Annotated in this window: 59 protein-coding genes (2 of these 59 running past the window's edge); 31 read left to right on the forward strand and 28 right to left on the reverse strand. The window is 68.7% G+C overall.

What is annotated here, in order from left to right; genetic code table 11:
- Positions 1 to 189, forward strand: the 3' portion of a protein-coding gene (rplM, locus tag ATI37_RS05255) for a 50S ribosomal protein L13 (RefSeq protein WP_117237434.1). The gene continues 234 nt to the left of window position 1, outside the view; the window shows 189 of its 423 coding nt (coding positions 235-423); its start codon lies beyond the left edge, outside the window; the stop codon is at positions 187 to 189.
- 2 nt (positions 190 to 191) lie between these two features.
- Positions 192 to 578, forward strand: coding sequence for a 30S ribosomal protein S9 (gene rpsI / locus ATI37_RS05260; RefSeq protein ID WP_117237435.1), 387 nt, complete (start codon positions 192 to 194; stop codon positions 576 to 578).
- Here the strand turns inward: rpsI and ATI37_RS05265 are convergent.
- Genes ATI37_RS05265 through ATI37_RS05300 form a run of 8 tightly spaced genes read right to left on the reverse strand, consistent with a single transcriptional unit; the run spans position 575 to position 11078 of the window.
- Positions 575 to 3169, reverse strand: a complete 2595-nt coding sequence (locus ATI37_RS05265) for a UvrD-helicase domain-containing protein (RefSeq protein ID WP_117237436.1) — start codon at positions 3167 to 3169, stop codon at positions 575 to 577. The genes rpsI and ATI37_RS05265 overlap by 4 nt on opposite strands.
- Positions 3166 to 5385, reverse strand: a complete 2220-nt coding sequence (locus ATI37_RS05270; protein WP_117237437.1) for a PD-(D/E)XK nuclease family protein — start codon at positions 5383 to 5385, stop codon at positions 3166 to 3168. Before ATI37_RS05270 ends, ATI37_RS05265 begins: the two co-directional genes overlap by 4 nt.
- Positions 5386 to 5419: 34 nt before the next feature.
- Complete coding sequence (locus ATI37_RS05275) at positions 5420 to 5842, reverse strand: hypothetical protein (protein WP_117237438.1); 423 nt, start codon at positions 5840 to 5842, stop codon at positions 5420 to 5422.
- Positions 5843 to 6424 (reverse strand): hypothetical protein, encoded by a 582-nt coding sequence (locus tag ATI37_RS05280; protein ID WP_117238523.1) that lies wholly within the window; start codon positions 6422 to 6424, stop codon positions 5843 to 5845.
- Between the two features lie 23 nt (positions 6425 to 6447).
- A complete protein-coding gene (locus ATI37_RS05285) occupies positions 6448 to 7752 on the reverse strand; it encodes a sensor histidine kinase (RefSeq protein WP_117237439.1) in 1305 nt (434 codons plus the stop codon).
- Entirely contained in the window at positions 7727 to 8371 is a 645-nt protein-coding gene (locus ATI37_RS05290; protein ID WP_117238524.1) for a response regulator transcription factor, read from the reverse strand. Before ATI37_RS05290 ends, ATI37_RS05285 begins: the two co-directional genes overlap by 26 nt.
- Positions 8368 to 10323, reverse strand: coding sequence for a protein kinase domain-containing protein (locus ATI37_RS05295; RefSeq protein WP_117237440.1), 1956 nt, complete (start codon positions 10321 to 10323; stop codon positions 8368 to 8370). Before ATI37_RS05295 ends, ATI37_RS05290 begins: the two co-directional genes overlap by 4 nt.
- A complete protein-coding gene (locus ATI37_RS05300; RefSeq protein WP_198665511.1) occupies positions 10323 to 11078 on the reverse strand; it encodes a PP2C family protein-serine/threonine phosphatase in 756 nt (251 codons plus the stop codon). The genes ATI37_RS05295 and ATI37_RS05300 overlap by 1 nt, the downstream gene beginning before the upstream one ends.
- Before the next feature lie 25 nt (positions 11079 to 11103).
- Here ATI37_RS05300 and ATI37_RS05305 point away from each other — a divergent pair, with 25 nt between their 5' ends.
- Positions 11104 to 12822, forward strand: a complete 1719-nt coding sequence (locus ATI37_RS05305; protein ID WP_117237442.1) for a hypothetical protein — start codon at positions 11104 to 11106, stop codon at positions 12820 to 12822.
- A 44-nt stretch (positions 12823 to 12866) separates the two neighbouring features.
- Positions 12867 to 14072, forward strand: a complete 1206-nt coding sequence (locus ATI37_RS05310; RefSeq protein ID WP_117237443.1) for an MFS transporter — start codon at positions 12867 to 12869, stop codon at positions 14070 to 14072.
- Here ATI37_RS05310 and hemB read toward each other — a convergent pair.
- Positions 14069 to 15058, reverse strand: a complete 990-nt coding sequence (gene hemB, locus ATI37_RS05315) for a porphobilinogen synthase (RefSeq protein WP_117237444.1) — start codon at positions 15056 to 15058, stop codon at positions 14069 to 14071. The two genes, ATI37_RS05310 and hemB, sit on opposite strands and share 4 nt — an antisense overlap.
- Before the next feature lie 30 nt (positions 15059 to 15088).
- Here hemB and ATI37_RS05320 point away from each other — a divergent pair, with 30 nt between their 5' ends.
- The 6 genes from ATI37_RS05320 (at position 15089) to ATI37_RS05345 (ending at position 17333) form a co-directional block, all read left to right on the forward strand.
- Complete coding sequence (locus ATI37_RS05320; RefSeq protein ID WP_117237445.1) at positions 15089 to 15406, forward strand: YbaB/EbfC family nucleoid-associated protein; 318 nt, start codon at positions 15089 to 15091, stop codon at positions 15404 to 15406.
- A 3-nt stretch (positions 15407 to 15409) separates the two neighbouring features.
- Positions 15410 to 15994 carry a recombination mediator RecR gene (gene recR / locus ATI37_RS05325; protein WP_117237446.1) on the forward strand — a complete coding sequence of 195 codons (585 nt, stop codon included), beginning with the start codon at positions 15410 to 15412 and terminating at the stop codon, positions 15992 to 15994.
- 73 nt (positions 15995 to 16067) lie between these two features.
- On the forward strand, positions 16068 to 16394 hold the full coding sequence (locus tag ATI37_RS05330; protein ID WP_117237447.1) for a hypothetical protein: 327 nt from the start codon (positions 16068 to 16070) through the stop codon (positions 16392 to 16394).
- A complete protein-coding gene (locus ATI37_RS05335; RefSeq protein WP_117237448.1) occupies positions 16382 to 16711 on the forward strand; it encodes a roadblock/LC7 domain-containing protein in 330 nt (109 codons plus the stop codon). The genes ATI37_RS05330 and ATI37_RS05335 overlap by 13 nt, the downstream gene beginning before the upstream one ends.
- 11 nt (positions 16712 to 16722) lie before the next feature.
- Positions 16723 to 17070: a roadblock/LC7 domain-containing protein gene (locus ATI37_RS05340; protein ID WP_117237449.1), complete on the forward strand. Its 348-nt coding sequence runs from the start codon at positions 16723 to 16725 to the stop codon at positions 17068 to 17070.
- Entirely contained in the window at positions 17067 to 17333 is a 267-nt protein-coding gene (locus ATI37_RS05345) for a DUF3467 domain-containing protein (RefSeq protein WP_117237450.1), read from the forward strand. Before ATI37_RS05340 ends, ATI37_RS05345 begins: the two co-directional genes overlap by 4 nt.
- Positions 17334 to 17429: 96 nt before the next feature.
- On the opposite strand, the gene ATI37_RS05350 is transcribed toward ATI37_RS05345, so the two are convergent.
- The gene (locus ATI37_RS05350) at positions 17430 to 19235 is read right to left on the reverse strand and encodes a S9 family peptidase (protein WP_117237451.1); all 1806 of its coding nucleotides are present in this window, start codon (positions 19233 to 19235) and stop codon (positions 17430 to 17432) included.
- Positions 19236 to 19298: 63 nt separating this feature from the next.
- Between ATI37_RS05350 and ATI37_RS05355 the strand changes: the two genes are divergently transcribed.
- From ATI37_RS05355 to ATI37_RS05370, 4 genes are read left to right on the forward strand one after another with little or no spacing between them, the layout of a single operon-like run.
- On the forward strand, positions 19299 to 20027 hold the full coding sequence (locus ATI37_RS05355; RefSeq protein ID WP_117237452.1) for a Nif3-like dinuclear metal center hexameric protein: 729 nt from the start codon (positions 19299 to 19301) through the stop codon (positions 20025 to 20027).
- The gene (gene tmk / locus ATI37_RS05360) at positions 20028 to 20624 is read left to right on the forward strand and encodes a dTMP kinase (protein ID WP_117237453.1); all 597 of its coding nucleotides are present in this window, start codon (positions 20028 to 20030) and stop codon (positions 20622 to 20624) included.
- A 7-nt stretch (positions 20625 to 20631) separates the two neighbouring features.
- The gene (locus ATI37_RS05365; RefSeq protein ID WP_117237454.1) at positions 20632 to 21147 is read left to right on the forward strand and encodes a DUF192 domain-containing protein; all 516 of its coding nucleotides are present in this window, start codon (positions 20632 to 20634) and stop codon (positions 21145 to 21147) included.
- Complete coding sequence (locus ATI37_RS05370; protein WP_117237455.1) at positions 21120 to 21581, forward strand: DUF192 domain-containing protein; 462 nt, start codon at positions 21120 to 21122, stop codon at positions 21579 to 21581. Before ATI37_RS05365 ends, ATI37_RS05370 begins: the two co-directional genes overlap by 28 nt.
- Positions 21582 to 21589: 8 nt before the next feature.
- Here the strand turns inward: ATI37_RS05370 and ATI37_RS05375 are convergent, their stop codons facing one another.
- On the reverse strand, positions 21590 to 21808 hold the full coding sequence (locus ATI37_RS05375; RefSeq protein ID WP_117237456.1) for an FmdB family zinc ribbon protein: 219 nt from the start codon (positions 21806 to 21808) through the stop codon (positions 21590 to 21592).
- Positions 21809 to 21883: 75 nt separating this feature from the next.
- On the opposite strand from ATI37_RS05375, the gene ATI37_RS05380 reads away from it, so the two are divergent.
- On the forward strand, positions 21884 to 22420 hold the full coding sequence (locus ATI37_RS05380; protein WP_117237457.1) for a 5-formyltetrahydrofolate cyclo-ligase: 537 nt from the start codon (positions 21884 to 21886) through the stop codon (positions 22418 to 22420).
- A 111-nt stretch (positions 22421 to 22531) separates the two neighbouring features.
- Here the strand turns inward: ATI37_RS05380 and ATI37_RS05385 are convergent, their stop codons facing one another.
- Positions 22532 to 23059 carry a type I phosphoribosyltransferase gene (locus tag ATI37_RS05385; protein WP_117237458.1) on the reverse strand — a complete coding sequence of 176 codons (528 nt, stop codon included), beginning with the start codon at positions 23057 to 23059 and terminating at the stop codon, positions 22532 to 22534.
- Positions 23060 to 23068: 9 nt separating this feature from the next.
- Positions 23069 to 23605, reverse strand: a complete 537-nt coding sequence (locus tag ATI37_RS05390; protein ID WP_117237459.1) for a phosphoribosyltransferase family protein — start codon at positions 23603 to 23605, stop codon at positions 23069 to 23071.
- 22 nt (positions 23606 to 23627) lie between these two features.
- Between ATI37_RS05390 and ATI37_RS05395 the strand changes: the two genes are divergently transcribed.
- The gene (locus tag ATI37_RS05395) at positions 23628 to 24056 is read left to right on the forward strand and encodes a bifunctional nuclease family protein (RefSeq protein WP_117237460.1); all 429 of its coding nucleotides are present in this window, start codon (positions 23628 to 23630) and stop codon (positions 24054 to 24056) included.
- Here the strand turns inward: ATI37_RS05395 and ATI37_RS05400 are convergent.
- Both ATI37_RS05400 and ATI37_RS05405 read right to left on the reverse strand, forming a co-directional pair.
- Complete coding sequence (locus ATI37_RS05400) at positions 24053 to 24370, reverse strand: histidine triad nucleotide-binding protein (protein WP_117237461.1); 318 nt, start codon at positions 24368 to 24370, stop codon at positions 24053 to 24055. The genes ATI37_RS05395 and ATI37_RS05400 overlap by 4 nt on opposite strands.
- Positions 24371 to 24379: 9 nt before the next feature.
- Positions 24380 to 25684, reverse strand: a complete 1305-nt coding sequence (locus ATI37_RS05405; RefSeq protein WP_117237462.1) for a MiaB/RimO family radical SAM methylthiotransferase — start codon at positions 25682 to 25684, stop codon at positions 24380 to 24382.
- A 123-nt stretch (positions 25685 to 25807) separates the two neighbouring features.
- Here ATI37_RS05405 and ATI37_RS05410 point away from each other — a divergent pair, with 123 nt between their 5' ends.
- Genes ATI37_RS05410 through ATI37_RS05420 form a run of 3 tightly spaced genes read left to right on the forward strand, consistent with a single transcriptional unit; the run spans position 25808 to position 31331 of the window.
- Positions 25808 to 29953 carry an LAGLIDADG family homing endonuclease gene (locus ATI37_RS05410; RefSeq protein ID WP_117237463.1) on the forward strand — a complete coding sequence of 1382 codons (4146 nt, stop codon included), beginning with the start codon at positions 25808 to 25810 and terminating at the stop codon, positions 29951 to 29953.
- Positions 29944 to 30543, forward strand: a complete 600-nt coding sequence (locus tag ATI37_RS05415) for a phosphoribosylanthranilate isomerase (protein WP_117237464.1) — start codon at positions 29944 to 29946, stop codon at positions 30541 to 30543. Before ATI37_RS05410 ends, ATI37_RS05415 begins: the two co-directional genes overlap by 10 nt.
- On the forward strand, positions 30540 to 31331 hold the full coding sequence (locus ATI37_RS05420) for an inositol monophosphatase family protein (RefSeq protein ID WP_117237465.1): 792 nt from the start codon (positions 30540 to 30542) through the stop codon (positions 31329 to 31331). Before ATI37_RS05415 ends, ATI37_RS05420 begins: the two co-directional genes overlap by 4 nt.
- A gap of 62 nt (positions 31332 to 31393) precedes the next feature.
- Here the strand turns inward: ATI37_RS05420 and ATI37_RS05425 are convergent, their stop codons facing one another.
- Positions 31394 to 31768, reverse strand: coding sequence for a Mov34/MPN/PAD-1 family protein (locus tag ATI37_RS05425; protein WP_117237466.1), 375 nt, complete (start codon positions 31766 to 31768; stop codon positions 31394 to 31396).
- Between the two features lie 56 nt (positions 31769 to 31824).
- On the opposite strand from ATI37_RS05425, the gene ATI37_RS05430 reads away from it, so the two are divergent.
- The 5 genes from ATI37_RS05430 (at position 31825) to ATI37_RS05450 (ending at position 39481) form a co-directional block, all read left to right on the forward strand.
- Complete coding sequence (locus tag ATI37_RS05430) at positions 31825 to 33804, forward strand: elongation factor G (RefSeq protein ID WP_117237467.1); 1980 nt, start codon at positions 31825 to 31827, stop codon at positions 33802 to 33804.
- A 1-nt stretch (position 33805) separates the two neighbouring features.
- Positions 33806 to 34696 carry an AAA family ATPase gene (locus ATI37_RS05435; RefSeq protein ID WP_117237468.1) on the forward strand — a complete coding sequence of 297 codons (891 nt, stop codon included), beginning with the start codon at positions 33806 to 33808 and terminating at the stop codon, positions 34694 to 34696.
- Entirely contained in the window at positions 34693 to 37095 is a 2403-nt protein-coding gene (ppsA, locus tag ATI37_RS05440; protein WP_117237469.1) for a phosphoenolpyruvate synthase, read from the forward strand. Before ATI37_RS05435 ends, ppsA begins: the two co-directional genes overlap by 4 nt.
- Positions 37096 to 37395: 300 nt before the next feature.
- On the forward strand, positions 37396 to 38070 hold the full coding sequence (locus tag ATI37_RS05445; protein ID WP_117237470.1) for a response regulator transcription factor: 675 nt from the start codon (positions 37396 to 37398) through the stop codon (positions 38068 to 38070).
- 4 nt (positions 38071 to 38074) lie between these two features.
- Positions 38075 to 39481, forward strand: coding sequence for a sensor histidine kinase (locus ATI37_RS05450; RefSeq protein WP_117237471.1), 1407 nt, complete (start codon positions 38075 to 38077; stop codon positions 39479 to 39481).
- Here the strand turns inward: ATI37_RS05450 and ATI37_RS05455 are convergent.
- The 11 genes from ATI37_RS05455 to ATI37_RS05510 all read right to left on the reverse strand — a co-directional run bounded on the left by ATI37_RS05455 (position 39435) and on the right by ATI37_RS05510 (position 46329).
- Positions 39435 to 39803 carry a DUF2089 domain-containing protein gene (locus tag ATI37_RS05455; protein ID WP_117237472.1) on the reverse strand — a complete coding sequence of 123 codons (369 nt, stop codon included), beginning with the start codon at positions 39801 to 39803 and terminating at the stop codon, positions 39435 to 39437. The two genes, ATI37_RS05450 and ATI37_RS05455, sit on opposite strands and share 47 nt — an antisense overlap.
- Positions 39797 to 40060: a hypothetical protein gene (locus tag ATI37_RS05460; protein WP_117237473.1), complete on the reverse strand. Its 264-nt coding sequence runs from the start codon at positions 40058 to 40060 to the stop codon at positions 39797 to 39799. Before ATI37_RS05460 ends, ATI37_RS05455 begins: the two co-directional genes overlap by 7 nt.
- Positions 40057 to 40425, reverse strand: coding sequence for an SHOCT-like domain-containing protein (locus ATI37_RS05465; protein WP_117237474.1), 369 nt, complete (start codon positions 40423 to 40425; stop codon positions 40057 to 40059). The genes ATI37_RS05460 and ATI37_RS05465 overlap by 4 nt, the downstream gene beginning before the upstream one ends.
- Positions 40426 to 40519: 94 nt before the next feature.
- The gene (locus tag ATI37_RS12445; RefSeq protein WP_157969080.1) at positions 40520 to 41176 is read right to left on the reverse strand and encodes an SHOCT-like domain-containing protein; all 657 of its coding nucleotides are present in this window, start codon (positions 41174 to 41176) and stop codon (positions 40520 to 40522) included.
- Positions 41166 to 41363, reverse strand: a complete 198-nt coding sequence (locus tag ATI37_RS05480) for a hypothetical protein (protein ID WP_117237476.1) — start codon at positions 41361 to 41363, stop codon at positions 41166 to 41168. Before ATI37_RS05480 ends, ATI37_RS12445 begins: the two co-directional genes overlap by 11 nt.
- A gap of 65 nt (positions 41364 to 41428) precedes the next feature.
- Entirely contained in the window at positions 41429 to 42181 is a 753-nt protein-coding gene (gene ccsA / locus ATI37_RS05485) for a cytochrome c biogenesis protein CcsA (protein WP_117238525.1), read from the reverse strand.
- A complete protein-coding gene (hemA, locus tag ATI37_RS05490) occupies positions 42178 to 43356 on the reverse strand; it encodes a glutamyl-tRNA reductase (protein ID WP_117237477.1) in 1179 nt (392 codons plus the stop codon). Before hemA ends, ccsA begins: the two co-directional genes overlap by 4 nt.
- Before the next feature lie 43 nt (positions 43357 to 43399).
- Entirely contained in the window at positions 43400 to 44077 is a 678-nt protein-coding gene (locus tag ATI37_RS05495; RefSeq protein ID WP_117237478.1) for a uroporphyrinogen-III synthase, read from the reverse strand.
- The gene (locus tag ATI37_RS05500) at positions 44049 to 44414 is read right to left on the reverse strand and encodes a carboxymuconolactone decarboxylase family protein (protein ID WP_117237479.1); all 366 of its coding nucleotides are present in this window, start codon (positions 44412 to 44414) and stop codon (positions 44049 to 44051) included. The genes ATI37_RS05495 and ATI37_RS05500 overlap by 29 nt, the downstream gene beginning before the upstream one ends.
- Positions 44411 to 45070 (reverse strand): HAD family hydrolase, encoded by a 660-nt coding sequence (locus ATI37_RS05505; protein ID WP_117237480.1) that lies wholly within the window; start codon positions 45068 to 45070, stop codon positions 44411 to 44413. Before ATI37_RS05505 ends, ATI37_RS05500 begins: the two co-directional genes overlap by 4 nt.
- 245 nt (positions 45071 to 45315) lie before the next feature.
- Positions 45316 to 46329, reverse strand: a complete 1014-nt coding sequence (locus ATI37_RS05510; protein ID WP_117238526.1) for a radical SAM protein — start codon at positions 46327 to 46329, stop codon at positions 45316 to 45318.
- Positions 46330 to 46398: 69 nt separating this feature from the next.
- On the opposite strand from ATI37_RS05510, the gene purB reads away from it, so the two are divergent.
- Positions 46399 to 47709, forward strand: coding sequence for an adenylosuccinate lyase (purB, locus tag ATI37_RS05515; protein ID WP_117237481.1), 1311 nt, complete (start codon positions 46399 to 46401; stop codon positions 47707 to 47709).
- A gap of 148 nt (positions 47710 to 47857) precedes the next feature.
- On the opposite strand, the gene ATI37_RS05520 is transcribed toward purB, so the two are convergent.
- Positions 47858 to 48421 carry a Uma2 family endonuclease gene (locus ATI37_RS05520; protein WP_117237482.1) on the reverse strand — a complete coding sequence of 188 codons (564 nt, stop codon included), beginning with the start codon at positions 48419 to 48421 and terminating at the stop codon, positions 47858 to 47860.
- Between the two features lie 70 nt (positions 48422 to 48491).
- Between ATI37_RS05520 and purC the strand changes: the two genes are divergently transcribed.
- The 6 genes in view from purC to purF are tightly spaced (at most 2 nt apart) and all read left to right on the forward strand, a layout consistent with a single transcriptional unit that may run on beyond the window.
- Complete coding sequence (gene purC, locus ATI37_RS05525) at positions 48492 to 49178, forward strand: phosphoribosylaminoimidazolesuccinocarboxamide synthase (protein ID WP_117237483.1); 687 nt, start codon at positions 48492 to 48494, stop codon at positions 49176 to 49178.
- A gap of 2 nt (positions 49179 to 49180) precedes the next feature.
- The gene (gene purS / locus ATI37_RS05530) at positions 49181 to 49435 is read left to right on the forward strand and encodes a phosphoribosylformylglycinamidine synthase subunit PurS (RefSeq protein ID WP_117237484.1); all 255 of its coding nucleotides are present in this window, start codon (positions 49181 to 49183) and stop codon (positions 49433 to 49435) included.
- Positions 49432 to 50115 (forward strand): phosphoribosylformylglycinamidine synthase subunit PurQ, encoded by a 684-nt coding sequence (gene purQ, locus ATI37_RS05535; protein ID WP_117237485.1) that lies wholly within the window; start codon positions 49432 to 49434, stop codon positions 50113 to 50115. The genes purS and purQ overlap by 4 nt, the downstream gene beginning before the upstream one ends.
- Complete coding sequence (locus tag ATI37_RS05540) at positions 50112 to 50825, forward strand: HAD family hydrolase (RefSeq protein ID WP_117237486.1); 714 nt, start codon at positions 50112 to 50114, stop codon at positions 50823 to 50825. Before purQ ends, ATI37_RS05540 begins: the two co-directional genes overlap by 4 nt.
- Positions 50825 to 53008 (forward strand): phosphoribosylformylglycinamidine synthase subunit PurL, encoded by a 2184-nt coding sequence (gene purL / locus ATI37_RS05545; RefSeq protein WP_117237487.1) that lies wholly within the window; start codon positions 50825 to 50827, stop codon positions 53006 to 53008. The genes ATI37_RS05540 and purL overlap by 1 nt, the downstream gene beginning before the upstream one ends.
- Positions 52995 to 53755: the 5' portion of an amidophosphoribosyltransferase gene (gene purF, locus ATI37_RS05550; protein ID WP_117237488.1), read on the forward strand. The gene runs 631 nt beyond the window's last position; the window shows 761 of its 1392 coding nt (coding positions 1-761); its start codon is at positions 52995 to 52997; its stop codon lies off the right edge, out of view. The genes purL and purF overlap by 14 nt, the downstream gene beginning before the upstream one ends.

Genomic DNA, 53755 nt, shown 5'->3' on the forward strand with positions numbered 1-53755 from the left:
CAGGGAGGGCTCAAGGAGATCCCCGCCGAGAAGATGCTCTCCACCCACCCCGAGCGGGTGCTGGAGCACGCAGTGAGGGGCATGCTCCCCAAGGGGCCCCTGGGCCGCAGGCTCTTCAAGCGCCTCAAGGTCTACGCCGGGCCCACCCACCCCCACCAGGCCCAGAAGCCCGTGAAGCTGGAGGTCTAGCGATGGAGCAATACTACGGCACCGGAAGGCGCAAGGAGGCGGTGGCCCGGGTTTTTCTAAGGCCCGGAAACGGTAAGGTCACGGTAAACGGCCAGGACTTCACGGATTACTTCCAGGGCATCGTGCGGGCGGTGGCGGCCCTGGAACCCCTCAGGGTGGTGGACGCCCTGGGCCGCTTTGACGCCTACATCACCGTGGCGGGAGGCGGCAAGAGCGGGCAGATCGACGCCATCAAGCTGGGCGTGGCCCGGGCGCTTCTCCGGTACAACCCCGACTACCGGGCCAGGCTCAAGCCCCTGGGCCTCCTCACCCGGGACGCCCGCGTGGTGGAACGGAAGAAGTACGGCAAGCACAAGGCCCGCCGCGCCCCCCAGTACTCCAAGCGCTAAACCCCCTCCCCTGGGGCCTCCCCAGGGGAGATGTCCTTTAGGGCCATCTCCAGCTCCTCCGGAAGGAAGGGGTGGACCAGGGCGTGGCGCAGGTAGACCAGCCGGGCCTCGGCCTCCACCCCCCAGGCCTCCAACAGGGCCCGGCGGTAGAGGGCAAGCTGCAAGCGGTAGGCCTCGGGGCGGACCTCGTGGTCGGTCTTGTAGTCCTCCAGGTACCACCTGCCCCCCACCCGGTAGAGGCGGTCCAGGACCCCATACCAGACGGTACCCCGGAGGGGCAGGACCAGGGGCAGCTCGGCGTGGTCCTCCTCCCGCTCCTCCAAGGGGACGAGGGAGGGGCCCAGCATCCCCCGGTAGCGGCGGAGGAGGTCCTTGACCTCCTCCAAAAGCCTCCTCCTCTCCTCCCCGGCGAAGGGGAAGGCCACCTCCTGGAGGAGGAGCCCCGCCATGGCCCCCTCGTCCTCGGGGTCCAGGTGGCGGGCGATGGCGTAGTGGACCAGGGTGCCGAGGGCCCGGGGGAACTCGGGGAGGGCCTCCTTCTCTAGGGCCTCGGCCAGGGGCAGGGGTTCTTGGAGCTTCCGGTAGGCGCTAGGGGAGAGGACCGAGGGCAGGGGCCTTTTGGGAAAGGAGAGGTGGGCGTAGGGGGCGGGGACCGGGGGTGGGGGCGGATCGGGGGGAGGGGCAGGCGGGGGGAACGCCCCCACGTTGTGGTGGCGCACCAGGGGGTCCTGGCTCCCTGGGCCGATACCCAGGCCCACCATGGCCTCCACCCAAGGGGTTGGGCGATCCGTGGCGCTTCCCGTGACCACGAGGACGTCCCTGGCCCGGGAGAGGGCCACGTAGAGGAGGCGGAGGGCCTCCTCCTCCTGGGCCCCTTTCAAGGTCCTCCGGACCTCGGCAAAGGCAGGGGCCCCCCCCAGGGCCACCTCGCCCCTCAGGCCCACCAGAAGGGGCTCTTCCTGGAACCTTTCCCCCCGGGAGAGGTCAAAGAGGGCCACCACAGGCCACTCCAGCCCCTTGGCCCCGTGGACGGTGAGGAGGTTTACCCCTTCGGCCCCCTCGGGAAGCTCGGAGGCTTCGGGGTCCCGGGCCCGTATCTGGAGCCAGTCCAGTAGAGTTTCGAGGTCGGGGAAGCGCTCCATGGCGGCCAGGAGGAGAAGGGTATCCACGTTGGCCCGGGCCCTGGGGGAAAGCCGCTTCAGGAAAGTCTCCTCCCGGGCCAGGCGCTTCAGGGCCTCCAAGGGGGGAAGCCCGGCCAACTGGCGAAGCTCTAGGAGCTTCTTCTGGACCTCCTCGGGGAGGAGGGGGATGGGGTCAGGTTTCCCCAGCGCCCTCTCCACCTGGGCCAAATCCAGCCCCACCCAGGGCCCCCGTAGGAAGGCCAGGAGGGAGAGGCGCTCCTCGGGTCCCGGGGAGCCCTCCAGGAGGATGAGCCTCAGGGCGTGGTAGAGGTCCCGGACCTCGGGCCGGGTGAAGAAGCTCCGCCCCCGCCTGAGGCCGTAAGGCACCCCCCTGGCGCGGAAGGCCTCCTCCAGGTGGGGGAAGCTGGTCCGGCTTCGCACCAGGACGGCCATCCCCTGGAAGGGGTACCCCTCCTCCGCCAGAGCCAGAAGCCTCTGCGCCAGGAGGGCGGCCTCCGTCCGCCGCCGCTCCTCTAGGTCCTTCCCCCCCACCACCCAGTGGACCTCCACCCGGCCCTCCTCCTCCCGCACCACCTCCACCCCCACCCCTTCCCCCTCCCCGAAGAGGGCTACGAAGCGGTTCAGGAAGGCGGCCACCCTCCGGGCGTGGCGGTAGGTCCGGCCTAGGCGGCGCACCTCCTCCGCCCCCCCCATGGCCTCGCGGAAGACCTCCACCCGGGCGTTGCGGAAGAGGTAGATGGACTGCTTGGGGTCCCCCACGGCCACCACCTCCGCCCCCGCCTCCTCTAGCCCCCGGAAGAAGCGGCCCTGGAGGGGGCCCGTGTCCTGGTACTCGTCCAGGAGGATGAAGGGAAACCGCTCCACCACCCGCCTCAGGGCCTCCCGGTTCTCCAGGAGGCGGAGGGCCAGGGCCTCGAGGTCCGAGGGGCCCAAGGCGGCCCAGGCCCGCCTCCGGTAGCCCTCGAGGGCCTCCTCAAAGAGGGCGAAGACCGCCTCGGCCCCAGGGAGGGGGTAAAGGCGCTCCGCCAGGGTCCGCTTCCGGTAAAGGGTGAGGAGAAGCCCATCCCAGCCCCCGTCCAGCCCCTTCAGGTAGAGGCGGCTTCGCACCTCCTCCAGGAAGAGGGCCTCGGCCAGGAGCTCGTCCATGACGGCGAAGTCCGGGTCCAGGGAAAGGAGGGGGGCGGTGTGGCGCAGGGCCTCGGCCATGAAGCCGTGGATGGTGGTGAAAAGGGCCCCGTGCACCTCCCGTTTGGCCTCCTCCAGGTGGGGCATCCCCGCAAGCCCTAAGACCGCCTCCTGGGCCCGCCGCCTCAGCTCCTCCGCCGCCTTGCGGGTGAAGGTGAGGGCGGCGATGCGCCTCAGGGGTACCCCCCTTCGGAGAAGCCCCTCGAGCTCCTCCACCAGGGCCTGGGTCTTCCCCGTTCCCGCCGAGGCCACGTAGACCCTCACGTGGCCTCCTTTCGGCAGACGTCCTTAAAGCGGCAGCGGTAGCAGTAGCCCCCCGGCCTGGGGGGAAAGAGGCCCTCCTGCCAGAGGGCCCAAGCCTCCTCCAGCCTGGGTGCGATGGCCTCCAAGGGCCCGAGCCTATCTCCCTTGCGGAAGGGGCGCTTGCGGTAGGGGAAGGGGTCTCCCAGCCAGGGCCAAACCCAGAGATGGACCGCCTCCACATCCTGCCGGGCGAGAAGGGCCTCCAGGGCCTTCCACTCCGTCCAGCGCCGCCCCAGGTCCGCCTCCTTCCCCTGGGGGAGAAGGCGGTAGAGGTGGACCTCCTTGCCCACCCGGCGCACCCCGTCCAGGCGCATCTCGTAGCGCCTGCCCCCCCAGGAACGGTAAAATTTCATCTCCCTCAGGCGCTCCCAATGGGCCAGGAGCCAGGGCCCCAGGTTCCCGTCCGCCTTCAGGGCCTCGGCCTCGGGGTCCTGGGCCAGGGCCTTGGCCAGAAGAGGCCAGCCCGAGGCTCCCTCCTCCCCCAAGGTGGTGAAACGCTCCAGGTAAGCCCTAAAGGGGCACTCCTCCAGGAAGCGGCGCAGGACCTCTAGGCTTGGAGGCCCCTCCGCCCGGGAGGGCAGGGGGGGGTGGAAGGGCAGGGGGTCCAGGGCCTCGAGGCGGCTAGAAGGGGGAAGGGCCCCGGGCCTTCTCCCTTCCTCTAGGGGCTCCAAGGGCCCCGAGGGCCCCGCCTCCGGGTAGAGGAGGAAGACCTCCTCCCCCCGGCTCGCCACCGCCTCCCGGAAGAGGGGGTCCAGGCCCCGAAGCCTCCGGGGCAACCCCCGGAGGAGGCCCCGCTCCCGGAGCTCCTCCAGGAGGAAGTAGTCCTCCCGCTCCCCCAGGGTGTACCGCCCGGCCACCCATTCCAGGACGTAGGCCCTTTTGGCCCTAACCCCCATGGCCCTGAGGGGAGGGAGGACGGGAATGCCCTTCCCCACCTCGGGGGGCAGGGTCTCGTCCAGGAGGAGGCTCCGCCACCAGGGGAGGGGGTCGGCCCGGTCCACGCGGAGGGCCAGGCGGAGCCGGGCGAGAAAGGGCTCCTTGGGGGCTACCCCTAGCCTTTCCAAGACCTCCTCCCCCCAGGCCAGGGGGTCGGGGCCCGGGGTGCGGAGGGCCAAGAAGGCCCGCCACTCCTCCAAAAGCCCCTCCCGCTCGGCCAAAAGCTCCAGGGCCTCCTCCCCGGCGAGGCCCAGGCGCAGGGCCCGCCGCCCCAGGGTGGAAAAGCCCAGGGCCAGGAGGTCCCGGCCCGTGGGGTAGGGGGAGAGGAGGGCGAGGACCCTCTCCCCCGCCTCCGTCTCCGCCAGGGCCCGCTCCCGGCCGTCCTCCAGGGGGAGGCCGTACTCCTCCTTCAGGAGGAGAAGCCCGGGAATCCGGTCCTCCGGGGCCACGATGAGGACCTCCTCCGGCCCAAGCCCCTCGCCCCCCAGCGACCTAGGGGCCAGGGCCCGCTTTAGGGCCTTGAGGAGGTGGCGGCTCTCCTCCACGGGGTTGGCCAGGGCCCAGACCTCCCGCCTTAAGGGTCTCCGGGGAAGCTCCTTCCAAGGGGTGAGGCCCTCGGGGAGGACCTCGAGGGTGAGGAGGACGGGGACCCTCTGGGCCAGGCGGCGGAGGAAGCGGAGGTCCAGGGGGCCGAGCTCCCGGAAGCCGTCCACCACCACCAGATGGGGCCTAGGGAAGAGGCGCAAGGGGGCCCTCAGGGCCAGGTGGCGGAAGTCGTCGTAGTCCAGGCTCCCCCGCTTGCGGCGCTCGTAGGCCAGGTAGACCCGCCTGAGCCTCCCCGCCTCCCCCTCCTTGGGCAGGGCGAAGGGGGAGAGGCCGTGGCGCTTGAGCTCGGCGATGGCCCGGGCGAAGAGCCTGGCCCCCCCCGGGGAGACTCCGGGGCCCACGAGCTCCCTGAGGGCCTCCCCCACCAGGGCCACCCGCCCCGCCCCCGGCAGGAGGGGCCTAAGCCAGCCCGCCTCCGCCAGGACCCGGTAGTAGAGGGCCTGGAAGGAGAGGAACTCCAGGCCCAGGAAGGCCCCCCTCTCCCCCAGGAGGCGGTAGACGTAGGCCCTTTGGTGGGGAAGCCCCACCCAAAGCACCCGCCCCCGCCCCTTCAGGACCTCCAGGGCGAGCTCCAGGGCCAGGGTGGTCTTTCCCGAGGCGGGAGGGCCCAGGACGGGATGGAGGCCCGGCTTCATACGAGAGGCATTCTACGCCTCCCGTGGGCCAGGGCTACTTGGGAAGGGCCTCTAGGGGCAGGTCCAGGGGGATGGGCTCCAGGTCCTCCGAAAGCCGGATCACCCCCACCACCCGGGCCCGGTGGAGGACGAAGCAGCGGTACTCCCCGGGGAGGACCACCACCCGCCGGGCCAGGGAAAGCTCCCTCAGGAAAGGCAAGGGGCGCCTGGCCAGGGGCCTTCCCCGGGGCGGCCCCAGATGGGGCATGGGCCTTCCCCGCTCTAGGGCGACGAGGAGCAGGGGCCTTTCCCGGCCCAGGAGGACCAAGGTGGCCCCCTCCTCCCGGTAGAGGCCCAGGACCTCGAGGCCCCGGAGGACCTGAAGGCACCCCAAGAGCGCCGCCTCCGCCCTAGGCACGGACCCCTCCCCCAAGGCCATGCTCAGGAGAAAGAGGAGGAGGGGTCCCGCCCTCTTCACCTAGAACCCGCGCTCCGCGGAGATCAGGGCCAAGGCCGCCTGGGAAAGGAGAAGGGCCCGCCCAGGCTCCGCCCCAAGCCTGTTCCTGGCCTCCAGGATGAGGCCCCTCACCAGGGGGTCCTGGCCGCGGTAGTAGTCCAGTTCCCTCTCCGCCCGGTCCACCCTGGCCTGGGCCCGCTCCCTCAGGCGGAGAACGGGGTCGGCCGCCCCCCTGCGGCGAGCACCCTGGTCCCTCCAACCCCGGGGACGCTCGGGAACGAACCCCTGGCCAAGCCCCATCTGGGGCCCAGGCCTGGCGGGGACCTGGACCCTGGGTTCCCCTTGGGCCGCCCGGAAGAGGTAGAGGGCGGCCTGAGCCTCCCGGAAGGCCCGGAAGTAGGCCCTGGCTTCGTAGCTCCCCTCCGCCCGGGCCTTCACCTCCTGGGCCCAAGCGAGAAGCCTCTCCTCCCCCGTGGCGGCCTGGGCCAAGGCCTGAAGCCGGGCCAGGGCCGCAGCCGCCAGGGCCGCCTGCCGGTAGTCCACGCCCTGGGCCAGGGAGAGGCCTGCCGCTAAGACGAGCGTCCCGAAAAGCGCCTTCTTCATCCCCATCACCTCCAGGGCCCAGGCTAGCCCCCTTCCCCAAAGGGCGCACCGGGGGAAACCTTAAGGGAGGCCAAAGGCAGGAAAAGCCCCACCGCCGCCCCGCCCCGGTTCTCCGCCCTGGCCTTTCCCCCGTGGAGGCGGGCCACCGCGGCCACCAGGGCCAGGCCCAGTCCCGTCCCCTTCCCGCCGTGGGCAAAGGGCTCCAGCGCCCAGGGGAGGAGGCTTTCCGGGAAGCCGGGGCCCGAGTCCACAAGCCAGAGCCAGACCCCCCCTCCCTCCCTCTCCAGAAAGGCCCGGACGGGAGGCTTTCCGTGGCGGCGGGCGTTTTCCAGAACGTTCTCCACCGCCAGGGCTAAGAGCTCCGGGTCCGCCAGGGCCCTCCCCTCCCCCTCCGCCTCCACCCCCATCTCCGCCAGAAAGGCCCTTAGGTCCAGGGGCTTGGGGCTGGAGGAAGCGGATTCCAGCTGGGAAAGGCGGAGAAGCCCGGAAAGCCTGGCCTCCAAGCGGGCCGCCTCCCTGAGGGCCCCCTCCAGGGCCCGGGGCTCGGGCTTCCGCCTCAAGACCTCCAGGTAGCCCTTGAGGGCGGCGAGGGGGGTGCGGAGCTCGTGGGAGGCGTGTTGGGCGAAGCGGCGGGCCAGGGCCTCCTTTTCGGAAAGCTCCCTAAGGAGACCGGCCACCCGGGCGAAGAGGGCGTTCAGGGCTCCCACCACGGGGCGGAGCTCCATCAGGGGAGGCTCGGGCAGGGGCCTCAGGTCCTCGGGGGAGCGAACCCTGAGGAGGCCCTCGAGGCGGGCGAGAGGCCGCAGGGCCCAGGCCAGGGCCAGGTAGGCCAGGAGGAGGACCAGGAGGAAAAGCCCCCCGCCAAAGGCGGCGTAGCGGAAAAGAAGCCTCTCCCCCAGCCGGGAAACCCCTTCCAGGGGCACGGCGAGGCCAAAGCCCAGGCCTTCCCTGGGCAGGGCCACGTAAAGGGCCCCCCGCCACACCTCCTGGTAGGGCCGCCCCTCCTTGATGGCGGCAAAGAGAGCGTCGGACAGGGGCCAGGCCTCCACCTGGGTGAAGCGGGCCTCCTCCCCCCGGACCAAGAAGCCTACCCCGCCCCCGAAGGTCTGGCCCAGGCGAAAGAGCTCCAAAAGGAGGGCTTCCTCTTCCTCGGGAGCCTCCTCCCCAAGGAGGAAGAGCCGGGTAAAGAGGGCCCGCTTTAGGTCTTCCGCCGCCGCCTTTTCCGCCTCCTTCACGGAGGTGAAGGCCAAGGGGACGAGGAGGAGGAGGAGGGAAAGAAGGAGGAGGGCGAAGAGCCTCCCCCTAAGGGAGAAAAAGGCGGTAGCCATAGCCGCGCACCGTCTGGATGGGGTTGGGCTCCCCCAAGGCCTTCCGGAGGAGGGAGAGGTGGACCTCCAGGGTGGCGGGCTCCACGGGCACCCCCCAGACCCTAACCATCAGGGCCTCCTTGGGGACCACCTCCTCCGGGGACTCCAAAAAGGCCTTGAGGAGGAGGAAGGCCTTAGGGGAAAGGCTAAGGCGCCTCTCCCCCCGGAAGGCCTCCATGCGCCTGGGGTAGAGGCGGAGGTCCTTGTAGGCCAGGACCTCCGCCTTGCGCCGGGTTCGGCGGTGGAGGGTCTCGAGGCGGGCCAGAAGCTCCGGGAGGCTATAGGGCTTCACCAGGTAGTCGTCCGCCCCCTCCCTTAGCCCCTTCACCCGCCACTCCACAGCGTCCAGGGCGGTCAGCATGAGGACGGGCACCTCCGAGCGGGCCCTTATCTCCTTAAGGAGGGCAAACCCGTCCCCTTCGGGCAGGAGGACGTCCAGGACCACGGCTTCCGCCCAGGGGAGGTGGGCCAGGGCCTCCTTGGGGCTTTCCGTGGCCTCCACCTCGTGACCCTCCAGGGAGAGGCCAAGCTCTAGGGCCTCCCGCACCCCGGGGTCATCTTCCACCAGAAGGATCCTCATGACGGGTTCTGCCAAAGGGAAAGGGCCCGCACCGGGGCGTAGGCCTCCAAGGGGGCAAGGGCCTCCCCCGTCTCCAGGTTGATGCGGTGGATGCGGCTAGACCCCCGCCGGACCGCATAGAGGATGCCGGAAAAGGGCAAAAGCTCCACCAGGCTCATGCGGTCCTCCCCCTCCAGAAGGGGCAGGGCAAAGGAGGCCAGAAGGGTCCCGGAGAGGTCCAAGGCCCGCACCTTGCCCGCCTCCACGTCGTAGAGGTAAAGCCTCTCCCCCTCCACCCCCACCCCGCCGAGGAGCCTAAGCTCCTCGCTTTCTTTGGAGCGCCGGAAGGCGTAGCGGGAGAGGTACCGCCCTTCCAGGGAAAGCCTCTGCACCTGGCGGTTGCCGTAGTCCAGGACGAAGAGGAACCCACCGGAGGCCACCAGGGCCTTGGGGTCTTGGAAGGTGCCTCGGCCGGGCCCCTGGCCCCCGAAGCGCCCCTGGTACCGCCCCTCGAGGTCCAGAAGGCTGATGGTGGCCGTCTCCCCGTCCAGGACGAAGAGGATGCCATCGTTCACCGCCAGGCCTAAGGGGAAGAGAAACTCCCCCGGCTTCATCCCATAGGGCCCCGTGGAAAGGAGGAGCTCCCCCTCGGGGGAGAAGCGGTGGAGGAGCCTGGCCCCGTGCTCAAAGACCGAGACCCAGATACCCCCTTCCCCATCGGCGGCCACGGAGAGGGGCGGGGCGGGAAACTGGCCCGGGGCGGAGCCGATGCCGGAGAGGAGCCGGGCAGGGATGCCCTCCAGGTCCAGAAGGCGCACGGAACCCTTCTTGGCCTCCACCCCCACCGTGAGGTAGTGGGGGTGGGGCAGGCCCTTCTCCTCCTCCCAGGGGCCCTCGAGGCCCCGGATCACCTCCTCCAGGCTGGGGCGCTTGCCGGGGTCCTTTTCCAGCATCCTGAGGACCAGGTCGGAAAGGCCCTGGGGGATCTCCGGCCTGAGCTGCTTGGGAGGGGTGGGGACCTGGAAGATCTGCTGGTGGATCACGGTCTCATACCCCCCGGTGAAGGGGGGCTGGCCGGTCAGGGCCTCGTAGAGGACGATGCCCAAGGAGTAGATGTCCGAGCGGTGGTCCAGCTTCTGCCCCTTGGCCTGCTCCGGGCTCATGTAGACGGGGGTGCCAATCCTGGCCCCGGTGATGGTGAGGCGGGTGAGCACCTTGCCCGCGGCGATGCCGAAGTCCATGAGGCGCACCCCCCTGGGGTCCACCCCGTCCTCCCGCAGGGCCCCCCTTAGGACCATGATGTTCCCCGGCTTGATGTCCCGGTGGACGATGCCCTGGGCGTGGATGTGCCTGAGGGCCTCCGCTACCCGGGCCAGGATGGCCGCGGTCTGCCCCAGGCTCAGGCGCCGCTCCTCAATGAGCTTGTCCAGGCCCTCCCCCTCCAGAAACTCCATGGCGATGAAGTGAACCCCGTCCACCTGGCCGTGGTCGTAGACCTTGACGATGTTGGGGTGGTCCATCCGGGAAAGGACCTCCGCCTCCCGGTGGAAGCGGCGCACGAAGCGGGGGTCGCCCACAAACCGCTCCTGGGGCACCTTCAGGGCCACCAAGCGGCCCGTCTTCTTGTCCTTGGCCTTGTACACGGTGGCCATCCCCCCCACCCCCACCTTCTCCAGGATCTCGTAACGCTGGGAGAGGCTCTCCACCTCCTCCGTGGTCTTGGCCCGGGTGGGACGCCTCTCCTTGGATACCTTCCGCCTTCTCTCCCGGCGCCTGGGACCTAGGTAGACCCGGGGAGCCACCAGGACCCCTAGGAGGAGGAGAAGCCAGGGGAAAACCGCCTCCAATCCCACCCCCAAGGCCACCCCCGCCCCGGCGAGGAGGGCGAGGAGAAAGAAAATGGGCCAAGGGCCAAGGCGAACCGCCAAAAGGGCGGTAAGGAGGACCAGAAGCAGGGCGAGAAGGGAGACCATCACTCTGCCCTCAAGGCCACGGCGGTCACGTTGTCGTCCCCGCCACGGCGCAAGGCCTCCGCCACCAAGGCCTCCAAGCTCCCCTGGAGGTCCCTGCCTAGACGCCACTCCTCCTCCGGGACCAGGCCGTAAAGCCCATCGGTGACCAGAAGCACCCCCTCCCCGGGGGGAAGGCGCACCTCCAGAAGGTCAAAGCGAGCCTCGGGGAGGCCCAGGGCCCGGGTGAGGACGTTGCGGTAGGGGTGGTGCTCCGCCTCAGTCTTGGTCAAGACGCCCTCCCTAAGGCGCTCCGCTACCCAGGAGTGGTCCTCGGTGAGGCGGCGGAGGCCCCCGGGACCGAAGAGGTAGGCCCGGGAGTCGCCGATGTGCCCCACCACCCCCTCCTTGAGCCAGTCCCCATAGAGCAAAGCGGTTAGGGTGCTGCCCATCCCTCGCCTCCCCGGTTTCTTCGCCTCCTGCTCCACCCGCCTCTGGGCCAGGGCCAAGGCCTTCTCCATGACCCGCTTCAGGCCCACAGCGGGGCGCCCGACCCTGAGGTATTCCGCATAGGCCTTGGCCGCCTCAGAGAGGGCCTCAATGGCCACCTTGCTGGCCCATTCCCCCGCCTCCATCCCCCCCATGCCATCGGCCACCGCCAAGAGGAAAAGGTTTCCCGGGGGCACATCAAGGCGGAGCACCCGGTGGAAGTCTTCGTTGTTCCGGCGGCGGCCCACGTGGGAGACAGCGGCCACCTGGAACCGGGGGGCGAGGCGCATTGGCCCCATTGTATAGGATGGGAGCGTGGAGCGCCTCTCGGACCTGGTGGACCTCTATGAGTACCGGGTGGAGGACCTGGCCCAAGGCCGTGTCCCTAAGGGAGGGAAGAGGGCCCTCCTGGAGCTCCGGACCCTCCTGGTCCAGGTCCGGCTCCCGGGGCCCTTGGCCAAGCGCTTCCGCCAGGCGGATGCCCGCTTCCGGGCCCTAAGGGGAGGGAAAGCCGGGGGGGAGCCAACCCCCCTGGACCTCCCCACCCTCCTCCCCGAGGAGCCGGCACCCTCCGAGGAGGCCCAAGGCCAGGAAGCCCTACGCCTCCTCGCCTTCCGGGTCTGGCGTCTCTTCGCCGCCCGAGAGGTCAAGGCCCGGGCCAGGGACCTCCTCGTGGGCCGGAGGGAGGAGCTCCGCCTCATCCACGCCTTCTTGCAAAACTACCTAGAGTACCAGGAAAAGGAAGGGTTTGAGCGGGACTACAACCTCTCCCGCTTCGCCCCCACCTACCCCATCCCCCCCCTCTCGGAAAGCCTCATGGACCTGGAAGACCCCAAGGTGGCGGAAGCCCTTCTCCTGGAGTACCTGGAAACCGCCTTCCGCATCCCCCAGGACCTCCCTCTCCCTCCCGAGGAGACCAAAAGCTACGTGCGCCGCTTCCTGAACCGCCTCTTGGATTGGGAAGAGGCCTACGGCCTCCCTCCCAAGCGGGACCTCCTGGCCCTAAGGCGGGCCCTGGAGGAGGCCAGACACTTGGGGGCTAGCGAAAAGGAGATAGCCCGCCTGGAAGAGCGCCTGAGGAAAGAAGCCCAGGAGGAGAGGCGGCGGGAGCTCCTTTTGGAGGAGGAGAAGCGCCGCTTCCGGGTGGCGGGGGAGAAGGTCCTGGCCCTTCTCAACCTCCTTCCTACCCCCCAGGGGGAAACCCCTTGGCCCGAGATGCCCCCGCCCAGAGAGGTGCGGGAAAACCTGGCCACCCTGCGCCTGGCTCCAGGCCGCATCCAGCTGGGCCCCCTAGTCCTCACCCTGAGCCAGGTGGAAGGAACGTGGCACCTGGGCCTCTTCGGGGAGGATCACCTCCTGGAGGAGACCTTGGTCCTTCCCTGGGAGGACCTCGAGGTCTGGGCGGTACGGGAAGGGGAGCTTCTCCACCTGAGGCTGGAAACGCGAAGCAGCCTCAGGCTCTACGAGCTCCTCTCCGAGGGGCGGGTCCTGACCCTGCTCCTCTCGCCAAAGAAGGACTACGCCTACCTCCGCCTCCTCCGCGCCCTCTCCTCCAGGCTCAAGGGGGAGTTCCGGCCCGAGGCCTTTGGCCCCCACCTGGCTGAGAAGTACCGCTTGGCGCCCAAGGAGGCCCTCCTGGATTTCGCCCGCAAGGGCCTGGAGCTCACCCAGAGGCGCCTGGGGGGCAACGACCCGGAACCCTTCCTCCGGGAGCTAGGCCGCGCCCTGGACCTAGAAGGGGAGGCCCACACCCTGGCCGAAGCCCTGAGGGGGTTCCTGGGCCGCCGCTCTCCCACCCGGGAAACCCTGGGGGGGGAGGTCCACTTCCTCTCCCTCTCCCCAGAACCCCTAAGCCTCAAGGTGGGAAACACCGTCCTCTTCCTGCGCCTAAGGGATGACGGAGCCTACGTGGGCCAGGCGGGAGAGGTGGCCAGGCGGCTTAGGGACCTCCTGGTCTACCCCTTGCCGGAGGGCGCCCTGGTCCTGGCCCGGGAGGGAAAGCGGCTGGCCTACCTGGTGACGGAAACGCCCTAACCCTAACGGCCTCCTTTTGGGTATAATCCTGGATAAGGAGGCTTATGAAAGTTCTAAGGCACAAGCCCTTTCTCCGCCTCATCCTCTCCTATCTGGTCTCCCAAGCTGGGAGCAAGGTCCACCGGGTAGCCCTCCTCGTCCTCGTCTACCTCCTCACGGAAAACGCCCTATGGGTGTCCCTGGTCCTGGGGGTGCAACTCCTCGGCACCGTGGTCTTCTCCCCCCTCCTCTCCGCCTGGGCGGACACCCAGGACAGGAGGCGGCTTCTCATCTGGTCCGACCTCCTCCGCGCTCCCCTGGTGGCCCTGATCCCCCTTCTTGGGGCCAACAGCCTGCCCGCCCTTCTCCTTCTGGTCTTTGCCATAGAGCTCCTTCGCAACCTCCACGACCCCATCCAGAACGCCGTGGTCCCGGACCTGGTGCCCAAAGAGGAGGTGGACGAGGCCAACAGCCTGATCCTCCTCACCGACCGCCTCTCCGAGGTCCTCTTCGTAGGGGCAGCGGGGGTGTTGGTGGCCACGGTGGGCCCGCCCTTCGCCTTTTACCTGAACGCGGCCACCTATCTGGTTGCGGGCCTCCTCCTCCTGGGCCTCCCCTCCTTGAGGCCGCACCGGCTGCCCAAGGCAGGCTACCTGGACCGGGTCAAGGAGGGCCTGGGCCACCTCGTGGGCCACCCCACCATAAGGCGGGCCGTGGGCACCCTCTTCGTCGCCGCCTGCTTTGGCTCGGTGGAAACAGCCCTGGGGGTGGTCCTGGCGATCAAGTGGCTCGGGGTGGGCTCCGCGGGCTTTGGCTTCATGGAGGCGGCCATGGCCTTAGGGGCCATCCTGGGGGGGCTGGCCATGCCCTACCTCCTCAGGCGCTTCCCCCGGGAAAGGCTCTTCCTCTACGCCCTCCTCCTCTTCGGGGTCTTTGAGGCCTCCATCGGACTCTTCCCCGTCTTCGCCTGGGTGCTGGTGGCCTTCTTCCTGGCGGGGTTCCTCAACATGGCCTTCATCGTCCCGGCCCGTTCCATCCTCCAGCTCAACACCCCCCAGGAAATGCGGGGGCGGATCTTTGCCGCCTTCAGCGCGGTGATGAACGCCGCCGTGCTCACGGGCACCATGCTGGGAGGGGCCCTGGAAGGGGTCCTAGGGGCCCCCCTGGTCTTCCTCCTGGCAGGGGTCATGGTGAGCCTGGCCGCGGGCTACGCCCTCCTCACCGGGGGGATCCCCGCCCCCCAGGAAGGCCCCAGGACCACCCAGGCCTAAGGGCCTAGCTCCTCCCTCAACCAGCGGGCCGCCTCCAGGGCGTAGTAGGTGAGGAGGCCTTGGGCCCCGGCCCGGCGGAGGGCGTAGAGGCTTTCCAGAACCGCCCGCCTTTCATCCAGCCATCCCCGGAGGGCCGCCGCCTTCAGCATGGCGTACTCCCCGGAGACCTGGTAGGCGAAGAGGGGCTTGGCGAAGCGGCCCTTGAGCTCCCGCAGGACGTCCAGATAGGGCAGGGCGGGCTTGACCATGAGGATGTCGGCCCCCTCGAGGTCGTCCAGGGCCGCCTCCCTCAGGGCGTCCCAGAGCCCCGCCCTGGGGTCCATCTGGTAGCCCGCGCGGTCCCCGAACTGGGGAGCGCTCCCCGCCGCCTCCCGGAAGGGGCCGTAGAAGGCGGAGGCGTACTTCACCGCGTAGGAGAGGATGGGCACGTGGGCGTACCCGGCCCCGTCCAAGGCCTCGCGGATGGCCCGCACCTGGCCGTCCATCATGGCGCTCGGGGCCACGGCGTCCGCCCCCGCCTGGGCCTGGGAGAGGGCGGTCCTGGCCAAGAGCGCCAAGGTGGCGTCGTTGTCCACGTAAAACCCCGAAGGGCCTTCCCGCACCACCCCGCAGTGGCCGTGGTCCGTGTACTCGCAGAGGCAGGTGTCCGCCATGACCAAAAGCCCGGGAACCTCCCGCTTGAGGAGGCGGATGGCCCGCTGCACCACCCCCTCCTCGGCGTAGGCCCCGCGGCCCAGGGGGTCCTTGGCCCCCTCTGGAAGCACCCCGAAGAGGATGACCCCGCCCAGGCCCGCCCCCAGGGCCTGCTCCCCCACCTTGGCTATCTCCGAAAGCGGGTGGCGGAAGACCCCGGGCATGGAGGGGACCTCTTCCCTTTCCCCACCCTCCTTCACAAAGAGGGGGAGGATGAGGCGCTTTGGGGAGAGCTCCACCTCGGCCACCAGGGGCCTCAGGAGAGGGGAACGTAGCCTTCTTGGACGCTCCATGGCTTCCACTATACTCAGAGGGGAGGGAGCATGAACCTGCAGAAGCTCTTGAAGGAGGCCCAAAAAGCCCAGAAGAAGGCCGCCGAGGTCCAGGAGCGCCTAGAGAAGATGACCGTGGTGGGCACGGCCCAGGGCCTGGTGGAGGTGGAGGCCAACGGCCACGGTAGGATCCTGGCCCTGCGCCTCAAGCCCGAGGCCCTAAGGACCTTCCAGGACGACCTCGAGGGCCTGGAGGACCTCCTCCTCGTGGCCATCCAGGACGCCCAGAAGAAGGCCCACGAGCTTTCGGAAAAGGAGATGGCCCGGGAGCTGGGCGGGGTGGGGGACATGCTGGGGAAGCTCCTCTAGCCCATGCGCTACCCCGAAAGCCTCCTCAAGCTCACCCGGGCCCTCTCCCGCCTTCCCGGCGTCGGCCCCAAGACCGCCCAGAGGCTAGCCCTCTTCCTAGTCTTCGGGAGAGAGGAGGCAGAGGGGCTTCGGGAAGCCCTGGAGGGGCTTGGGGCCATTGGGGTCTGCCGGGTCTGCGGCAACCTGGCGGAAGGGGAGGTCTGCCCCATCTGCCAGGACGAAGGGCGGGACCGCACCCTCCTCGCAGTAGTGGAAACCGTGGCCGACCTCTACGCCCTGGAGCGGAGCGGGGAGTTTTCCGGGGTCTACCACGTGCTAGGGGGAGCCCTGAACCCCCTGGAGGGCATAGGGCCCAAGGACCTCAACCTGGAAGGCCTCTGGCCCAGGCTGGAGGGAGTGCGGGAGGTGATCCTAGCCACCTCCATGACCGTGGAGGGGGAGGCCACCGCGCTCTTCCTGGCCGAGGAGCTGAAGCGGCGGGGGGTGAGGGCCACCCGCCTGGCCTACGGCCTGCCCGTGGGGGGGAGCCTGGAGTACGTGGACGAGGTGACCCTGGGCCGGGCCTTAGAGGGGCGGAAGCCCCTCTAGGCCATCACCGAGGTAGGGGAAAACGGGCAGGATGCCCAAGGAAGCCGCGGCCAAGCGCCCCCTTTAGGGGCTTTTGGACAAGGTGGAGGGGTCTTACGCCATCGGCAACCTCGAGGGCCTCCCGGTGGAAGGTGCCCAACGGCCCCGGGTGGACCTGGAGGCTGCCACCGCCGAGCACGCCGCCCCCTTGGGCCACGCCCGGGCCGTCTACGCCGGGACGCTGGGCGCCCCTAGGGCCCAAGGACTCCTGGTGGGGGGAAGCCCTGTGGTAGGCTATGCCCGGATGCTAGGAGAGGACCCCCTTCTCCTCCTGAGGCCAGAGGCCCACCTGGGCCAGGCCGGGCTCCAAGCAGCGCGGGTAGGGAGCACCCTATTGGAGGTCACGGGATGGCCTACCTAGAAAGCCTCGCCCCCTTTGGGGTAAAGCGGGCCGTCCTCACGGGCCTGGACGGCTTGGTTATAGAAGCCTTGGGCCGGGGAGCCCCCCCTGCCGAGACCCTGGCCGCGGAGCTGGCCTCGCTGGCCCGGCACATGGCCCCCCTGGCGGAGGCCCTGGAGGGGGAGGTGCGCCGGTTCACCCTCGCGACCGAGAACCACGAGGTCCTGGCCCTCAAGGTGGGGGAGTACCTCCTGGGGGCCGTGATCGAGCGGGGGATGGACCGGAAGGCCATCGGCCAGGAGCTCTCCCGCATCGCCCTTGGGCTGCAGAACCTCTAGGAGTGCGTGGGATGCGAGAAGCCCTCGAGGCGCTCAAAGCCACCAAAGGGGTCCACGTGGCCGCCCTCCTCAGCGAGGATGGGTTCGTGGTGGAGGAGGTTCGGAAGGAGGGGGCCCCCGAGTCCAGCCTCCTTTCCGCCCGGGCAGCCACCGTTTTGGGTGCCGCCAAGGCCCTGGGCCAGACCCTGGGCCAGGTGGGGCCGGAGGAGGTCATGGTAGAGTACCCGGAGGGGGCGCTCCTCCTCGTGCCCCTGCCCGGCCATCACCTCCTCCTCCTCTTGGACGGGGTGAGGAGCCTTGGCCGGGTGCGGCTCACCTTGAAGCGGGTGCTGCCCCAGATCACGGAGGCCTTAACATGAACGAGATCAAGCTAGACATCCAAATCGACAAGGACACCGCCACCGGGCGCTACACCAACCTGGCCCTCATCGCCCACACCAAAAACGAATTCATCCTGGACTTTGCCCTCCTCCAGCCCCAGGGCGGGGCGCTGGTGGTGAGCCGCATCATCACCAGCCCCCAGCACGCCAAGGCCCTCCTCCGGAGCCTGGGGGAGAACGTGGCCCGGTACGAGGAGGCCTTTGGCCCTATACCCGAACCCGTAGCCGAGACCCAGGCCTAGCCCCGCCCTACCAGGACGGGAGGGCGGCCCTAGCCCACCCCCTTTGCTCCGGGGGCAGCTTGGGAACCCGGAGTGCGGCGGAAGGCACAGGATCGGCTAGAGGTTTTCCCGCCACCAGTCCAGATACATCCTGAGCCGGGCCACCCGCCGGTCCGGCCTGCCGGAGCGGGAGAGCTCGTGCCCCTCCTCGGGCACCCGGAAAAACCTGGTCTTCACCCCCAGGTGGAGGAGGGCGGTGTACCAGGTCTCCCCCTGGTCTACGGGGCAGCGGTGGTCCCCTTCAGCGTGGATCACCAGGGTGGGGGCCTTTACCTGGCGCACCAGGCGCAGGGGGCTCTTCTCCCAAAGCGCTTCCGGGCGCTCCCAGGGCTTGGCGAAAAGCTCCAGGAAGGTGAAGCGGGGGCCGATGTCGCTGGCCCCGAAGAAGCTATACCAGTTGCAGATGCTCCGGTCGGTGACCGCTGCCCGGAACCTCTCGGGATGGCGGGCGGTGAGCCAGTTGGTCATGTACCCCCCGTAGCTGCCCCCTGCTACCCCCACCCTCCCCGGGTCCAGGGGGAAATGGGCCAGGACGTGGTCCAGGAAGCCCAGGAGGTCCCTTTCGTCCCTCTCGCCCCACGCCCCTTCGAGAAGGGCGAAGTCCTGGCCGTAACCCGTGGAGCCCCGGGGATTGCAGAAGGCCACAGCGTACCCCGCCTTTTGGAAGAGGGCGAACTCCAGCATGGGGGCCCGGCCAAAGGCGGTGTGGGGCCCCCCGTGGATGTAGAGGACCACGGGATGGGATCCCTCCCCCTCCGGCAGGAGAACCCAGCCCGGCACCCTATGCCCCTCGGGGCTTGGCCACTCGGTGTAAAGTGGCCCAGCTAGGGGGAGGAGGCCCTCGTTGGGGTCCAAGACCCCCAAGGGCCCCTCCAGCCGGGCCGGGCGGGTGAAGTCCTCCGTGAGGAGGAAGAGGCCCCTCTCGCCCTTGGCGAAGGCCAGGACGCTTCCCCCTGTGGGAAGGGCCTCGGCCTTCCCGTCCAGGCCCACCCGGTAGAGCCGGGCCTCCCCCTCTTCCGTGCGCACGATGTAGACCCCGTCCCCGCCCCACTTGGGTCCCTGGAAGTGGGTTCCAAAGCGCAGGTCCGCGTTGATGGAGTTCCCCAGGCTCCCCTCAAAGAGGACCCGGGCCTCCCCCTCCCTCAGGTGGTGGAGCCTGGCCTCCGTCCCCCCGCCCCGCTCAAAGGCATGGCCTAGGAAGAAGAGCCCTTCCGGGCTCCACTCCAGGGCAAGGATGGGGCCCACGCCCCCATAGATCCTCTGCAGGCCGCCCTCCTCGAGACGGAAAAGGGTGTCCCGCCCCTCCATCTGGGCCTGCAGGTCCTCCGGCATCACCAGGTAAAGCCCCTCAGGGGCAAAGACCATCTCCTTGGGGGCGGGGTAGCGGGAAAGGAGGAGGCGCTTCTCCCCGTCCTTTAGGAGGTAGAGGGCCACCTGCCCCTCGGGAAGGAGGCCCTTGCCGTCAAACTTGAAGGGCCAGCCCTCGTAGACCCGGGGGGTTCCGGGTTTGGGCACCTCCTTCAGGGCCAGGAAGGCCACCTCGCCCTGGGGCCCCAGGGCGTAGTCCAGGACCCCGGCCGTCTCCGTGAGCCTTTCCGCCTCGCCCCCCCGGAGGTCTAACCGGAAGAGCTCCTGCACCTCCCCCACCTTGCGCAGGAAGTAGACGTAAGGGGCCTGGTAGCGGGGCTTCTTGGCCTCCTCCTGGGTGAGGAAGCGCAAGGTGCCGTCAAAGAGGGCGAGGCGGGAGCGGTACCGGGGCGGGTCGCCCTCCACGATGTCCGTCAAGAGAAAAAGGGGCAGGCCCTCGGGCCCCGGGATGAGGTCGGAAAGGAAACGAACCTTGTAGAGGAGTTCGGGTTCCATGCTCCCATGATACTGACCGGTCATTCGCTCGCAAGGGGCGTGGGTTTCCGGTAAGCTGGCCCCGTGGACCGGGACGAGCTGGTGCGCTATCTGGATGCCTACCTGCGCCTTGGGGACTTCCCCCAGGACCCCTCCCTAAACGGCCTGCAGGTGGAGGGAAAGCCCGTGGTGACCAAGGTGGGGTCGGCGGTGGACGCGGGGGAGGCCATCTTCAAAAGGGCCCTGGAGGAGGGCGTGGACTTCCTTTTGGTCCACCACGGCCTTTTCTGGGGGAAGCCCTTCCCCATCGTGGGCCACCACAGGAGGCGGATTGAGCTCCTTTTCCGAGGGGGCATAAGCCTCTACGCCGCCCACCTTCCCCTAGACGCCCACCCCGAGGTGGGCAACAACTTCGTCCTGGCCCGGGAGCTGGGGCTCCTGGACCTCATGCCCTGGGACGTGGGGGTAAAGGGGCGGTTTCCCCTGCCCACCCCCCTCCTCCAGGTGGCCGACCGCCTGGGCCAGCTCACGGGGATGCAGCCCCTGGTCCACCAGGGGGGGATGGACCGGGTGGAGACGGCCATCGTCGTGTCGGGCTCGGGCACGGGCCTCCTCCCCAAGGTGTATGCCGACCTCTTCGTCACCGGAGAGCCCAAGCACGCCGCCTTCCACGAGACCTTTGAGCGGGGATTAAACGTCATCTACGCGGGGCACTACGACACGGAGACCTTCGGGGTCAAGGCCCTAGCAAAGCATCTCCAGGAGCGCTTCGGCCTCCCCTGGGTCTTCCTGGACCACCCCACGGGGCTTTAGATGGCGGGCCTCTTCCTGACCCTCGAGGGCCTGGACGGGGCGGGCAAGTCCACCCAGGCCCGCCTCCTCGCCGCCTTCCTAGAGGCGAGGGGCCTAAAGGTGGTCCTCACCCACGAGCCCGGCGGAGGGCTTCCCAAGGTGAGGGAACTCCTTCTGGGGAAGGAGCTCTCCCCAGAGGCGGAGTACCTCCTCCTGAGCGCCGACCGGGCGGAGCACGTGCGCCAGGTGATCCTCCCCAGCCTGGAGGCGGGGGCCTGGGTGGTCTCGGACCGCTATCTGGACTCCAGCCTGGCCTACCAGGGCTTTGGCCGGGGCCTCCCCCTCCCCTGGCTTCTCGCGGTGGCCCGGGAGGCCACTTTGGGCCTTACCCCTCGCCTCACCTTCCTCTTGGACCTCCCCCCGGAGGAGGCCTTGGGGCGGGTGGGGGGGGGCGACCGCCTGGAGCGGGCGGGCCTTCCCTTCTTCAGGAGGGTGCGGGAGGGGTATTTGCGGCTGGCGGAAGGGGAGCCCCACCGCTTCGTGGTCCTGGATGCCAGGCAGGCGGTGGAGGGGGTGGCGCGGGCAATCCAGGCCCACCTCCTGCCCCTTTTGCCATAATGGCCCTATGGGCCTCCCGAACCTAGCCCCCGCGGGGCTGGCCCGCAAAGCCCTGCTCCTTGGCCTGCTGACCCTTGTGGCCCTAGGTCAAGGCCTGACCTTTCCCAGGAGCTCCCTCTACGTGGAGCAGGGGGGCAGGCGCCACCTCCTCAGGGTGGAGGTGGCCGACACCCCCGAGCGCCAAGCCCAGGGCCTCATGTTCCGCACAGCCCTGGCGGAGGACGAGGGCATGGTCTTCCTCTTTCCCTCCCCCACGGCGGGGGGCTTTTGGATGAAGAACACCCTGATCCCCCTCTCCATCGCCTTCTTTGACCGCCAGGGGATGATCCTCCGCATCCTGGACATGGAGCCCTGCCGGGCCGACCCCTGCCCCGTCTACTACCCCGGGGTGGTCTACCAGGGGGCCCTGGAGGTCAACCAGGGCTGGTTCCGCCGCCGGGGCCTCACGGAGGGGGCCCGGGTGGGGGGTGAGGCCCTAAGGTTTTGGCCGAGAGCGTGGAGCGGAGCCCTTTCTTCCCCCTAGCGGCCTTCGTCCTCCTCATCCTTCTTTCCGTCTTCTCCCTGCTGGGCCACCTCCTGGCAGCCCGGCGCCCCATGGGACCGCCTCCCCTCACGGGCATCCTGGTGGAGACGGCGGAAGGTCCCCGCCTCCTCCGGGGCCGCCTGGCCCGCTCCCCCCAGGCCTGGAGCCGGGGCCTGGGGGTGAGGGAGGAGGACCTCGAGGCCCTCCTCCACCTCTTCCCCCAGGCCACGGATGCCCCCTTCAGCGCCGAGGGGTACCGTTTCCCCGTGGTGGTGGCCTTTCTGGACGGGCAGGGATGGGTGCTCCGGGTGGTCCGCTTGGAACCCGGGGAAAGGTTCAGCCCTGGCACCGCCTACCGGGGAGTGCTGGAGGTGCGGGAGAAGATCCTGACCCTTGAGCCTGGGGACCGCGTGGTGGGACCGAAAGCCCCCTAGGCGGGGAACTACTCCTTGGTCCCGCCCTCTTCCGACTTCCCCGTATCCTTTTTCGCGTAGTCCTTCACGTGCCAGCCCGACCCCTTGAAGATGATGGCCGGGGGGGTGATGACCCGCTTGAGGGGTTCCCCTGTTTCCGGATGGGCCTTGAGGGGTTCGTCGTGGAAGCCCTGCTCGAACTCGTAGTAGTTTCCGCTCTCCAAGCCCTTGTACACGTAGACCGGCATACCCTTCCCTCCCTTAGACCAGTCTGACACTTGAGCCACTTGAGTGTCAAGCACCCCGGATGGTACCCTCCCCCCGTGGACAAGCCCGCCCTCAGGCGCTGGGCCCGGGGGGTCTGGCACACCCTGGACCGGGAAGCCCTGGCGGCCCAGGTACTAGGAGCCCTCCTCCCCTGGCTCCGAAAGGGGGGTTTCGGGAATATTCTCCTATACCACCCGCTACCCTGCGAACTGGACCTCACCCCCTTGGTGGAGGGTTACCCCGCCCGCTACTACCTGCCCAAGGTAGGGGGAGAAGGGCTCACCGTCCATCCCTTCGGCCCCTTGGCCCCGGGGCCCTTTGGCCTTCTGGAGCCTACCACGGAGGCGGTGGACCCCAAGGTCCTGGACTTGGTCCTGGTGCCGGGCCTGGCCTTTGACCGGGAGGGTTTCCGCTTGGGCCGCGGCCGGGGCTACTACGACCGCTTCTTGGCCTCGGTGGAGGCGGCGACCCTGGGGGCGGTGCCTCAGGCCCTCCTCCTCCCCCGCCTCCCCCGGGACCCTTGGGACGTACCCGTGGGGTTTCTCGCCACGGAGGAGGGGGTGCACCAGGCCCGGCGCCGGCGCACCCCGTGAACCCCCCTACACATGGCAATGCGGAGAGCCTGGAGCCCCGGGAATCCCCCCAAAGCCCCAAGGGCGCATGGGCCGCCCGGGAGCGGGTTCTCGGGCCGGAGATGGGGGCGGCTACAGAACCGGGAGCTCGGCCACAGTGGCCACCTCCAGGGAAGGGTTGCCCTGCCTGAAGGCGGCGATGCAGGCCACCACCTGCCCCCCGGTCCGGAGGACCATCCTGGCCATAGCCTTCATGGTCTCCCCGCTGGAAACCACATCGGAAACCAGGGTCACCCTCTGGTTGAGGAGCTTCTCGGCAAAGCGCCGGTCCAGCCAGAGCACCTCCCCTACCCCCAGGGTTAGGGTCTCCACCTCCTGGATGATGGGGTCCTCCATGTAGGGGCGGCGGCGCCTCCGGGCCACCACATAGGGGAGGCCCATCTCCTCGGCCAGCACGTGGGTCAGGGGGATGGGGCTGGTTTCGGTGGTGAAGAGGAGCTCGGTCTCCCGGGGCACCAGAGGACTCAGGGCCTGGGCCGCAGCCCGTACCAGCTCAGGGTCGCCCAGGAACTCCACCAGGGGGATGCGCCGCCCGGGAAGGGGCTCGATGAGGGGCACGTGCCGGGTGACGCCACCAATGCTGACAGGGTAGGTTTCCACAATGCCCTCCTACTCTGGCTTGAAAAGGGGCAGGTGGCCCAGGGCGATCACGTCCTGGCGGGGGGTACCCTCGGTGAAAACGGCAAGGACGGCCACCACCTGGCCCCCCACGCTCTCCAAGAGCTCCCGAAGGCCCGCTAGGGTGGAGCCCGTGGAAACCACGTCGTCCACGATGGCCACCTTCCTTCCCCGGACCATGGGCAGATCCGCCCCGTCCAACACCAAAAGCTGGGGCCTGCCCGTGGTGATGGAGAGCACCTGGCGGCTTATGGGGTTGATCATGTAGGGCTTCTCCGTCTTGCGGGCCACCACGTAGGGCTTTCCGGTGATTCGGGAAAGGGCATGGGCCAAGGGAACCGCTTTGACCTCAGGGGTGACCAGGGTTTCCGCCTCGGGGGGCAGGCGCTTGGCCAGCTCCTCCGCGGCGACCTCGGTGAGCTCGGTGTCGCCCAGGAGGTTCAAGAGGGCCACGGCCACGTCGGGTCCCACCTGAACGATGGGGAGCTCGCGCTTGACCCCAGCGATCTCCACAGGGTAGGTTCTCACGCCGCTAGTCTATACTTAAGCCATGCTGGGCGCCAAGATTGAGACTCTGGGCGTGGACCCCCAGAACGGCAGCGTGGTGGTCCTGCTCAGGACGGAAAACGAGAAGCTTCTTCCCATCGTGATCGGCCCCCTGGAGGGCCACCACATCATGGTGGCCCTCCAGGGGGAAAAACCCCCCCGCCCCCTCACCCCAGACCTCCTCCTCTCCGTAATGGAGATGCTCCAGGCCAGGCTGAACCGGGTGGAGATCATCGACCTCAAAGAGGGCACCTTCTACGCCCGCCTCATCCTGGAACACCGAGGCATTGAGCTGGAAGTGGACGCCCGCCCCTCGGACGCCATGGCCCTGGCCCTGAGGGCCAAGGCCCCCATCCTGGTCGCCGAGGAGGTGGTGGAGCGGGCAGGGGTGGAGGAGGCCAGCCTCAAGCCCCAGGGAGCTGCGGAGGCCTAGCCACCCATGACGTGGACGTGCACGTGGAAGACCTCCTGCCCCCCCTTCTCCCCCACGTGCACCTGGAGCTTGTACCCCTCTAGGCCCAAGACCCGCGCCACCCGGTTGGCGGTGCGGAAAAGGGCCCCCAGCTTCCCCTCCCCTTCCTCGTCGTCGGGGTAGTCGGAGAGCTTGGCGATGTGCTCCTTGGGCACCACCAGGACGTGGACTGGGGCCTTAGGCCGGATGTCGTGGAAGGCCACGAAGCCCCCGTCCTCGTAGACCTTCCTTGAAGGAAGCTCCCCGGCGATGATGCGGCAGAAGACGCAGTCCATGGGGCCATTCTAGCGGGAAAGGGGCAGGTTGGGGGAGGCCGCCTCCTTAACCCCCACCACCCGCCCGAGAAGGGTGTACCCCTCTACCCCCCGCACCTGGGCCAGAACGGTCTCCCCGGGGAGGGCCTCCCCCTCGAGGCGGGCCTCGTAGTAGTCCGGGGTGTGGCCCAGGAGGAGCCCCCCTTGCCGCCGCTCCACCAAGACCTCCACCTGGCTTCCCAGCTTGGGCCTTATCCTCTCCTCCGCCAGGCGCTGGGCTAAGGCGATGAGCTCTCGGATGCGGCGCTTCCTCACCTCCACGGGCACCTGGGGCATGGAGGCGGCCCGGGTCTTGGGCCTAGGGGTATAGGTGAAGGCGTGGACCCGGGTGGGCCTGAGCTCCTCCAGGAAGGCCAGGGTCTCCCCATGCTCCTCCTCGGTCTCCGTGGGCAGGCCCGCGATGACGTCCGTGGTGAGGGCGAAGCCGGGGATGAGCCCGTAGGCCCTTTGGACCAGGGCGCGGTAGTAGGCCTTGTCGTAGCGGCGGCCCATGAGCCTGAGGAGGCGGTCCGAGCCCGTCTGCAGGGAGAGGTGAAGGTGGGGGCGCACCCCGGGGGCGTAGCGGGCGATGACCCGAAGGAGCTCCTCCCCCGTGTCCTCGGGCTCAATGGAGGAGAGGCGCACCTTGGCCCCCAGGTGGTAGAGGTCCTCCACCAGGCCCGCAAGGCCCCGGGGGTGCCCCCGGTAGCTCCCCAGGCGCACCCCGGTGAGGACGATCTCCCGGATGCCCAGGCGGAGGAGGGCCTCGGCCTCGGCCAGGGCTTCCCGGTGGTCCCGGTGCCTTTCCTTACCCCTAAGCCGGGGAATGATGCAGTAAGCGCACCCCACCTGGCACCCGTCCTGGACCTTGAGGAAGGCCCGGACCCGGCTATTTAAAAGCCCCCTTTCCCCCGCCCCCCAGAACTCGTTGGGGGGAGTGGTGATGGGGTCCGAGGGCAGGCCAAAGTGCTCCAAGATCACCCGGGGAAGCTCGGCCTTGCGGGCGTTGGGGACCACGGCGTCCGCCCCCAGGGCCTTCACCTCCTCCGGGGAAAGCTCGGCGTAGCACCCCGTGACCACGATGAAGGCCTTTGGGTTATACCGCCTGGCCCGGCGGATCTCCTTGCGGGCGTCGGCCTCGGCGGTGGTGGTCACGGCGCAAGTATTGATGACCACAAGATCGGCCCCTTCCTCTGGGGGCACCACCTGAGGGTCCAAGGCCTTGAGGAAGCCCAGGAGGGCCTCGGTCTCCACCTGGTTCACCTTGCACCCCAGGGTGCGAAAGGCCGCCCGCATCCCTCCCATTCTGGTAGGCTTAGGGAGCCCCGTCAATGTGAGCACCCCCACTTGTCCTAAAAGCCCAAGGGGTTGTAGCATTGGTTTTGCCAACCCCAAGATCTGGGGGAACGGGAGGTCATTATGGAATGTTCTTTTTTTGACGAACACGCCCAGGCCATCGCCAAGAGGCAGTACCTCCAGCCCGGGGACGGGGACATCCTGGGCATGTTCCGCCGGGTGGCCCGGGAGATCGCCAAACCCGAGAAGCCCGGGGAAAGGGCTTTCTGGGAGGAGAAGTTCTACGAGCTCATGGCCTCTAAGCGCTTCTCCCCCGGCGGGCGCATCCTGGCGGGGGCGGGCACAGCCCACGGCAACCTCCTCAACTGCTTCGTCCAAGGGGCCACGGAAAACCCTCCGGAGAGCTTCGAGGGCATCATGGAGGTGGCCAAAAAGCTGGCCCTGGTCACCAAGGTGGGGGGCGGAAACGGGGTGAACCTGGACCCCTACCGCTCCAAAGGGAGCCGAAGGCGCCGGCCCGTGCAGGGAGTGGCCTACCTCTCCGCCCAGCACAAGGACCTCGAGGACTTCCTCCGCGGCCTCATGCGCCCCCCCACCAACCCCGAGGGGGAAAAGGAAGAGATCGCCCTCAAGAACTTCACCCGGGTGGTCTATGGCCCCCTTTCCCCGGAGATGCGGGCCCTGGCGGAGCGCCACGGGGTCCTCGTGGTGAAGGAGCCCCCAGAGGAGCGCATCCTGGTCCCCGACGACATGGGGGGGATCGTGGAGGCGGCCAGGGAGGCCGCAGACCTGGCCCGCAAGGGCCTCACCGCCCACGTGGACTTCTCCCTCCTAAGGCCCGAAGGGGCCCCCATCCGGGGAAGCGGAGGGACGAGCTCCGGCCCGGTAAGCTTCCTCTACGAGATCTTTGACCACTTCCTGGAGTGGGCGGCCCTGGGGGCAGAGGAGGCGGGCCCGGTGGCCACCCTGCGCTACGTCTACGCTCCGGTGCTCCGGGTGGTGAGGCAGGGAGGCACAAGGCGTGGTGCGGGGATGGCCACCCTGGCCATCGACCACCCCGACCTCCTGGACTTCCTCACCGCCAAGGACCTGGACCGGGAGAAGGCCGAGGGGGACATCTCCACCTTTAACATCTCTGTCCTGGTCACCGAAGCCTTCATGCGGGCCCTGGAAGGGGATGAGCTCTGGCCCGTGACCCCCGTGGAGGTCCCCGGCAAGTACTACCCCTATCCCCTGGAGAGCCCCTATACCGGAAAGATCCCCAAGCTCCCGGAGAGAGAGGACGGGGCCAAGCCCATCCCCCTCTACGGGGGCAGGGTGCCCGCCAAGTGGCTCTGGCACGAGATCGCCTGGCACGCCTGGGCCACGGGGGAGCCGGGCCTCCTCTTTGTGGACCGCATCAACGAGCTCTCGGCCTTGAAGGGGCTGGGGGAACGCTACCAGATTCGTTCCACCAACCCCTGCTTTGTGGGATCCACAAGAATCCCCACCGAACGGGGGCTCTTACCCATTGAGGAGCTCGCACGTGAAGGGGGAAGCTTCTACCTGGTCACAGACAACCGGGCTCCCTTTGGAGGCGTGGGCGCCCCTGTATCCACCCAGGGCACCGCGGTGCGGAAGGCTGTCCGGGCCTTCTTCACCGGCGTCAAGCCCGTAGTCCGCCTTCGCACCCGGGAGGGCCTCGAGGTCACCCTCACTCCAGACCACCTTCTCCTAACGCCGGAAGGCTACCGGGAAGCGGGAACGCTTAGGCCGGGCGAAAAGATCTTGGTGCAAAGCGGCGAGGGGCTCTTCCCCAAGGAGGAGAGCCTACCCGCCCCCGCTCTGGCCGTGGTCCAAGAGAGGGTGGCCACTGCGGGAAGCCGGGGAAGCCAAGGCCGTGCCGACGTCCGAGCCCAGTACCGCCACCTCCCCACCCACTGGAGCCGGGAGCTCGGGGTGGCCTTGGGCTGGCTCTTAGGGGACGGCTATCTGCGGGAGGACGGGGTGGGCTTTTACTTCTCCCGGAAGGACTTCGCCGCCCTCGCTTGGCTTCCCGACCTCCTCCGGGACTGGTTTGGCCCGGGCACCCTCCAGGAAACCCGTTCCAACACCTTTCACCTTCACTTCAACCGTATCCCCGCAGAGTTCTTCCAGGCTCTTGGGGTCAAGGCGATTAGGGCCACGGAGAAGCGGGTCCCAGAAAGCCTCTTCCGCGCCCCCCGGGAAGCGGTGGTGGGCTTCCTCCAAGGGCTCTTCAGCGCCGACGGTTCGGTGCAAATTAATGAAAAAAAGCAGGACGCCACCATCCGTCTAGCTTCCTCTAGCCCAGCCCTCCTTCAGGATGTTCAACTTCTCCTCCTCAACCTGGGGATTCTCGGGAAGATCCACAGGCGCCGAGAAGCCGCTACCAAGGCCTTACCTGACGGTAAGGGTGGTCTCAAACAGTACCCGGTGGCGCCCCAGTACGAGCTCATCTTGGGAGGCGAAAACCGGGATCGGTTCGCCGAGGCCGTAGGCTTCCTGCAAGAGGAAAAGCAGTCCAAGCTCCTGGCCTTCTTGCGTCACCGGCCCCGGGGAAGCTACCGCAAGCCCTTCCTGGCCACGGTAGCCAGCGTGGAACCTGCTGGGGAAGCTCCCGTCTACGACCTTACAGAGCCTGTGACCCACAGCCTCATAGCAAATGGAATCGTTGCCCACAACTGTGGTGAAATCCCCCTCACCGTGGGGGAGCCTTGCGACCTGGGGGCCCTGAACCTCGCCGCCTACGTGCGGGACGGGGAGTTCAGGATGGAGGAGTTCCGCCGGGACGTGCGCACCGCCATCCGCTTCCTGGACAACGTCCTGGACGTGAACCGATTCGCCCTCAAGGACAACGAGGAGGCCGCCAAGAGCCTCCGCCGCCTGGGCCTCGGGGTCATGGGCCTGGCGGACGCCCTCATCCGGATGGGCCTCCCCTACGCCTCCGAGGAGGCCAGGGAAAAGGTCCACGAGATCATCTCCGCCATGCGGGAGGAGGCCATCCGGGCTTCGGAGGGGCTGGCAGAAGAAAGGGGCCCCTTCCCCCTGTACGAGGCGCACCGGGACCACTTCCAGGCCCTGGGGGTCCGCCGCCGGCGCAACGTGGCCCTCCTCACCGTGGCCCCCACGGGGACCACCAGCATGCTCATGGGGGTGTCCTCGGGGATCGAGCCCGTCTTCAGCCCCTTCGTCTGGCGCAGGATCGGCGGGGAGTACAAGCCCCTCCTCCATCCCCTTTTCGTGGAGCTCATGGAGGCCTACCCCCCGGCCCCCGGCTACGAGCGGGACGGGAAGTGGGACTGGGAGAAGATCGTGGAGGAGATCCAAAGGGATGGGCACGGCTCTGTGCAGAACCTCCCCTTCGTCCCCGAGCCCATCCGGAAGGTCTTCCAGTGCGCCCACGACATCCCGCCCTTAGACCACGTCCGGATGCAGGGGGCGGTGCAGCGGGCCTTTGACGCCGAGGGATACGCGGCTAACTCCATCTCAAAAACGATAAATCTTCCAAATAACGCTTCCGTTGAGGACGTGGAGGAAGCCTACGCCGAGGCCTACCGCACGGGGTGCAAGGGGATCACCGTCTACCGGGACGGCTCCCGGGAGTTCCAGGTGCTCACGGTGAGGAGGGAAACGGAGGAGAAGGAGGAGGCTAAGGAGAAGGTAAAGACTTCCCTGGCCAGGGCGGAGGTTTCCCGGGCTTCCCAGGAGCCCTCCTCCCCCCAGGCCGGGAAACCCCTCCACGAGCGCCCGGGCCGCCTCCTAGGCTTCACGGACATGGTCAAGCTCCTCACCCCGGAAGGGGCCAAGCGGAGCTTCCTGGTGACGGTGAACGTCCTAGAGGGGCACCCTGTGGAGGTCATCCTCACCTCAGGCAAGGCCGGGGACGAGGCCAACGCCGACTCCGAGGCCTTGGGCCGGGTGGTCTCCATCGCCCTCCAGTACGGGGTGCCCAAGGAGGCCCTCATCCGCACCCTGAGGGGCATCAACGGCGGGCTTTACGGCACCTACCAGGGGAGGCTCGTGTCCAGCAAGGCCGACCTCATCGCCGTGGCCCTGGAGACGATCCCCGAGGAACTGAAGGGGCGAGGGGCGAGGGGCGAGGGTCAAGGGTCCCAGGCCCCAGAGGCCGAACCCCCTCTCCCCGCCCTCTCCGGAGGCGGGGTGGAGATCCTGGGAGCCAGCCCCTGCCCCGCCTGCGGGGAAAGGGCCTTGGTGCGAGAAGAGGGCTGCTGGAAGTGCCAGGTGTGCGGCTACAGCAAGTGCGGGTAAAGATCTGCGGCCTGACCCGCCTCGAGGACGCCCTCCTGGCGGAATCCCTGGGAGCCTGGGCCCTGGGCTTCGTCCTGGCCCCGGGCTCCCGGAGGCGGGTGAGCCCAGAAGGGGCCCGGGAAATCGCCGAAGCCCTGGGGCCCTTCGTGGTGCGGGTGGGGGTCTTCCGGGACCAAGGCCCGGAAGAGGTCCTCCGCCTCATGGAAAGGGCCCACCTCCAGGTGGCCCAGCTCCACGGGCACGAGCCCCCGGAGTGGGCGGAGCGGGTGGGAGAGTTTTTCCCCGTCATCAAGGCCTTCTCCCTGGAAGGCCCCGCAAGGCCCGAGTGGGCCGACTACCCGGCGAGCGCCCTCCTCCTGGACAGCCGGAATCCGGGAAGCGGCCAGGGCTACCCCCGGGACTGGGCGAGGCCCCTCCTGGAAACGGGCAAGCGGGTCATCCTGGCCGGGGGGATCGGGCCTGGGAACCTAGAGGAGGTCCTGGCCCTAAGCCCCTACGGCGTGGACCTGGCGAGCGGGGTGGAGGAGGCCCCGGGAATCAAGAGCGAGGCCAAGCTAAGGGCCCTTTTCGCCCGTATGATGGGAGGGTGATCGGCAGGCACCACCCCTACCATCCCCATCTCCTGGCCATGCTGGAGGCGGCCCGCCTGGCCCGGGGCATCCACCTCTACTACCTGGAAAAGGGCTTCACCCAGGGCACCAAGTCGGGGCCCACGGACCTGGTGACCCAGGCGGACCGGGAGTCGGAGGAGGCCATCAAGGACCTTCTCCTAAGCCGCTTCCCCGAGGCGGGCTTTTTGGGCGAGGAGGGGGGAAGCGAGGGGAGTAGGGCCCTCCGCTTCATCGTGGACCCCTTGGACGGCACGGTGAACTACGCCCACGGCTTCCCCTTCTACGGGGTGTCCCTGGCCCTCGAGGCCGAGGGGGTCATCCAGGCGGGGGTGGTCATGGACACCGCCCGGGGGGAGGCCTTCTACGCCCTAAGGGGGGAAGGGGCCTACCTGGACGGAAGGCCCATCCGGGTCACGGAAAGGAGCGAGCTTCTAGGAAGCCTCCTGGCCACGGGCTTCCCCTACGACGTGGCCAAGGACCCCGAGAACCTCATCTACTTCGGGCGGGCCCTCAGGCGGGGCCTCCTCGTGCGCCGCCCCGGGGCCGCCGCCCTGGACCTGGCCTATGTGGCCGCGGGCCGGCTGGAGGGCTTCTGGGAGGTGAAGCTGAACCCCTGGGACGTGGCCGCGGGCTGGCTGTTGGTGGAGGAGGCGGGGGGCCGGGTGACGGACCTCGAGGGGAAGCCCTACCGCCTGGGCCACCGCTACATCGTGGCCACCAACGGGAGGGTCCACGAGGCCCTCCTAAGGGTCCTCCTTACCGAGTAAACGCCCCGAAACCCTCACCCACGGCCCTTAACCGGGGTAGGGCGCGAGGCCAAGCCTCCCCCTTAGAGCAACACCATCCCCACCTCCCGCCCCTCGGGGAGGAGGAAGGCCCGGAAGCCGTCGGTGCCGAAGATCACGTAGGGCACCCGCCAGCGGGCCTCCTTGAGGTCCGTGGGGCTGGGGAAGGCCGGGCCCCGGGGATGGGAGTGGTAGATGGCCAGAAGCTCAAGGCCTTCCCTCTCCAGTTCCCTAAGGGCCCTCAGAAGGGCCAGGGGCTCCGCCAGGTAGCCGCTTAGGGGGTTCCGGTGGACGTTGGGCAAGGGGATGACCCTCTCCACCTCCCGCCTCCCCGCCCAAAGCCCCACCCCTTCCTTGGGGAACTCCCGCTTGAGGTGGTCCTCGGTGGCCTGAAGGAGCCCGCGCGGCACGTAGAGCATCCGGGACAATCGCCCCCTTTCTGGCCCTATACTATGGGCACCAAGAGGGAGGGACCATGATCCGAACCGTCACCCTGGTGGGCCACGCGCAAAGCGGCAAAACCACCCTAACGGAAGCCCTTCTCTACAAAACGGGGGCCAAGGACCGCATGGGCCGGGTGGAGGACGGCACCACCACCACGGACTACACCCCCGAGGCCAAGCTCCACCGCACCACGGTGCGCACCGGGATGGCCCCCTTGCGCCATAAGGAGCACCGCATCTTCCTCCTGGACGCCCCGGGCTACGGGGACTTCGTGGGGGAGATAAGGGGGGCCCTCGAGGCCGCCGACGCCGCTTTGGTGGCCGTTTCCGCGGAAAACGGGGTCCAGGTGGGCACGGAGAGGGCCTGGACCGTGGCCGAGCGCCTGGGCCTCCCCCGGATGGTGGTGGTCACCAAGCTGGACCGGGGCGGGGACTACTACGCCCTCCTCGAGGGCCTCCGGAGCACCTTAGGCCCCATCCTCCCCATAGACCTCCCCCTCTACGAGGGGAGCAGGTGGGTGGGGCTCGTTGACGTCTTCCACGGGAAGGCCTACCGCTGCCAAAACGGGGAAGAGGTGGAGGTCCCCATCCCCGAAGGGGAGCGGGAAAGGGCCCTCCGATTCCGGCAGGAGGTCTTGGAGGCCATCGTGGAGACGGACGAAACCCTCCTGGAGAAGTACCTGGAGGGGGAGGAGGTCTCGGGGGAGGCCCTGGAAAAGGCCTTCCACGAGGCGGTGCGGAGGGCCCTCCTCTACCCCGTGGCCCTGGCCTCGGGGCTCACCGGAATCGGGGTCCTGTCCCTTCTGGACCTGATCCTCGAGGCCTTCCCCTCCCCCGAGGAGCGCTTCGGGGACGGCCCCCCTCTGGCCAAGGTCTTCAAGGTCCAGGTGGACCCCTTCATGGGCCAGGTGGCCTACGTGCGCCTCTACCGGGGAAGGCTTAGGCCCGGGGACACCCTCCAGAGCGAAGCGGGGGGGATCCGCCTTCCCCACCTCTACGTCCCCATGGGGAAGGACCTCCTGGAGGTGGAGGAGGCGGAGGCGGGGTTCATCCTGGGCCTCCCCAAGGCGGAGAACCTCCACCGGGGCATGGTCCTCTGGCAGGGGGAGAGGCCCGAGAGCGAGGAGGTCCCCTTCGCCCGCCTCCCCGAGCCCAACGTGCCCGTGGCCATCCACCCCAAGGGGCGCACGGACGAGGCCAAGCTGGGAGAGGCCTTAAGGAAGCTTTTGGAGGAGGACCCCAGCCTCAAGCTGGAGCGCCAGGAGGAGACGGGAGAGATGCTCCTTTGGGGCCATGGGGAGCTCCACCTCACCACCGCCAAGGAGCGCCTAGGGGACTATGGGGTGGAGGTGGGGTTCTCGGTGCCCAAGGTGCCCTACCGGGAAACCATCCGGAAGGTGGCCGAGGGCCAGGGCAAGTACAAGAAGCAGACCGGGGGGCACGGCCAGTACGGGGACGTCTGGCTCCGCCTGGAGCCCGCCCCGGAGTACGGCTTTGAGTGGCGGATCACGGGCGGGGTCATCCCCTCCAAGTACCAGGAGGCCATTGAGGAAGGGATCAAAGAGGCCGCCAAGAAGGGGGTCCTGGCGGGCTACCCGGTCATGGGCTTCAAGGCCATCGTCTACAACGGCTCCTACCACGAGGTGGACTCCAGCGACCTCGCCTTCCAGATCGCCGCCAGCATGGCCTTCAAGAAGGTGATGGAGCAGGCGAACCCTGTCCTCCTGGAACCCATCTACCAGATCAAGGTCCTGGCCCCCCAGGAGCGGGTGGGGGACATCCTCTCCGACCTCCAGGCCCGGCGGGGGCGGATCCTGGGTATGGAGCAGGGGGGGGCCCTGGCGGCGGTGCGGGCCGAGGTCCCCCTTTCCGAGGTCCTGGAGTACTACAAAACCCTCCCCAGCCTCACGGGCGGGGCCGGGGCTTACACCCTGGAGTTCAGCCACTACCAGGAGGTGCCCCCGCACCTGGCCCAGCGGATCGTAGGGGAGCGGAAGGCCCAGGAGGGCTAGGGTGGCCCTGGAAGGCCTCAAGGAGGCCCTGGGCCGGGCCCTCTTCGGCCAGGAGGAGGTCATCGAGGCCCTCCTGGCCACGGCCCTGGCCCGGGGACACGCCCTTCTGGAAGGGGTCCCGGGCCTGGGCAAGACCCTCTTGGCGGAAAGCTTCGCCCGGGCCAGCGGCCTAAGCTACAAGCGCATCCAGTTCACCCCCGACCTCCTGCCCCAGGACCTCACGGGAAGCGAGGTCTTCCGGGAGGGGCGCTTTGAGTTCGTGAAGGGGCCCATCTTCGCCCAGGTGGTCCTGGCGGACGAGGTAAACCGGGCCCCCCCCAAGGTCCAGTCGGCCCTCTTGGAGGCCATGCAGGAAAGGGCGGTGACCGCCGGCGGGGTGCGCCACCCCCTCCCCGAGCCCTTCTTCGTGGTGGCCACCCAGAACCCCCTGGAGCTTGAGGGCACCTACCCCCTCCCCGAGGCCCAGCTGGACCGCTTCGCCGCCCGGATCGTCTTCCGCCCCCCCAGGCGGGAGGTGTGGCTCAGGATCCTCACCGAGGAGCCCGGGGTCCCGGAGCCCCTGGAGGTGGACTTCCCCAGGGCCCAGGAGGAGGCGAGGGGAGTGCGGGTGGCCAAGGAGGCCTTGGAAGCCATCACCCACGTGGCCTTCCTCACCGCCGAAGACCCTAGGCTCCGCATGGGCCTCTCTCCCAGGGGGGCCAAGGCCTGGCTTTCCTTGGCCAAGGCCCTGGCCCACCTCCGGGGCAAGCCCCTGGTGGACTGGAAGGAGCTTAGGGACGCCGCTTTCCTCACCCTGCCCCACCGCCTCTTCCTCACCGAGGAGGCCCTCTACGAGGGGGAGAACCCGGAAGGGGTGCTGAAGGAAGCCTTGAAGAAAGGAGGAATACCGTGAAGTGGGTTCGGTTTTTCCACGAGGTGGGCCTCGAGGACGTCCCCCTGGTGGGGGGCAAGAACGCCTCCTTGGGGGAGATGATCCGGGAGCTCTCCCCTCTAGGGGTTAAGGTCCCCCCCGGCTTCGCCACCACCAGCGAGGCCTACTGGCACTTCCTGGAAGAAAATGGCCTAAAGGAGGCCATCGCCCGGGAGCTTTCCCAACTGGATGTGGAGGATGTCCAGGCCCTCACCCGGGCCAGCCGCCGCATCCGGAACCTCATCCTGAAGGGGGAGTACCCGGAAGACCTCCGGGAGGAGGTTCTCGCCGCCTACCAGCAGCTATCCCAGGAGGCGGGGGAGGAGGCCATCCCCGTGGCCGTGCGGAGTAGCGCCACCGCCGAGGACCTCCCCACCGCCAGCTTCGCCGGCCAGCAGGAGAGCTACCTCCACGTGCAGGGGGAGGAGGACCTCCTCCTCCACGTGAAGCGGGCCCTGGCCAGCCTCTTCACCGCCCGGGCCATCAGCTACCGGGCCCACAGGGGCTTTGACCACCTCAAGGTGGCCCTCTCCGTGGGGGTCCAGCGCATGGTGCGGGCGGACACCGGCGCAAGCGGGGTCATCTTCACCCTGGACCCGGACACGGGGCATAGGGGCTTCGTCTACCTCACCGCCATCTATGGCCTAGGGGAGAACATCGTCCAGGGGCGGGTGGTCCCGGACGGCTACTACGTCCACAAAGAGACCCTGCGCCAGGGCTTCAAGGCCCTGGTCTACCGGAAGCTCGGGGCCAAGGAGCTCATCCTGGCCTACGACCCCAAGGAGGGCCGCCTCAAAAACCGCCCCACGCCCCCTTACCTGAGGAACCGGTTCGCCCTGAAGGACGAGGAGGCCCTTCTCCTCGCCGACTGGTCCCTTCGCATTGAGGACCACTACACCAGGAAGCGGGGCGCCCCCACCCCCATGGACATCGAGTGGGCCAAGGACGGCCCCACGGGGGAGCTCTTCATCCTCCAGGCCCGGCCGGAAACCGTCCACTCGCAAAAGAGCCCCGTCCTCCGGGTGCACCGCCTCCTCGGGCGGGGGGAGGTTCTGGCCGAGGGCCTGGCCGTGGGGGAGGCCATCGCCCAGGGAAGGGCCCGGATCCTCAAGGACCCCAAGGAGATGGACCGCTTCGGGGAGGGGGAGGTCCTGGTCACGGAGACCACCAACCCCGACTGGGAACCCATCATGAAGAAGGCGGCGGCCATCGTCACCGAGCGGGGCGGGCGCACCTCCCATGCGGCCATCGTGGCCCGGGAGCTGGGGGTGCCCGCCATCGTGGGGGCGGTAGGGGCCACGGGGAGCCTCCCCGAGGGGGAGGAGGTCACGGTCTCCTGCGCCGAGGGGGAGGTGGGCAGGGTCTACCGGGGAAGGCTTCCCTATGAGGCGGAGGAGATCCACCCGGAAAGCCTCCCCAGGACCCGCACCCGGATCCTGGTGAACGTGGGCACCCCGGAGGAGGCCCTAAGGGTTAGCCTCCTCCCCACGGAGGGGGTAGGGCTTTTGCGCATGGAGTTCGTCTTCGCCAGTCACGTGCGGGTCCACCCCCTGGCCCTCACCCGTTACGAGACCCTGCCCAAGGAGGTGCGCCGCCAGGTGGACGAGGCCACCGAGGGGTACGGGGACAAGCGGGCCTACTTCGTGGAGTGCCTCGCCGAGGGCATCGCCCTCATCGCCGCCGCCTTCTACCCCAGGCCCGTTCTCCTCCGCTTCTCCGACTTCAAGACCAACGAGTACGCCCGCCTCATCGGGGGGCACCTCTTTGAGCCCAAGGAGGAGAACCCCATGCTGGGCTGGCGGGGGGCGAGCCGCTACTACCACCCCGACTACAAGGAGGGCTTCTTGCTAGAGGTGGCGGCGGTCAAGCGGGTACGGGAGACGCTGGGCCTCAAGAACCTCATGGTCATGGTGCCCTTCTGCCGCACGCCCGAGGAGGGGGAGAAGGTCCTAGGGGTCATGGCGGAAGGGGGGCTCAGGCGGGGAGAAGATGGGCTCCAGGTCTACGTGATGGCCGAGATCCCTTCTAACGTCCTCGAGGCCGAGGCCTTCGCCGAGCTCTTCGATGGCTTCTCCATCGGCTCCAACGACCTCACCCAGCTGGCCCTTGGCCTGGACCGGGACTCGGAGCGGGTGGCCCACCTCTTTGACGAGCGGCGGGAGACGGTGAAGGCCCTCTGCGCCCTGCTCCTGGAGAAGGCCCACGCCAAGGGGAGGCCGGTGGGCATCTGCGGCCAGGCCCCCTCCGACTACCCCGAGTTCGCCGCCTTCTTGGTGGAGAGGGGCATTGACTCCCTAAGCCTCAACCCCGACGCCCTCCTGCGCACGGTGAAGAAGGTGGCGGAGATAGAAAGCGCCCTCTCCCGGCATCCTGAGGCGTAGCGCACAAGCCCCTTAACGCCTCAAGCCCCGCCCTTGGGGTGCCCCCCTGGTCCCTTTCGGGAGCCTGGCCCCTAAGGTCTGGCCCGCCCTCCTGGTCTCTGGCCCCACCGCCGCCCTGGGCCCGGTCTAGGGCTTGGCCCCTCTCGGGGTGGGGTTCCGCCTCCTCCTCAAGGCCCCCGGTGGCCCTACACCCCGGTCCACCTGGGACCGGGACCGGGCCGGCTTTCCGTCCTCTTCCTACCCAAGGTGCCGAGCCCCTACGCCTAACTTTCTCATGAGAAAGTGAGATACCATGGGAGTATGGAACCCCCCCTGATCCTGATCGTGGAGGACGAGAAGGACATCGCCCGCTTTATAGAGCTGGAGCTGCAGGCGGAGGGCTACCACACCGAGGTAGCCTACGATGGCATCACCGGGCTTTCCAAGTTTCGGGAGGTGAACCCCAACCTGGTCATCCTGGACCTCATGCTCCCGGTGATGGACGGGATTGAGGTGGCCAGGCGCATCCGCAAGACCTCCAACGTGCCCATCCTCATCCTCACCGCCAAGGACCGCGTTGAGGACAAGGTCCTGGGCCTGGACGCCGGGGCCGACGACTACCTGGTGAAGCCCTTCTCCATTGAGGAGCTCTTGGCCCGGGTCAGGGCCCACCTGCGCCGGGTGACCCCGGCCATCACCGGGGAGATCCGGGTGGCGGACCTCATCATCAACTTGGAGGGCCGGGAGGTCTTCCGTGGTGGCCGTCGGGTGGAGCTTTCCAACAAGGAGTTTGAGCTCCTGGAGCTCCTCGCCAAGAGCCCGGGCAAGGTCTTCACCCGCTACGAGATCGAGGAGAAGGTCTGGCCCGGCTACCAGGGCGGAAGCAACGTGGTGGACGTCTACATCGGCTACCTGCGCAAGAAGCTGGAGGTGGGTGGGGAGCGCCGCCTGATCCACACCGTGCGGGGCGTGGGGTACGTCTTAAGGGAGGACTAGGGCCCTGAGCCTGAGAAGCCGCATCACCCTCCTCACCGCAGGGCTCCTCCTCGCCACCCTCCTCCTCTTGGGCTTCGCCTTGGAGGGGCTTCTTAGGAGCTTCCTCTACCGCAACCTGCGGGCGGAGCTTTTGGAGGCCGGCAACCAGGTGGTCCGCCTCCTCAACCTGGGGGGGCAGGCCTTTCTGGAGGCTGGCCTTCCCCCGAGCCTCTACGCCGAGGTGCAGCTGGTGCTAGAGGAAGACCCCGCCCTCCTGGCCACGGAGGGGGGGATAAGCCTGCAGAAGAGCCCCGCCTTGGGAAACCAGCGCCTCCTCCTCCAGGAAGCGGACTACCAGGCCCTCCTGAAGGCGGGCGAGGTCTGGGCGACAGCGGAGCTTCCCCGGGAGGGCCCGCCCCTGCGCCTTTTAGTCTACGGCCGGGCGGTGGGGGTGGACCTAGGGGGGACGGTCTGGAAGGGGGTTCTCCTGGTAGGAAGGCCCACGGAGGACCTCGAGGCCACCCTGGGCCAGTTCGTCCGTATCTACGCGGGCACGGCCCTCCTCGTCCTCCTCGTCGCCCTCCTCCTGGCCCGAAGCCTGGTGGCCCGGGCCCTGGAGCCCTTAGAGTGGCTCGCCCGCCGGGCCGAGGCCATGCCCGACCGGCCTGAGCCCCTCCCCGAGCCCGAGGGGAAGGACGAGGTGGCCGCCTTGGTCAAGGCCCTGAACGGGATGATCGCCCGCATGCAGAAGGCCCTGGAGACCCAGACCCGCTTCCTCCAGGACGCCTCCCACGAGCTCAGGACCCCCGTCACCGCCATCCTGGGCCACGTGGGCTACCTCCTCCGGCGCACCCCCCTCGCGGAGGCCCAAAGGGAGAGCCTGGGGATCGTGAAGCGGGAGGCGGAGCGCATGGGCAAGCTGGTCTCGGACCTCCTGGACCTTTCCCAAAGCGGCACCTGGAGCATCGTACCTGCGCCCGTGCAGGTCCTGGACCTCCTGGAGGAGGTGAAGGAGGAGTTCGCCAAGAGCTTTGAGGGGGAGATCCTGGTGGAGGCCCCGGAGGGGCTTTACGTGCGGGGGGACCCCGACCGCCTCCACCAGGTCCTGGCCAACCTGGTCTCCAACGCCCTCAAGGCGGGGGCCAAGCGGGTGTGGCTTCGGGCCTTTGACCTGGGGGACAAGGCGGTGGTCCGAGTGGAGGACAACGGGGAAGGGATTCCGCCGGAGCACCTCCCCCACCTCTTTGAGCGCTTCTACCGGGTGGACAAGGCCCGGGACCGGGAACGGGGGGGGTCGGGCCTTGGCCTTGCCATCGTGAAGGCCATCCTCGAGGCCCACGGGGGCGAGATCTGGGTGGAAAGCCAGGTGGGCCAGGGGACGGCCTTCAGCTTTTCCCTCCCCGCAAGCGGGCCACCGCCTCCTCCACGCTGATCTCTCCCCGCCTTAGGGCCTCCAGGACCTGGAGGCGGTCCTCCCCCTCCTCCGCCTCGTAGCCCAAGGCCTTCAGGAGGGCATCCAGCCTGGCCCGCACCGTGGGGTAGGAGACCCCCAGGATCCGCTCCACCTCCTTGAGGTTCCCCCTGGTCTTCACAAAGAGCCTGAGGAAGTCCAGGTGCTCCTTGGGCAAGAGGGCGAACTCGTTGGGGAGGAAGCGGCCCGAGACCTCGGTGCCGCAGGCCTCGCAGTAAAGGGTCTTCACGGAAAGGGGCCCCTCGCAGGCGGGGCAGCGCACGGGCATGGGCTTCCTCACCATAGTCCCACCTTCACCCTCACGCCCTTGGCCTCCAGGAGGAGGAGGGGCAAGGGGGGAAGCCCCCGGAGGGCGAAAACCTCGAGGAGAGGTACCCTAGGCCCTGGCCTTCCCCGAAGGAGCCCCCGGGTCTCCCAGAGGAAGAGGAGGAGGAGAAGCCCCCACTCCAGGAGGAAGAGGGGAAGGGCCAGGTAGAGGGGAAAGGGCCATGGACCCCGCACCGCCAGGTAGAGGAACCGGGGCCTGAGGGGCGGCCTCACACCACCTCCACCAGGATCCTGACGGGCCCCTCCTCCTCCGCCTCTATCTCCACCAGCTTCCCCTCGGGCACCCCCTCCTTGAGGAGGGCCAGGAGGTCCTTGAGGTTCACCCCCTGGCGGCCCAGGGTGAGCTTGGCCTCCTCGGGGAGGAAGGACTCTAGGAGGGAGGCCAGAGCCAGGGGGAGGTTCAGGTGGACCTTCACGGGCCGCCCCTTCTCCTCCGCTTCCACCCGAACCTTGAGGAGCCGGGCGGGGGGCTTGGACCCTGGCCTGGCCCCTTCCAGGGCCGAAAGGAGGTCCATGGCCTCCTCTACCCCGATGCTTCCCGCCTGCAACATCTCCAGCACGCGCCTTTTCTCTTCCATCTCATACCCTTTCTTCCTGCCTGCCAGCTCAGAAAAGCCTCCCGGGAGCCTTCTTTCGGGGCCCCCATGCTGGCTTGGGCCAGCATGGGTGGTATCACGCCTCCACTTCCAGGTTGCTGGCGAAGGCCCTCACCCTAAGGGCCCCCTGCCCCTCCCCCAGCCGGTACCCGCCCGGCACCCGGGCCAAGGCCTCCCCGATCTCCACCCCGGAAAGCCGGGCTTCCACCTCCAGAACCAGGTCCGAGCCGGGGAGGAGGCGGAGCTCGGCGTTGGCCGCTTTGAGGTCCAGCCGGTGGCTCCCTTCCTTTAGGAGGAGGCTCGCCTCCAGGTTCCCCGCCACCAGGCGGAGGTCCAGCCCAAGGAGCCCCTCCCCTTCCAGGTTGCACCCGTGGGCCACCCCCGCCAGGGCTACCTGGGAAAACTCCAGGTTGCTCCCCTCGGCCTCCAGGCGCACCGGGCTCCCCTCGGGGACCCAGAGCCGCCCCCTTTCCCTAAGGCCAAAGCGGAGAAGGTAGCCCTCCTCCTGGGCCACCAGGGCCCCGCCCTCTGCCCGGAGCGAGGCGAGGCCCTTCTCCCCCACCACCCTCACCTCCGCCCCCTGGGCCACCAGGCGGACCAGGGGAGGGGATGAGAAACCCTCCTCGGCCTGCTCCTCCTCCCGGTCCTCCAGAACCGCCAAAAGCTCCAGGGCCTCCTCGGGGCTCAGGACCCCTTCCCTGACCATCTCCAGGATGCGCCGCCTATCCTCCATGGGCCGCCTCCTTCCCCCTCCAGGCCTCTTCCAGGGCGAGCCAGGCGGAAAGCTTTAGCAAAAGGCGGGCCAGCCGCCTGCGCCACCCCCGCCTCAGGGGCCGAAGGAGCCTTTCCCGTTCTGCCTCCTCCAGAAGGGCCTTCTGGTGAAGCCTCACCAGCTCCCTGTACTCCCAAGGACCCAGCATCCTCTCCCCTCCTTGGGTAAAGTGTAAACCAACTATTGCCATTCTGTCAAGCCCTACTTGCCATTTTAGAAAGTGAGCCTCGAGGGGTGCCGGGACCCCAGGAAGGGGGCCCCCAAAAAGGCGAAGAGGAGAAGGGCGTAGGAAAGGAGAAGAAGCCCCGCCCGGGGAAATCCCTTAAGCCGCTCCTCTAGCAAGAAGTAAAAGGTCAGGGAAAGCCAACCCAAAAGGGCGGAGACCTCCTTGGGATCCAAGGCCAGGGGGCTCCCAAAGTACCCCCAGGCCCAGGCCATGCCGCTCCCCAGGCCCAGGGTGGCGGCCAGATACCCCACCCGCAGGTACCCCTGTTCCAGGCGCCTCAGGCTCCAGAGAGGGGCGTTTTCCACCGCCTTCTCCGGGGTCTGGCGCAGGCGCAGGTCCTGCAGGGCCCCCATCACCCCCGCCCCCACCCCTACCGCCAGGGCCAGGTAGGCCACCAGGAAGGCTCCCCCGTGGAGGAGGGTGAGGACGAGGGGGAGTTCTCCCCCGGGGTGGGGCAGGGCCTTGAGGGCGAAGAGGCCGAGGAGGAGGGCGAGGAAGAGGAGGTAGCGGCGCAAGGGGGCCATCCAGGGCCGCTGGAGAAGGCTTTCCCCCCTGAGGGTAAGGAGCCCGCCCAAAAGGAGGGCGGGCTGGGCCGGCCCGGAGAACACCCCCTTGGCCAGGGCGTCCGCCAGAGCCGCGCCCAGGTAGAGGAGGGCTCCGGGGTGAAGGGCCCGGGGCCAGAAAAGGCCTAGGGCCAAGCCCACCACGCCCCCAAGGGCCAGAAGGCCGGCGAGGCTCATGGCCGGGAGAGCCGGAAGGCCAGGAGGGGGCAGTCCCTGGGGCAAGGAGGCCCCTGCAGGAGCTTCCTGGCCCCGAGCTTCACCGCGAGGATCCAGGGGTGGGCCCGGCGGCCCGCCTCCTCGTGCCAGAGGAGGGGGTCAGCATGGGGAAACTCCCCGGCCACCTCCCGGTACATCCGCTCCTCCAGGGCCCGGATGGCCTCCCGCACCCGGTGGCCCGCGTACCACTCCAGGTAGTCGGCGAGGGCCTTTTCCACCAAGGCCTCCACCTTGGGAACCTCCCCCTTCCTGGCCGCCATGTTCTTCTCCACCACCCGCTCCAGGTCGTCCAGGTTGTAGAGGTAGGCGTGGGGGAGGCGGCCCACCTTTGGGTCAATGTTCCGGGGGAGGGCGATGTCTATGAGGAAGAGGGGCTTGGCCCTTTTGGGCAGGTCCTCTGGGCCCACCAGGTAGCAGGGGGCGGCAGCGGAGGCCACCACTAGGTCCACCTCCTTTAGGACCTGGGGCAGGGCGGAAAGGGGGTAGGCCTCTCCACCAAAGCGCTCCGCCAGGGCCCTGGCCCGCTCCTCCGTGCGGTTTAGCACCAGGATCCTGCCCACCCCCTGGGCCTTCAGGTGGGTAAGGAAGAGCTCCGCCATCTCCCCTGCCCCCAGCACGGCTACGGCCAGGCCGCCCAGGTCCCCGTAGACCGCCAGGGCCAGGTCCAAGGCGGCGTAGGCCACGCTCACCGCCCCAGCCCCGATCCCCGTCTCGCTCCTCGCCCGCTTGCCCAGGGCGATGGCCGACTGGAAGGCCTTCTCCAGGAGGCTTTCCGTGGCCCCGTACTTACGGGCCAGGAAAAGGGCCTGCCGCACCTGGCCCAGGATCTGGGCCTCGCCCACCACCAAGGAGTCCAGCCCGGCGGCCACCCGGAAGAGGTGGCGGAGGGACTCCACCCCCTCCTTCCGGTAGAGGTGGCGGGGCTCCACGCCCCTTTCCAGGAGAAACGCCTGGGCCCTTCCCGGGTCCCCCACCCCGTAAAGCTCCGTGCGGTTGCAGGTGGAGAGGACCACCCCCTTGCCCAAACGGGCCAGGGCCACGGGCAGGGCCACCAGAGGGTCCAGGGCTGCCCTTTCCCGCACCTCCACCGGGGCGGTCTTGTGGGAAAGGCCCACCAGATAGAGGGGTAGGGCCATGGCCTTCCAGCAGGATACACCAGCGGGGTAGGGACATAAGCCCCTAGGGCCCCAGGGCCCCCAGGATGGCCTGGAAGAGCCCCCCTAGGCCTGGCGCCTCCGCCTCCCATACTGGAAAGCCAAGCCCTAGGGCCTCCTTGGCGGTGCTGGGGCCGATGCAGGCGGCCTTGGGGCGCCTAGGGGTCCAGCGGGCGAAGGCCCTGGCTCCTGAGGGGCTGAAGAAGGCCACCACCTGCGCCTTCTCCAGTAAGGCCACTTCCCCCGGGGAAAGGACCCTTTCCCGGGTGGCGTAGACCTCCAGGCGCTCCACGGGAATCCCCCGCGCCCCAAGGCCCCCCTCCAGGTCCCCCCCCGCCAGGTCCCCGGCCACGAAGAGGACCCCTCTGGCCTCCGGGAAGCCCTCCGCCAGGTCCTTGGCCGTGGCCCTGCCGGGGACGAAGGCCGGGGGAAGCCCGCCCTCCCTCAGGACCTCCGCCGTCCCCTCCCCTACCGCCGCCACCTGGAGGGGGGGCTTCCCCGCCCTCTCCCAAGCGAGGAGGAGGCGCCTCGCCCCCTCCTTGGAGGTCACGGCCACCCAGTCCGCCAGGGGGAGCTTCCCCGGAAGAAGGGCCAGCGCAGGGAGGTCCACCTGCTCCAAAAGGGCCACCTCCGCCGCCTCTATCCCCAAGGCGGCGAGCCTCTCTAAAAGCGCCCTATCCTTCCCCCTCGTGAGGAGCACCACGGCCTTTTAGCACCTTGTGGAAGAGCTTCATGGCGGCCAAGGCCTGGGGAAAGCCCAGGAAGAGGGCGGACTGGAGGATGGTCTCCCGCACCTCCTCTTCCCTAGCCCCCACCCTGAGGGCCCCCTCCAGGTGGGTGGCGAGCTCCTTGGGGCTCCCCAGGGCGATGAGGGCGGTGATGGCGAGAAGCTCCCTCGTCTTCAGGTCCAGCCCCGGCCTCGCCAGGACCTCCTCGTAGGCGAAGTCCCGGATGTAGCGGAAGAGGTCAGGGTCCACCTCCTGGAGGCTCTTTTCCATGGCCTCCTGCCTCTCCCCCCAGATGGCCTTCCGCACGCTCATGGGAGGTAGTCTAGCACCGCAGGGAGGCGGTGGAGGGCCTCGGGGTTCTCCCCCGTGGGGTCAAAGAGGAAGGCCCGCATCCCCGCCCCCCTGGCCCCCAGGAGGTCCGCCTCTGAGTCCCCCACGTGCACCGCCTCCTCCGGGGCCACCCCCAGGGCAGCCAAGGCCTCCTGGAAGAGCCTGGGATCGGGCTTGGCCACCCCGGAGAGGGCGCTCACGGCGAGGTGGTCAAAGTAGCGCCTTAGGCCCACGACCTCGAGGATCTCCGGCAAGGAGGCGTCCCAGTTAGAGACCACGGCCAAGGGGTAGCCCCTCTCCTTGAGGGCCTTTAGGGTCTCCTCGGCCCCCGGGACCAGGGGCCAGATGCGGGGATCGCTCCAGTTCTCCACGAACTCCTGGCTCAAGACCTCCGCATGCTCTCCGAGGCCCAGCCCCCAAAAAAGCCTCCGGTGGAACTCCCGCCAAAGGCCCAGGGCGCTCTCCAGGTCCCGGGCCAAGAGGTGGTGCTCCTCGTAGAAGCGAAAGGCCTCGAGGGCCGCCCGCCGCACGTCCCCCTGGGGCTTAAGGCCCCGTTCCTGCAAAAAGGGCAGGAGCCAGAAGCGGGGGCTCGCCAGGATCAGGGTGTTCCCCACGTCAAAGGTGAGGGCTCGGATCATAAACCCAGTTTATACCAAGGCTCCCAACCCCACCCCCTTCCCCGGCTGGTAGCCGAGCCGCGCCCCCTACCCACGGGCAGAGGCAGGCCGGGCCCTCCCCACCCAGCTCTTCCCCTCCCAAGGGGAGCTTGCCCCGGGTGGAAAACTGCCAGGACGGCCTCTTCCGAGCAGAGCCTCCCCTCCCCCCAACCCCGGAGGGCTTCGGGGCTAGCTTTGCCCTGACCCTTCCCTAAGGCCTACTCCGCCTAGGCCCAACCCCAGACACGGCCCACCCCCCGCCAGCGCCGGTCCAGCCGCCAAAGGCCCAGGGAGCGAGCCATGCGCCAGGCCGCCGCCATCTCCTCGGGCCCCACCTTGCGGCCGATCTCCCGGTAGCGGGGGTCCCCTTTGGCCTTCCAGGCGGGGTAGTACTGGTCCATGAGGTTCACGTAGGTGTCCCGGGAGAGCTCCGCCAGCCAGCGGAGGATGGCCTCGGTTTCCTCCAAAAGGCCCGGCATCACCAGGTGGCGCACCAGGACCCCCCGCACCGCCAGGCCGTCCTCGTCCACCTTGAGCTCCCCCACCTGGCGGTGCATCTCGGCGATGGCCCGGCGGGCCGCCTCGGGGTAGTCGGGGGCGAGGAGGTACCTGCGGCTTGGCCCCGGGCTCCAGAGCTTGAAGTCCGGCATGTAGACGTCCACCAGGCCCTCCAGAACCCCAAGGGACTCCAGGCTGTCGTAGGCGCTGGTGTTGTAGACCAGGGGCACCCTAAGGCCCATCTCCACGGCCAGGGGCAGGGCCTCCACCACCTGGGGCACCACGTGCTCCGGGGTCACCAGGTTGATGTTGTGGCAGCCCATCTCCTGGAGCCGGACCATGAGCCGGGCCAGTTCCTTGGGGGTGAGTTCCTCCCCCTCCCCCATCTGGCTCACCTCAAAGTTCTGGCAGAAGACGCACCGCAGGTTGCACCAGGAGAAGAAGATGGTACCCGAGCCCCCCCAGCCCCGGAGGACATCCTCCTCGCCGAAGTGGGGGAAGGCGCTGGCCACCCGGGCATACCGGCCTGTGCGGCACACGCCGAAGGCGTTCTCCAGGCGGTTCACCCGGCAACCCCGGGGGCAGACCCGGCAGGGGGAGGCCAGGTGGGAGAGGGCCTCCTCCACCTTCTCCCGAAGGCGCCCCTCCTCAAAGGCCTTGAGGTAGGCGGGGGCAAAGTCCTTGCGGGGGATGAGGAACCGCCCGCCCCCGTGGACCTCCCGCGGAACCCCCCAGACCGCCATCCCCATCCTCCCCTGGCCTCCTTCAGGGTACCGCAAAAGAAGGACCCCCGGGCCTGGTAGCCTAAGGCCATGATCGCCCGCTACCAGACGCCAGAGATGGCCGCCCTCTGGTCGGAGGAGAGCCGCTACCGCATGTGGGCCCTGGTGGAGGCCTACGCCCTCGAGGCCTGGGAGGCCCTGGGCCAGGTGCCCCGAGGTTTGGCGAAAAGGCTCTTGGAGAAGCTTGAGGAAAAGCCCCTCACCGAGGCCTTCGCCGGGAGGGTGGCCGAGATAGAGGCCTCCACCCGCCACGACCTCGTGGCCTTCACCCGGGCCCTCACCGAGTGGACCGGGGACGAGGAGGTGGGCCGCTACCTCCACCTGGGCCTCACCAGCTCCGACATCGTGGACACGGCGCAAAACGCCCTGCTGGTCAAGGCCCTGGACCTGGTCCTAGAGGAGCTAAGGGGGGTGGAGGAGGCCCTAGAGCGCCTCGCCCTCCGCTACAGGCACACCCCCGCCATCGCCCGCACCCACGGGGTCCACGCCGAGCCCACGGCCTTCGGCCTTCGCTTCCTCTCCTTCCTCGCCGCCTTCGCCCGGGACAAGGAGAGGCTAGGGCGGGCCAAGGAGACCATCGGCGTGGCCATGCTCTCGGGCTCCGTGGGCAACTACGCCCATGTCCCCCCGGAGGTGGAGGCCCACGTGGCGGGGAGGCTTGGCCTCCGCCCGGAGCCCGTCTCCACCCAGGTGGTCCCCCGGGACCGGCATGCCGAGGTCCTGGCGGCCCTGGCCATCCTGGGGGGGAACCTGGAGCGGGTGGCGGTGGAGCTAAGGCACCTCCAGCGCACGGAGGTCCTCGAGGTGGAGGAGCCCTTCCGGGAGGGGCAGACGGGGAGCTCCTCCATGCCCCACAAGAAAAACCCCGTGGGCCTGGAAAACCTCACCGGGGTGGCGAGGCTTCTCCGGGGCTACCTGGGGCCCGCCCTGGAGGACATCGCCCTTTGGCACGAGCGGGACATCTCCCACTCCTCTGTGGAACGGGTCATCCTCCCCGACGCCACCACCCTGGCCCACTACGCCCTGAGGCGGCTTAGGGGGATCCTCTTGGGCCTGGTGGTCCACGAGGAGAACCTATGGCGGAACCTGGACCTCACCCGGGGCCTGGTCTACTCCCAGGGGGTCCTAAACGCCCTCATCCAGAGGGGCCTCTCCCGGGACCAGGCCTACGCCATCGTCCAGCGGAACGCCCTAAGGAGCTGGGAGGAAAAGCGGCCCCTGGCCGAGCTTCTGGAGGAGGACCCGGAAAACCCCCTGAAGGGGGAGGCCCTCAAGGCCCTCTTTGACCCCGCCCCCTTCCTCCGGCACGTGGAGGCCATCTACGCCCGATTTGGCCTCTAAGTACCCCACCGCGGCTTTCGCCGCGGCGGGGGCCCCAAAAGTTCCCCCACAGTCCTGATACCCTCGGGGCCCCCATGCTGGCTTGCGCCAGCATGGGGTGGTATGACTTGGGCCTCCCATGTTGCGAAACCAAAGTGCGGGCACTTCGCTACCACAAAGGGGGGAGGTGAAGGCGGAAGCCCGGAAGCTCCGGCTCCAGGGAAACGGCCTCCACCCCTTGGAAGCGAAGAGGCTCCTCGTCGGGGCGGTAGACTTCCACCACCCGGGCGTAAGGGTCCACCAAAACCCCAAGCCGTGCCCCGTTCTTCAGGTAAAGGGCCATCTTGGACCTGAGCTCCTCCACGGCCTGGGAGGCGGAGCGAATCTCAAACACCGCCTTGGGCGCGATGGGGGGAAAACCCTCCCTTTCGGCCCCGGAAAGGGCCTCCCACACGGCCCGCTCCACGAAGGCGGCATTAGGGGAAAGAATGGAGCCATCGGGCAAAAGGAAGCCCGTGGAGGAGTCCAAGACCACGCCCAAGCCCTTCTCCTCGTTCCAGCGGGCCAGCTGATAGGCCAGTTGCAAGCTCCTCCGGCCGCTCTCTCCTCCTGTGGGACTCACCCAAAGCCTCCCTTCCGGCGAACGCTCCAGCTGGTACCCGGGATTGAGCTCGGAAAGGCGGCGGAGTTCCGCCTCGGTGATGGGGTGCGCCAGGTTTAAGACCAGGGCCATGCCTGCCCCCATTGTGGCACAGAGGGGCTTAGAATGGGGAGAAGGGGCCAAGCGCCCATCCAGGAGACCCATGGAAAAGCTCTACGAGGGCAAAGCCAAGATTCTCTACCCCGAGGGGGAAAACCTAAGGGTCTACTTCAAGGACGAGGCCACCGCCTTCAATGCTCAGAAGAGGGGCCTGATCCCGGGCAAGGGGGTGGTGAACAACAAGGTCTCCGCCTTCCTCTTCCGCCACCTCGAGGCCCACGGGGTGAAGACCCACTTCCTGAAGGAGCTCTCCGACCGGGAGATGCTGGTGCGGCGGGTGGAGATCCTCCCCCTCGAGGTCATCCTCCGCTACCGGGCGGCGGGGAGCTTCGCCAGGCGCTACGGGGTGGAGGAAGGCACCCCCCTCCAGGCCCCCCTGGTGGAGTTCTCCCTCAAGAACGACGCCCTGGGGGACCCCTTGATCTGCGAGAACGCCATCCTGGCCTTAGGGCTTGCGGAAGAGGGCGAGCTGGAAAGGGTCAAGGCCACCGCCTTAAGGGTGGGGGAGCTCCTCAGGGGTTTCTTCGCCCAAAGGGGCCTGGACCTTTGGGACTTCAAGCTGGAGTTTGGCCGCTATGGGGGGGAGATCCTCCTGGCCGACGAGATCAGCCCCGACACCATGCGGCTTCGGAAGGACGGGGAGCCCCTGGACAAGGACCGCTTCCGCAGGGACCTGGGCGGTGTGGAGGAGGCCTACCAGGAGGTGCTGAGGCGGGTTTTGGGGGGGTGAGGATGCCGAGATACCAGGCCACGTTGCTCATTGAGCTCAAGGAGGGAATCCTGGACCCCCAGGGCCGGGCGGTGGAAGGGGTCTTGAGGGACCTCGGCCACCCGGTGGAGGGCGTGCGGGTGGGGAAGGTGCTGGAGGTGGTCTTCCAGGAGGAGAATCTGCTAAAGGCCGAGGAAAGGGCCAAGGCCCTGGGCCAGCTCTTGGCCAACCCGGTGATGGAGACCTGGACCCTCGAGGCCCTAAAGGAAGTGCCATGAGGTGGGCCATCGTCCGCTTTCCCGGCTCCAACTGCGACGAGGACGCCCGCTTCGCCCTCAAGAAGGCGGGGATGGAGGCGGCGTTCGTCTGGCACACGGAGAAGGAGCTCAAGGGGTTTGACGGGGTCTTCCTCCCCGGGGGGTTTAGCTACGGGGACTACCTGCGCCCCGGGGCCCTGGCGGCCAAGAGCCCGGTCATGGAGGCCGTGCGCCGCTTTGCCGAGGAGGGCCGGTACGTGATCGGGGTCTGCAACGGCTTCCAGGTCCTCACCGAGGCGGGGATCCTCCCGGGGGCCCTCCTCGCCAACCTCAACCTCCACTTCACCTGCAAGGAGGTGGGAGTGCGGGTGGAGCGGGTGGACCTCCCCTTCACCCGGCTTTACGGGAAGGGGCAGGTCCTTAGGCTTCCCATCGCCCACGCGGAAGGCCGGTACTACGCCGACAGAGAAACCCTGGCCAGGCTTGAGGGGGAGGGCCTGGTGGTCTTCCGCTACGCCCCCCTAGGAGGGGAGGAGGACTACAACCCCAACGGAAGCCTCCACGACATCGCCGGCATCGTGAACAAAAGGGGGAACGTCCTGGGGATGATGCCCCACCCCGAGCGGGCCGTGGACGAGGTCCTGGGGGGGACCGACGGGCTCCCCTTCTTCCTGGGACTCGCGAAGGAGGTCGCGCGATGAAACCCAAAGCCATCACCTTTGACTTCTGGGGCACCCTCTTCACCGAGGGCCAGGCGTTCATGGAAAGGGTCATGCCCACCCGGTATGAGGTCCTCCTGGACGCCCTCTCCGAGGCGGGCCACCCCGCCGAGGAGGCCGAGGTGCGGGAGGCCTACCGCCAGGCCACCCTGGCCTTTGAGGAGGCCTGGAAGGCGGGAGAGCAGATGGGGGTCTACGACCGGGTGGCCCGCATCTTCGCCCTCCTCGGGGCCCCCCACGACCCCGGCCTCATCGCCCTCACCGCGAGAAGGCTGGAGGAGACCTCCCTCCTCGCCGACCTCGAGGCCCTCCCCGGGGTGGAGGTCCTGAAGGACCTGGCCAAGAGGTACCCCCTGGCCCTGGTCTCCGACACGGGGATGACCCCGGGCCGCCTCCTCCGGGAACACCTGAGGCGCCACGGCCTGGACGTTTTCCAGGCCTATAGCTTCTCCGACGAGACGGGCTTCGTGAAGCCCAGGCCCGAGGCCTTCCACGTGGCCCTCGAGGCCCTGGGGGTGGCCCCGGAGGAGGCCCTCCACGTGGGGGACCTGCCCCAGACGGACATCAAGGGGGCTTTTGGGGCGGGCTACCCCTTTGCGGTGCAGTACGTGGGCCTGAGGGAGGTGAACGGGGAGGTGCGGCCCACGGCCAAGGTCAAGGACCACCGGGAACTCCTTTCCCTCCTAGAGTGATGGAAACCCTAGCCCAAGCGATCGGCATCCCCGAGGGGGAGTACCGGGAGATCCTGAGGCGCCTGGGGCGCGAGCCCAACCGGGTGGAGCTCCTCCTCTTCAAGGTGATGTGGAGCGAGCACTGCGCCTACAAGAACTCCCGCCCCCTCCTCAAGGAGCTCCCCAAGGAGGGGGAGGCGGTCCTCCAGGGGCCTGGGGAGAACGCCGGCGTGGTGCGGATCGGGGAAGGGTGGGCCGTGGCCTTCAAGATTGAGAGCCACAACCACCCCTCGGCGGTGGAGCCCTTCCAGGGGGCGGCCACCGGGGTGGGAGGGATCCTCCGGGACATCCTGAGCATGGGGGCGAGGCCCATCGCCCTCCTGGACTCCCTGCGCTTTGGCCCCCCCACGGGCCCAAGAAGCCGCTACCTCCTCAAGGGGGTGGTCTCCGGCATTGCCTTTTACGGCAACGCCATCGGGGTGCCCACCGTGGGGGGGGACCTCTACTTCCACGAGGGCTACGGGGAAAACCCCCTGGTGAACGCCATGTGCCTGGGCCTCCTGAGGGAGGAAAGCCTGAAGAGGAGCCGGGCCTCCCTGGGCCGGCCGGTCTACTACGCCGGGGCCAAGACGGGCCGGGACGGGATCGGGGGGGCGGCCTTCGCGAGCCGCGAGCTCAAGGAGGAGAAGGAGGAGGACCGCCCTGCGGTCCAGGTGGGGGACCCCTTCCTGGGCAAGCTCCTCCTGGAGGCCACCCTCGAGGCCATAGAAGGGGACCTGGTGGAGGGCGTCCAGGACATGGGGGCGGCGGGGCTCACCAGTAGCCTCGCCGAACTGGCCCACAAGTCGGGCCTGGGGGTGGAGCTCCACCTGGACTGGGTCCCCACCCGGGAAGGGGGCATGGCCCCCGAGGAGCTCCTCCTCTCGGAAAGCCAAGAGCGCATGGTCCTGGTGCCCCGGGAGGGGAAGGAGGCCGAGCTGGAGGCGGTCTTCCGGAGGTGGGGCCTGGACTGCGTCCTCGTGGCCAGGACCATCCCGGAGAAGGTCTTCCGGGTCCTCCACCGGGGAGAGGTGGTGGCCGAACTCCCCACCGAGGCCCTGGCCGAGGCTCCCCTTTACGTGCGGGTGGGACGGGAGGACCCGGAGATCCGGGCCCTGAGGGAAACGCCCCTTCCCCCCCTAGAGGTGGACCCAAGGGAGGCCCTTCTAAGGCTCCTCGCCTCCCCCAACCTGGCGAGCCGGGAGGCCGTCTACGAGCGGTACGACCACCAGGTGGGGACCCGCACCGCCCTCCTCCCGGGCCGGGGGGATGCCGCCGTCCTCTGGGTGAAGGGGACCCGCCTGGGCATCGCCGCCAAGGTGGACCAGAACCCCCGCTATAGCCGCCTCGCCCCGCGCCTAGGGGCCATGCACGCCCTGGCGGAGGCTGCGAGGAACGTTTCCGTGGTGGGGGCCAGGCCCCTCGCCTACACCGATGGCCTCAACCTGGGGAGCCCCGAGACCCCTGAGGGTTACTACGAGCTCCAGGAGACCATCCTGGGTCTAAAGGAGGCCAGCGGGGCCCTGGGGATCCCCGTGGTCTCTGGCAACGTCTCCCTTTACAACGAATCGGGGGGCAGGCGCATCCCCCCCACGGCCATGGTGGGGGTGGTGGGGGTCCTGGACGTGGAGAGGCGGGCGGAGATGGGCTTTAGGCGGCCGGGGGAGGCCATCCTCCTCATCGGGGAGGAAAGGGGCCATTTCGGGGGGAGCGAGGCCCTCTACGTCCTCCTGGGCCTCGAGGCGGGAAGCCCCCCGCCCATTGACTGGGAGCGTGAGAGGAAAGCCCAGGAGGCCATCCGCAGGCTCATCGGGGAGGGCCTAGTGAAGACGGCCCACGACGTGGCCGAAGGGGGGCTTCTGGTGGCCCTGGCGGAGATGACCTTCCCCTACGGAGTAGGGGCCACGGTGGAAATAAGGGAAAGGGGCCTGGAGGCCCTCTTCGGCGAGGCCCCAAGCCGCATCCTCTTCACCGTGGCCAAGGAGGGCCTGCGGGAGGCCACCCTCCTCCTGGAGGCCATGGGCCTCCCCTACCGGGTCCTGGGGGAAACCGGGGGGAAGACCCTCACGGTCCTCACCCCCGAGGGGGTGCTAGAGTGGGGTGTGGAGGCGCTCAAGGCTGCCTGGAAGACCCCCTTGCAGGAGGTTTTGGATGGACAAGCCTAAAGAGGAGTGCGGAGTCCTAGGACTCTACAGCGAGACCCCTTTGGACGTAGCGGGGTTGCTGTACTTAGGCCTTCTCGCCCTCCAGCACCGGGGGCAGGAGGCTGCGGGGATCGCCGTCAGCGACGGCGAGGCCTTCGTGGTGGAGAAGGAGTTGGGCCTGGTGAACCAGATCTTCACCGAGGAGCGCCTCTCCCGCCTCCGCCTTCCCGGAGCCCGCCTGGGGATCGCCCACGCCCGCTACTCCACTACGGGCTCCAACCTCCGCTTCAACGCCCAGCCCCTCACCGCCCGCACCGCCCACGGGGTCCTGGCCATCGCCCACAACGGCAACTTCGTGAACGCCAAACCCCTCAGGGACCGCCTCCTCCTGGAGGGGGCCACCTTCCAGAGCACCACGGACACCGAGGTCATGCTCCTCCTCCTGGCCCGTCTGGGCCGCCTGCCCCTACCCCAGGCCGCGGCCGAGGCCATGAAGGCCCTGGAAGGGGGCTACTCCATCCTCCTCATGGACCGGAGGACGCTCCTTGCCCTCCGCGACCCCCACGGGGTGCGCCCCCTGGTCCTCGGGAAGGCCCCCTGGGGCTACGCCTTCGCCTCCGAGCCCCCGGCCCTCAACCTCCTCGGGGCCGAGTACGTGAGAGACGTGCGCCCCGGGGAGGTGGTCTGGGTGGAGGAGGGGAAGCTGAGGAGCCTCCAGGTCCTTCCCCCAGACCCCACCCCTTGCGCCTTTGAGTGGATCTACTTCGC

It is taken from the genome of Thermus sediminis (assembly GCF_003426945.1).
Classification (GTDB): Bacteria; Deinococcota; Deinococci; order Deinococcales; family Thermaceae; genus Thermus; species Thermus sediminis.

Coding starts and splice junctions, on each gene's coding strand:
- rpsI (WP_117237435.1), top strand. CDS start 192: ATGGAGCAATACTACGGCACCGGAAGGCGCAAGGAGGCGGTGGCCCGG.
- ATI37_RS05270 (WP_117237437.1), bottom strand. CDS start 5,385: ATGAAGCCGGGCCTCCATCCCGTCCTGGGCCCTCCCGCCTCGGGAAAG.
- ATI37_RS05280 (WP_117238523.1), bottom strand. CDS start 6,424: ATGAAGAAGGCGCTTTTCGGGACGCTCGTCTTAGCGGCAGGCCTCTCC.
- ATI37_RS05285 (WP_117237439.1), bottom strand. CDS start 7,752: ATGGCTACCGCCTTTTTCTCCCTTAGGGGGAGGCTCTTCGCCCTCCTC.
- ATI37_RS05290 (WP_117238524.1), bottom strand. CDS start 8,371: ATGAGGATCCTTCTGGTGGAAGATGACCCCGGGGTGCGGGAGGCCCTA.
- ATI37_RS05295 (WP_117237440.1), bottom strand. CDS start 10,323: ATGGTCTCCCTTCTCGCCCTGCTTCTGGTCCTCCTTACCGCCCTTTTG.
- ATI37_RS05300 (WP_198665511.1), bottom strand. CDS start 11,078: ATGCGCCTCGCCCCCCGGTTCCAGGTGGCCGCTGTCTCCCACGTGGGC.
- ATI37_RS05310 (WP_117237443.1), top strand. CDS start 12,867: ATGAAAGTTCTAAGGCACAAGCCCTTTCTCCGCCTCATCCTCTCCTAT.
- hemB (WP_117237444.1), bottom strand. CDS start 15,058: ATGGAGCGTCCAAGAAGGCTACGTTCCCCTCTCCTGAGGCCCCTGGTG.
- ATI37_RS05320 (WP_117237445.1), top strand. CDS start 15,089: ATGAACCTGCAGAAGCTCTTGAAGGAGGCCCAAAAAGCCCAGAAGAAG.
- recR (WP_117237446.1), top strand. CDS start 15,410: ATGCGCTACCCCGAAAGCCTCCTCAAGCTCACCCGGGCCCTCTCCCGC.
- ATI37_RS05335 (WP_117237448.1), top strand. CDS start 16,382: ATGGCCTACCTAGAAAGCCTCGCCCCCTTTGGGGTAAAGCGGGCCGTC.
- ATI37_RS05340 (WP_117237449.1), top strand. CDS start 16,723: ATGCGAGAAGCCCTCGAGGCGCTCAAAGCCACCAAAGGGGTCCACGTG.
- ATI37_RS05345 (WP_117237450.1), top strand. CDS start 17,067: ATGAACGAGATCAAGCTAGACATCCAAATCGACAAGGACACCGCCACC.
- ATI37_RS05350 (WP_117237451.1), bottom strand. CDS start 19,235: ATGGAACCCGAACTCCTCTACAAGGTTCGTTTCCTTTCCGACCTCATC.
- tmk (WP_117237453.1), top strand. CDS start 20,028: ATGGCGGGCCTCTTCCTGACCCTCGAGGGCCTGGACGGGGCGGGCAAG.
- ATI37_RS05365 (WP_117237454.1), top strand. CDS start 20,632: ATGGGCCTCCCGAACCTAGCCCCCGCGGGGCTGGCCCGCAAAGCCCTG.
- ATI37_RS05375 (WP_117237456.1), bottom strand. CDS start 21,808: ATGCCGGTCTACGTGTACAAGGGCTTGGAGAGCGGAAACTACTACGAG.
- ATI37_RS05395 (WP_117237460.1), top strand. CDS start 23,628: ATGCTGGGCGCCAAGATTGAGACTCTGGGCGTGGACCCCCAGAACGGC.
- ATI37_RS05400 (WP_117237461.1), bottom strand. CDS start 24,370: ATGGACTGCGTCTTCTGCCGCATCATCGCCGGGGAGCTTCCTTCAAGG.
- ATI37_RS05405 (WP_117237462.1), bottom strand. CDS start 25,684: ATGCGGGCGGCCTTTCGCACCCTGGGGTGCAAGGTGAACCAGGTGGAG.
- ATI37_RS05410 (WP_117237463.1), top strand. CDS start 25,808: ATGGAATGTTCTTTTTTTGACGAACACGCCCAGGCCATCGCCAAGAGG.
- ATI37_RS05425 (WP_117237466.1), bottom strand. CDS start 31,768: ATGCTCTACGTGCCGCGCGGGCTCCTTCAGGCCACCGAGGACCACCTC.
- ATI37_RS05430 (WP_117237467.1), top strand. CDS start 31,825: ATGATCCGAACCGTCACCCTGGTGGGCCACGCGCAAAGCGGCAAAACC.
- ATI37_RS05445 (WP_117237470.1), top strand. CDS start 37,396: ATGGAACCCCCCCTGATCCTGATCGTGGAGGACGAGAAGGACATCGCC.
- ATI37_RS05455 (WP_117237472.1), bottom strand. CDS start 39,803: ATGGTGAGGAAGCCCATGCCCGTGCGCTGCCCCGCCTGCGAGGGGCCC.
- ATI37_RS05465 (WP_117237474.1), bottom strand. CDS start 40,425: ATGGAAGAGAAAAGGCGCGTGCTGGAGATGTTGCAGGCGGGAAGCATC.
- ATI37_RS12445 (WP_157969080.1), bottom strand. CDS start 41,176: ATGGAGGATAGGCGGCGCATCCTGGAGATGGTCAGGGAAGGGGTCCTG.
- ATI37_RS05480 (WP_117237476.1), bottom strand. CDS start 41,363: ATGCTGGGTCCTTGGGAGTACAGGGAGCTGGTGAGGCTTCACCAGAAG.
- ccsA (WP_117238525.1), bottom strand. CDS start 42,181: ATGAGCCTCGCCGGCCTTCTGGCCCTTGGGGGCGTGGTGGGCTTGGCC.
- hemA (WP_117237477.1), bottom strand. CDS start 43,356: ATGGCCCTACCCCTCTATCTGGTGGGCCTTTCCCACAAGACCGCCCCG.
- ATI37_RS05500 (WP_117237479.1), bottom strand. CDS start 44,414: ATGAGCGTGCGGAAGGCCATCTGGGGGGAGAGGCAGGAGGCCATGGAA.
- ATI37_RS05505 (WP_117237480.1), bottom strand. CDS start 45,070: ATGATCCGAGCCCTCACCTTTGACGTGGGGAACACCCTGATCCTGGCG.
- ATI37_RS05510 (WP_117238526.1), bottom strand. CDS start 46,329: ATGGCGGTCTGGGGGGTTCCGCGGGAGGTCCACGGGGGCGGGCGGTTC.
- purB (WP_117237481.1), top strand. CDS start 46,399: ATGATCGCCCGCTACCAGACGCCAGAGATGGCCGCCCTCTGGTCGGAG.
- ATI37_RS05520 (WP_117237482.1), bottom strand. CDS start 48,421: ATGGCCCTGGTCTTAAACCTGGCGCACCCCATCACCGAGGCGGAACTC.
- purC (WP_117237483.1), top strand. CDS start 48,492: ATGGAAAAGCTCTACGAGGGCAAAGCCAAGATTCTCTACCCCGAGGGG.
- purS (WP_117237484.1), top strand. CDS start 49,181: ATGCCGAGATACCAGGCCACGTTGCTCATTGAGCTCAAGGAGGGAATC.
- purQ (WP_117237485.1), top strand. CDS start 49,432: ATGAGGTGGGCCATCGTCCGCTTTCCCGGCTCCAACTGCGACGAGGAC.
- ATI37_RS05540 (WP_117237486.1), top strand. CDS start 50,112: ATGAAACCCAAAGCCATCACCTTTGACTTCTGGGGCACCCTCTTCACC.
- purL (WP_117237487.1), top strand. CDS start 50,825: ATGGAAACCCTAGCCCAAGCGATCGGCATCCCCGAGGGGGAGTACCGG.